Below are 55,032 nucleotides of genomic sequence, written 5' to 3' on the forward strand. Positions count from 1 at the left end.
AACTTCGTCGCCCAGTTCTCGCTGGGCCTGCCCAAGAGCTACTAGCCGGCCCGCGCTCGTTCCTCGCGCTCCCTCCGGGCCTCGCAGGGCTCGTCCCGGGCCGGCTGCCGGCTTCGCCGGCCTATGGTCACCTCGTCGGTACAGAAAGTTGGTCAGCATGGCCCTGGTGCACCTGGACGTGGCGGACGGCGTCGCCACCATCACCCTCGACAGCGAGCACAACCGCAACGCGCTCTCCGCCCAGCTCGTCCGTGAGCTGGGGGAGCGGCTGGCGGCGGCCGAGGCGGACGCGGACGTCCGCGCGGTGCTCGTCCGGTCGGCGCACCGGGTGTTCTGCTCGGGCGCGGACCTGTCCGAGGCGTCGTCGGGCGGCATGGAGACCGGTGCCCGCACGCTGGTGGATCTGCAGCGTGCGATCGCGACGTCGGCCAAGCCGGTCGTCGTCGCGCTGGCCGGGCCCGTCCGCGCTGGCGGACTGGGCATCGTCGGGGCCGCGGACGTCGTGGTGGCCGCGTCGTCGGTGACGTTCCAGCTCACCGAGGTGCGGCTCGGCCTTGCGCCGTCGGTCATCTCGCTCAGCCTGCTGCCGCGGCTCACGCCCCGGGCCGCGTCCGACCTGTTCCTCACCGCGCGCCAGTTCTCGGCCGCCGAGGCAGCCGAGATCGGCCTGGTCACGCGCGTCGTCGACGACGAGGCGCTCGACCAGGCGGTCGGCGACGTCCTCGCCGACATGGCGAAGGGCTCGCCCCAGGGCCTGCGCGAGACCAAGCAGCTGGTGAACCGCGACCTCGTGGCCCGCCTCGACGCCCTCGGCGAGGACGTCGCGGCGCAGTCCGCGCGCCTGTTCGGCAGCGACGAGGCCCGCGAGGCCATGCAGGCGTTCCTCTCGCGCAAGAAGTAGGGCCAGCCCGGGCGACGGCCGCGGGCACCCGCGTGCTCCACTGGTCGGCGTGCAGACGGAGTGGGCGTTCCGGCCGAGCCGGCCGGAGGACGCGTCCTGGATGGTGGAGCTGCGCGCGGTCGTGCTGAAGCCCGACCTGGCGCGGCTGGGCCGGTTCGATCCCGCACGGGTGCGGCAGCGGTTCCTGGCCGGGTTCGTCCCGGAGCACACGCGGGTGATCGTCGTCGACGGGCAGGACGTCGGTCTCGTGACGGTCCGTCCGGAGCCGGACGCCCGCTGGATCGAGCACTTCTACCTGCACCCCGCCCACCAGGGGCGTGGCATCGGCCGCTCGGTGCTCACCGACCTCCTCGGGTCGGGCGGTGACGACGACCGTCCGTTCCGGCTCAACGTCCTGCAGGGCAGTGCGGCGCGGCGCCTCTACGAGCGGCACGGCTTCGTCCTGGAGCACGAGGACCCGGTCGACGTGTTCATGAGGGCGGACCCGCCCGTCCGCTGACCCACTGGAGCTGGTTGCACAGGACAAAGGTCCCGCGGTCCGCCGTTCGGCCCCGCGAGGTCGTTCGAACTACGTACCGTTTGTCGACCGCCCGCGGGGGGCGGCGCACGGACCTTCCGGTCGTGCTCGACCGAAAGGGCCGACCGTGGCTCCTGCTCGTCCTTCTCTCGTCCGCCTCGTGCTGAGCCTGGTGCTCGCGCTCGGCGGCCTCGTCGCCGTCTCCGGGACGGCCGTCGCCGACGACCCGCAGGTCCCGTCGCCGCTGTCGCTGGTGACCGGAACCGTCACGCTGTCCGACGGCGCGGCGGCCGCGGCCGTGACCGTCTCGGCCGCGCCGAAGGCGGGCACCGAGGGCACGACCGCCAGCACGTCCACCGACGCCACCGGCGCCTACGCGCTCGAGCTCGGCACCGGCACCTACACGATCACCTACGCGCTCGATCGCTACGACACCCGCAAGGTCGAGGACGTCATCGTGACGGCTGCGCGCACCCTCGACCCGGTCGAGCTGGCCCGCCTGTACCGGCTCTCGGGAACCGTGACGTTCAAGGACGGGACCCCGGCGACCGGCGCTCGCGTCCAGGCCTGGACGGAGGACGAGGACACCGAGCTCGAGTCCCGCACGACGGTCGGCAGCGACGGCCGTTTCCAGCTGGACCTCCCCCGCGGCGAGTACGACGTCTACGTCGCCGGGCGCGGCGTGCCGGCCCGTGAGTACTACCTGGTGATGGACCGCGACCGGACCATCACGTACAGCGCGACCCGCACCCCGTCCGTGACCGGCACCGTCCAGCTGGACGACGGACAGTCGTTCGACCAGGTGGAGGGGTCCGTCGACGTCCAGCAGCGCATCGACGGCTACTGGGACACCGTCGACTGGGCCGACGTCGAGAGCGACGGCAGCTTCGAGACCACCCTCGCGGCCGGCACGTACCGTTTTCAGTACTGGGCCGACGGCTACGCGTCGCGCACCGTGGACGTCGTCGTCACCTCGACCGACCGGACGGTCGACCCGGTGGTGCTGGCGCGCCTGCCGCGCGTGACCGGATCGGCCACGCTCTCCGACGGCGCCTCCTTCGCGGACGTCGACGGCATGGTCGTCGTCGACCGCCGACTCGCCGGTGGTGCCTGGGACGAGGAGCACGACCTGCGCGGCATCCGGGCCGACGGCTCGTTCACGCTGCCGCTCGCGCCGGGCACCTACCGGGTGTCGGTGCAGGCGTACGGCTACTCGACCGTCGTGGTGCAGGACGTCGTCGTGACGTCCGCCGACCAGACGCTCGCCCCGCTGACCCTGACGCGTCTTCCGCGCCTGACCGGCACCGTGTCGCTCAGCGACGGCGGCTCTCACGCCGACGCCGAGACGACCGTCGCGCTCATGGAGCAGCAGGCGGACGGGTCGTGGGACCACTTGGACTACGCCTGGGTGGAGGCGGACGGTTCCTTCGTGCTGCCCGCCCCCGAGGGGACCTTCCGGCTCGAGTACGACGCGTACGGCTACTCGCAGAAGCTCGTCGACGTGACCGTGACCGGGGACCGGGTCCTGGAGCCGGTCGTCCTGACCCCGCTGCCCGTGGTGTCCGGCACCGTGTCCCTCGCCGGCGGTGTGTCCCCCGTGTCGGTCGACGCCTACGTGGTCGCCGTGCAGCGCGACGAGATCGTGGCCGGCGCGCAGGTGGAGGCGAACGGGTCGTTCGCCTTCGCCGTCCCCGACGGCGACTACACGCTCGCCTACTACGCCGACGGCTTCGACACCGTGGAGCGTGCACTCACCGTCTCGGGCGACACCGTCGTCCCGCTCGTCACCCTCGCGAAGCTGGCGCGCGTCACGGGACGCGTGGTGCTGGCCGCCGGCACGAACCCGGTCAGCGCCGGCGCGCGCGTCGTGGCGCTGCGCAAGCAGGCCGACGGCACCTACGTCCGTGAGACGGGCGCATGGGTCGGCGCGTCCGGCACCTACACGCTGCTCCTCGGTGCCGGCACGTACCGGCTGCAGGTCAGTGCGGACGGCCACGCCACGGCGACACTGGCCGACGTCGTCGTCACCGGCGATCGCGTGCTGGAGCCCGTCGCCCTGACCCGCCCGGACGCGCCGCTGGAGAACCTCGTCGCCCCGACGATCCCCACCCAGGTGGTCGCCGGCCAGAGGCTCACCCCCACGCCGGGCACCTGGAGCCGCGACGGGATCACGCTGAGCTACCAGTGGCTGCTCGATGGGCAGCCGTTGAAGGGCGTCACCTCGCGCACGATCACCGTGCCGGGCAGCTGGGTCGAGCGTCGTCTCTCGGTCGGCGTCAAGGCCACCGCCCCGGGTCAGTCCGCCGCCTGGGCCATCTCCGACGAGGTCCTCGTCGACATGGGTCAGCTCGTCGCGGCGACGCCCGTCGTCGTCGGGAGCCCGCGGGTCGGCCAGGCGCTGCGCGTCGGCGGCGGTGCGGTGTCGCCGGCCGCCGAGTGGCTCAGCTACACGTGGCGGGTCGACGGCCGGATCCAGTACGGCAAGAACAAGTCGACGTTCGTCCCCGAGGCCAAGCACCTCGGCCGCCGAGTGACGGTCGAGGTCTACGGCACGCGGACCGGCTTCCGGTACGCGAAGGCGATCTCGAAGCCGAGCGCCGCGGTGGGCATCGGCACGATCGGTGTCCGCACGCAGCCGTCCGTCACGGGCAAGGCCAGGGTCGGCTCGACCCTGACCGTGCGTTCGGGCAGCTACACGCCGGGCAAGGTGCGGCTCCGCTACCAGTGGTTCGTCGCCGGCCGGCGGGTCAGCGGGGCGACCACGTCGTCCTTCCGCCCGACGTCCGCCCACCGCGGCCGGAAGGTCAGCGTGCGGGTGACCGTGTCGGCGACCGGCTACACCACGCGCTCGATCACGACCGCCGCCAAGCGCGTCGCGCGCTGAGCCCGCACCTAACCACGAAGCAAGGACCCCACTCGTGCCTGCCCTGACCCCGTCACACGCCGTGCGACTGCTCGTCGCGCTCGTCGTGGCCGCCGCCACGCTCGCCCTCCCGGCCACGGCCGTGGCTGCGGTCCCCGGCCTCCTCACCGGCACCGTCGTGCTGGCCGACGGCTCGGACCCCTGGGAGGCCGACGCCTCCGTCGACGTCCGATCCGGCGAGGACGACCTCGGCGCAGTCTGGGTCGGGGAAGACGGCTCCTACGAGCTCGACCTCGACCCGGGCTCGTACACGCTGGTCTACGCGGCGCCCGGGTTCGGCACCGTGGAGCGCGACGTCGCGGTGGACGGCGACGCCGTCCTGCCGACCATCACGCTGAGCGCCCCGGTGAAGGTCACGGGCCTGGTCGTCCGCGCCGGCGCCGGCGAGGTGCCGCTGCCGTTCGCCGGTGTCGAGCTCCGTGCGGTGAAGCCGGGCGGCGGGCTCGGTCGTCCGGTGACGACCAGCAGCGACGCCTCCGGACGCTTCGAGGCCACGGTCGCCGTGGGCACCTACCGGGTGAGCTACACCGCGTTCGGCCGGATCCCGGTCGTGGTCCCGTCGGTCCAGGTCGACGCCGCCCGCGAGCTCGCGCCGGTGACCATGGAGATGCTGCCGGCGCCGATCGAGAACCTTGAGCGCCCGTCGCTGCAGTCGGTCCACGTGCACGGCACGGCGACGGTCTCGAGCGGTCGCTGGAACTACGCCTCGCTCGGCATCGCCTACCAGTGGTACCTCGACGGCGCGCCCGTTGCGGGTGCCACGCGGGCGACGTTCCCGCTGCAGGCCAAGCACCGCGGTCACCGTCTCCGGGCATCGGTCACCGCGAGTGGCAGCCACCGCGAGCCGGTGGTGGTGTTCACCGAGGAGACCGTCGTGGCGGCTGCGCTGGCGACCCTGAGCGCCGCGCCGCGGGTCGTCGGCACCACGCAGGTCGGCCAGACGCTGCGCGCGGTGCTCGGGCGGCCCACCCCGTCGAACGCCACGGTGACGTACCAGTGGACGGCGGGCTCGGTCCGCGTCCCCGAGACCGGCCCGACGGTGAGGCTTCGGCCCGAGCTCCGCGGCAAGCGCCTGCGACTGCGGGTCCGCGTCTCGGCTCCGGGCTACAGCACCAACGAGTACCGGGTCCCGGCGACCACGGTGGTGAAGGTCGGCACGATCGCCCTGCGGTCGGCGCCCACCGTCTCCGGCTCGCCGAAGGTCGGACGCACGCTGCGCGCCCGCGTGGCCGTCGCCGCGCCGAGCGGCGTGCGCGTCCGGTACCAGTGGCTGGCGAACGGGAAGGCGATCAAGGGCGCCACGAAGTCCACGGTGCGGTTGACGAAGGCCCAGCGGAAGCGGCGCATCAGCGTCCAGGTGAGCCTGTCCGCCTCCGCGTACGCGCCCCGCGTCGTCCTGTCCGCCCGTACCCGGGCCGTCCGATGACGCCGGCCGCCCGCGGGTTGCGACCCGCGCGGACGCTCGTCCGCCTGCTGGTCGCCCTGGTGCTGGGTGCGGCCGTCCTGTCCGCCACGCCCTCGACCGCCGTCGCGGCCGACGCGATCGAGAACCACCTCCCGCCACGGGTGGAGGGCGACATCCGGGTCGGCGAGAAGTCCGAGATCCAGACCGGCGCGTGGAGTCACGCCGGCCTGACCTTCACCTACCAGTGGCTGCTCGACGGCACGCCGGTCGCCGGCGCCACTGGACGAACTTTCGTGCCGGCCACCGGCATGGAGGACCACCTGCTGAGCGCCACGGTGACGGCCAGCCTCGCGCCGTACGCGCCGGTCACGGTCCACACCGAGAACACGACGCACATCGGCAAGCGGTGGCTGGCCTGGGCCGACGGGCCGCGCACCGTTGGAACGCTGAAGGTGGGCTCGACCCTGCGGGCGGTGACGGGCCTGGTGACCAGGACGCCGAAGCCGCCGAGCATCCAGTGGAAGGTCGACGGTCGTCGCGTGCCCGGTGCCACCGGCGCGACGTACGTGCTGCGACCCCAGGACGCGGGCAAGCAGGTCATGATCGAGGTCTGGGCGTCCGCGCCGGGCTACGAGCCGGAGCGTCGCACGAACTGGGACCGCCGGGCGCCGAAGGTCGCCCCCGGCACCATCGCGGTGCGTGTCCGGCCGACGGTGAAGGGCACGGCGAAGGTCGGGCGGACGCTCCGGGTGCGGCCCGGCGCGTACGGGCCTGGACCGGTGCAGCTGTCGTACCAGTGGCTGGTCGGCGGGAAGTCCGTCGCGGGAGCGACCCGATCCACGTTCAAGCCCCGGGCCGTCCACCGCGGACAGCGCGTAAGCGTGATGGTGCGCGTGCGGTCCAAGGGCTACACGACCGTCAAGGTCACGAGCCGCGGCACGGCCAAGGTCCGCTAGCCGCGAGCCCGAGATGACCTCGTCCGAGTCCGGCGCGCAGCGGCCGCCCGCTTGGTGGCGTCCGTGAGCATGATCGAGAAGTTCTCGGCCCATGACAGTCCCCTGTGGCGCGACCGCGCGGACTTCATCATCAACGCGCCCCTCCCTGAGCCCGGCCGGTTCGAGCAGCTGTGGACCCGGAAGGTGAGCGACGATGAGTTCGAGGTCTGCTGCATCCCGTTCTTCCTGTACGACGTGGCGCTCGGCGACACGGTCAAGACCGTCGCGCGAGGGGGACGGCAGTACGTCCTGGAACGGGTCCTGAGAACTTCTGGCCGCTACGTGTTCCGTGCCTTCTTCGAGCGGACGCAGTACCGCTTCCGGGATGCCACGGTCGAAGCACTGGAGTCGCGCGGAGCGCAGGTCGAGTGGTCGTCGCCCAGTCTGTTGGCCGTGGACGTGGAAGCCGCGTCGGCACAGAGCATCGCCGACCTCCTGCACGGTCTGGAGGAGCAGCAGCAGCTGGTCTACGAGTCCGGCAGGTCGGCCTGAGAGTCCGCGGGGCAGGACGTCCAGCAATGGCCGACCCCCGATTGGCCTGTCCCGCGAGTCGTAGCGGGATTCCTCGGGCGGCGCACCGGCGTGCTGCGGAGTTCTCGCCCGACGAGGCGGCCGTCAGGGACAGGACGGCCCCATGAGAGCTGCGCTTCGGTCGGTCATGGGTTCACGCTCGGCATCCAGAGCCGATGACAACCCAGGTCCTACGGCGTTCCGCACCGAGGCGATCCTGTCGATCCAGCGTTGGATGGTGGGATTGGTGACGCCCGAGCTCAGGGCGGTCTCGTTCTCGGCTGTGCACCCATCGCTCGAGGCGCGCTTCTTCCTGGAGACGGCTGATGAGGAGAACGTCGACATCATCGATGAGATCGAGACCCTGGTGATGGCGGACTTTCTTGATGGTGTCCAGGTGAGCATCCGGTCTGTCGAGCTCGCTGCGAGTGAGCCGCTCCTCCTGCCCCAAGGGCATGAGTGGTTGTTCGCCCGCCGTGAGTCGAACGACCGGATCTGACCTCGCCCGTCCGGCGTCCGGGCACCGCCGCGGCGCTGGTGCGCAGTGCCTAGACTGGGGAGTTCCCGTTCGACCCCCTTCTGAGGAGCTCAGTGACCGCCACGCACGACCAGGCGCAGGCCGAGATCGCCCACGAGCAGGCGTACGTCGACACGGTGTACGACCGGCTCGACGAGTCGGCCAAGGTCGCCACCTCGCTGGTCAAGGAGGGCTACGCCCGCGGGCACGTCGGCAACGAGGGCGGCCTCGTCGAGCGTGACGCGATGGTCTTCCAGGCCTCGAAGCGGCTCGCCGCCCTCAACGCCGCCCACGACGGGCTCGTCTTCGGCCGGCTCGACCTCACCGACGGCCACGCCCGCTACATCGGACGCATCGGGGTGCGCGACGCCGAGCGCGAGATCCTGCTCGTCGACTGGCGTGCCCCCGCGGCCGCGCTGTTCTACCAGGCGACGGCCAACGAGCCGAAGGGCGTGATCCGCCGCCGTGTGCTGCGCTCGTCGGGCAAGACCGTCGTCGGTGTCGAGGACGACCTGCTGGACGCCGAGCACGCGCCCGACGACATGGTCGTCGTCGGCGAGGGCGCGCTGCTGGCCAGCCTGAGCCGCGCCCGCGACGCCAAGATGCACTCGGTCGTCGCGACCATCCAGAAGGAGCAGGACGAGGCGATCCGCGCGCCCGCCCGCGGTGCGACGATCATCGGCGGCGGCCCCGGCACCGGCAAGACCGTCGTGGCCCTGCACCGCGCCGCGTTCCTGCTCTACAACGACCGGCGCCGCTTCGAGTCCGGCGGCGTGCTCGTCGTCGGTCCGTCCGGCGTGTTCATGAGCTACATCGAGCGGGTCCTGCCCAGCCTCGGCGAGACCGCCGTGACGCTGCGCGCCCTCGGCGAGGTCGTCGACGGCATCCGCACCGACCGCCACGACGAGCCGGCCGCCGCCGCGGCGAAGGGCTCCGAGCGCATGGCGTCGCTGCTCTCGCGCCTGGTCACCTGGAGCCAGCCGGGCGAGCCGGAGTCGTTCCGCTTCTTCTACAAGGATGACGTCCTGCGGCTCGACCAGCGGCAGCTGCGCAACATCCGCCGCCAGCTGATGAGCAACCTGCGCCGCAACCAGGCCTACGCGAAGGTGCCCGGCGCGCTCGTGGACGCCCTGTGGCGCCAGGTGCGCGGCGAGCGCGCGCTCGAGAAGGGCAAGGAGGGCTTCGTCGACGAGATCACCGGGTCGGCCGCCTTCCGTGAGTTCGTCGAGGACTGGTGGCCGCCGCTGGAGGCCGTCCAGCTCTGGCGCACCCTGCCCCAGGTCATCGAGCCGCTCGCCTCGCGCACCTACTCGCGCGCCGAGGTCGGGGCCATGAAGGCGTCGTGGGAGCAGCACGGCGAGCCGTCGATCGAGGACGTCCCGCTCATCGACGAGCTGCGCTACCTGCTCGGCGAGGTGCCGGTCGAGGACGACGAGTCCGACGACGGGCCGCGCGAGCTGATGAGCTTCGAGCGGGCCGAGCGCGAGCGCCGCAACGAGCTGCGCTCCACGGCGTCCATCGAGGACGACGGGTTCGCCCACGTGCTCGTCGACGAGGCCCAGGACCTCTCGCCCATGCAGTGGCGGATGCTCGGCCGTCGCGGCCGCTACGCCAGCTGGACGATCGTGGGCGACCAGGCCCAGTCGTCGTGGCCGCACCGCGAGGAGGCGGCGCAGGCCCGGGCCGAGGCGCTGGCCCGGCTGCCGCTGCACGAGTTCCGGTTGTCGACCAACTACCGCAACTCCGCCGAGATCTACGACTTCGCCGCCGAGGTCGCCAAGGTGGCCGCCCCCGACGCCGACCTGGCCCGCGCGGTCCGCTCGACCGGCGAGGAGCCGCAGCACCGCCTCGTCGAGCCCGGCGAGGAGCTCACGGCCGTGGCCGAGGCGGTCGACGCGCTCGCGGCCCGGGTCGAGGGCACGATCGCGGTCGTCACCGCCGTGACCCGGCGCGAGCAGGCGCGGGCCGAGCTGGCCGACGCGCTCGCGCCGCACGGTGACCGCGTGCGCGTCCTGGACGGCCTCGACACGAAGGGCCTGGAGTTCGACGCCGTCGTCGTGCTCGAGCCCGACGAGATCACCGACGAGTCGCCGTCGGGCTGGCGGACGCTGTACGTCGTCCTCACGCGCGCCACCCAGCTGCTGACCACGGTCGGCACGAGCGACCGCTGGCTCAAGCGGGTCCGCTGATGCGTCGCGTGGTCGCGGCCCTGCCCCTCCTCGCCCTCTTCCTGGTGGTGACGGTCGGCGTCGGCCTGACCGCGTTCCTGCACAGCGAGCGCGAGGTCTCCATCGGCGCCCACTCCTCGCTGGTGCGTCCGACGTTCGACGGCTGGGCCACGCTCGACTTCGGTCCGCTGCTGCCGACCGTCCGCGTGCCCGTCGAGGGTGCCGGCGGCATCGGCGTCGAGATCGACCTCGGCGACAGCCAGGTGACGTCGCTCGAGCAGCTCGCCGCCCAGGACGCGGTCATCGCCAGCCAGCCGGCCGGCGAGATCCGCAAGGTGACCTCCACCGTCCAGGACATGGCGTGGGTCGCGCTCGCGAAGGGTGCCGGCGCCGGGGTGCTCAGCGTCCTGCTCGTGCTCGGGGTGTGGCGCGCGGTCGGGCCGGACCGCCGCCGTGAGCTGCGCGCTGGCGCGCGGCGCGCGCGCCACCACCGTCCGTCGCGGCGCACCGTGGTGGGCGGCGTCGTCGTGACGGCGTTGGTGGCCGGGTCGGTCGTGGCGATCGTCCTGCCCGTCGACGGCGCGGACGTGGCCGACGACCGTGCCTGGCAGCCGATCACCGAGGTCTTCCCCGAGCTCGACGGCACCGATCCCGTGCTCGACACCGTGCAGATCGCCCAGGGTGCCGCGGCGTCGGGCAGCAGCGCCCTGGTGCAGGGCGCGCTGAACACGTACCGCGAGTCGGTCAGCTTCTACGGCGACCTGGCCGAGACAGCGTCCGAGGCGGTCGTCCGCACGCCGGCCGAGGGCGAGACGACCGCGCTCGTCGTCACCGACCGGCACGACAACATCGGCATGGACCAGGTCGCGCGCGCGATCGCCGACCGGGCCCAGGCGTCCATGGTGCTCGACCTCGGCGACGACACGTCCGTCGGCGGCAGCTGGGAGGAGTTCAGCATCAACTCCCTGGCCCGCGAGATGCGCGACCTCGAGGTCGTCGCGATCGCCGGCAACCACGACACCGGCGGCAACATCCAGCGCTGGTACCGCGACGCCGGCTTCACCGTGCTCGACGGTGAGCCGGTCGACGTCGAGGGCGTCCGGTTCATCGGCACCAGCGACCCGCGCAGCTCCGGCCTGACCTCCGGCTACGAGGGCGACGCGGCCGACAACAGCGCCGCGCTCAAGGAGCAGGACGCTGCACTCACCGAGACCGCGTGCGAGGACGGCGACGTGTCGGTCGCGCTCGTGCACAGCGCCTCGTCCGCCAAGCAGCTCGCCGCGTCCGGCTGTGTCGACCTCGTGCTGTCCGGCCACCTGCACCGCCAGGTCGGTCCGGACGTCGTCGAGGGCGAGAACGGACGTCGCACGGTCACGCTCACCACCGCGTCCACCGGCGGCGCGGTCTACGCGTTCGCGCTGGGCAGCAAGCTGCGCCGAGCCGCGCAGGTGACGATCGTGACCTTCCGTGACGGCGCGCCGGTGGGCCTGCAGCCGGTGAACCTCGAGCCGGGCGGCATCGTGACCGTGCAGGACTTCGTGCCGATCACCCCGTCGCCGCGCGACGCGGTGGAGGCGTTGCGCTGAGCTAGCCGGCCTTCGCCGTCTCGGTCCGCTCGAGCAGCGGCCCGACCTCGGGCGCCACGCCCAGCGCGCGCTCGGGGTCGTCCCTCGGCCAGTCGGTGAGCCAGGCGTGCAGGGTGCCGTCGTCGACGACGGTGCGCACGGAGCGGCCGCGCGAGCGGGCGGCGGCCCGCGCGGCGCGCCGCCAGGCCTCGAGCTCGAGCGGGCACGCCGGGAGCGGACGCGAGACGTGGCCGCGAGCGTCGAGCGCGTCGCCGATCGCGGACTTCATCTCGTCGTACGACAGGCCGGTCGGCATCGGCATGACGCGGGTCCTGGGCTGCATGGGGGTCCTCCGGTCCGGACCGCCCCCGCGGTCGCACGTCCTCCCGACGACTGTCGGCACGTCCGCGAGGCTAGCGGCGCGGATCGGCTGCCGCTGGCGACGCGCCGGACGCCCGCAGGGTGTTCGCGTCGCGTTCGTCGCCCGTTCTGCGCACCGGCCTCGTCCGTTCGTGGGACGCTCTCGCCGTGAGCGCGTGGAAGAGCCTGGCCCTGCTCGCGGCGGTGCTGGTCGTCGGGGTTGGCTTCCTCGTGGTCGCCACCCCGTACGTCCCCGGCGACGACGGCGACTACCAGTGCGCGGCGCCGTGGGACGTCGTCCGGCACGACACCGACTCCGTGCGCTGGGGCGAGCCGCCGGTGGACGAGGACGGGATCGAGCGTCGTTGCCGCGTCGCGGCGCGCGACCAGTTCGACCTTGCCGGGCGGACGGGGACGGCTGCCGTGCTCGTCGCGGGGCTGTCCGTCGTGGCGCTCGCACGGGACCACCGCGCACGCCGACCCGCCCGGCGCCCTACGAGCAGCGGGCGAGGATGAGCCGGGCGGGCGTGGGAGGTCGGGATGCCGCCTGAGGCGTCAGCCCGGATGGGTGCGGACGTGTCCGTGCTCCTGCTGCCGGCGATTCGAGCATGGGTCGGGCTCCTGTACGGCGTTCCCGTGGCGACGGTCTGGCAGCTGGCTGAGCTGAACCTGGACGCCTTCCTGGTCATCGTCGGATCGGCGGTCGGCGGGGGCGTCCTGTACGGGGTTCTCCAGCTGGCCTTCTGGGCCGCCTTGGGGCTCGGGACGTCGTACGTCGTGACCGACGGGCACCTGGAGTGGCGCCGCTTCGGCATCGTCCGGAGACGGGTGCCCGTCGAGGCGATCGAGTGGGTGGACGTCGACTACCTCTACACGTTCCGCGACCTGTTCTGGAAGCTGACCTACGCGCCGTGGGACCCGCCCCACCTGGACGTGGCCCTGCCGGATCGCGAGGAGCTGATCGAGCTCGGGCACATCCTGGTGATGCGCGACGGTCCGGCACGGATCGACGACTTCCTCCGGCGGCACGGGATCCCGGTGCTCGCCGACGCCGACACCGTCCAGGGCGCCTGAGACCCGACCGGCGCCCTACGAGCAGCGGGCGAGGATGAGCCGGGCGTAGGTCTCGGCCGCGGCGACGACCTCGTCGATGCGCACCGACTCGTCGACCGCGTGTGCGTTCGCGATGTCGCCCGGGCCGAGCTGCAGCGTCGGGACGCCCGCCGCCGCGTACTGGCGCAGGTCCGAGCCGTAGGGCGCGCCGACCGCCGACATGGCCGGGTCGCCGGCCGCGGCCCGCACCTCGTCCAGGAACGGGTGGCCCTCGGGCAGGCTGCCGGCTGCGAACTGGCCGCCGGGCCAGGTGACGACCGCCGGGTTCTTGCGCAGCCACGTGTGGTCCGCCGCCGCGACCGCGGCCTCGAACACGGCGCGCGCCTCGGCGAACGACTCACCCGGACGCGTGCCGAAGCGGCCCTCGGCGACGAGCCGGTCCGGGATCGTCGAGGCCCAGTCGCCCGCCTCGAGCGTCCCGACGCTGATCGGGAACGGGCGGGCGTCGAACGGCGCGGGCGGGGTCGCGTTGCGCTCCGCGTCCAGTCGGCGCAGCGAGGCGTGCACCGCCTCGAAGACCTCGATCGCGCTCACCCCGGCGTCCGGGCGCGAGCCGTGCGTGGACGAGCCGGAGAGCTCGATCCGGAAGGTGAGGGCGCCGGCATTGGCGGTCACGATCGTGCCCGCCGTCGGCTCGGCGATGAGGCACGCGTCGCCGGTGTGCCCGCGGCGCAGCGTCGCGAACGCGCCCAGCCCGCCGTCCTCCTCGCCGATCACGGTGTGGACGGCGAACGGGCGGCGCAGCTCGACGCCGCTCGACACCACCGCGCGGGCGGCGGCGAAGATCGCGGCGACGCCACCCTTCATGTCGCAGACGCCGCGACCGAACCAGGTGCCGTCCAGCTCGCGCAGCACCCACGGGTCACCGCCGGTCCAGGCCTCGGACTCGCCCGGCGGGACGACGTCCACGTGCCCGTTGAGGATCAGTGCGGGCGTGCCGGGGCCGGACGTCGCGACGCAGCCCCACGCCTCGGCGCGCTCGACCTCCTCGCCCGGGTGATCCGGGTCGGCGCGCAGGGCGTCGACGTCGAGCTGCCACAGGTCGACGTCCAGCCCGAGCCCAGCCAGAGTCGCCGCGCACCAGCGCTGCGCCAGCACCTCAGACTCGCTGCCCCCGACGCTCGCCAGGCTGACGAGCTGGGTGAGGTCGCGCCGCACCAGGTCGATGTCGATCATGGCGGCGAGCGTAAGACACCCGGTGGGGACGGCTCGCGCTGCGGTACGCTTCGACCCATGACAGCCCGGCCCCTGACCTGGTGGCGCCACCCGTAGGTGGCCTGTCGACTTCTGCCCAGACCGCCTCACGGCCGGCTCTGGGCTTTTCTCTTCCCGGGCCGCCGAGCCAGGAGAACCACATGACGCACCTCGACGACCTGCTCGCCCAGCCCGCCTGGGCGATCGTGCGCACGCGCGCCAGCGACACCGTCACGCTCGTCGGCGGCCCCCGCACCGACCTCGAGCGGCTCGCCGACGTCCCGCTGGGCACCGGGCCCGGCCAGGGCTGGGAGCAGCTCGTGCTCGTGCCGTTCCAGCAGGTGCGCGAGCGCGGCTTCGAGGCGCACGACGACGGCACCCCGCTGACGTCCATCGCCGCCGACCTGCTGCGCGAGGTGCCGCTGGACGAGCTGCTGGCGCTGCTGCCCGACACCGAGATCGAGCTGGCCGACCGCGGCGGCTTCGAGACGTCCGACGAGGAGTACGCCGGCATCGTCCAGGCGATCATCGACGACGAGATCGGCCGCGGCGAGGGCGCCAACCTCGTGGTCGGACGCCGCTACCGGGCGCAGGTCGCCGACTGGGGCCACGGCCGCGCGCTCACCGTGCTGCGCCGTCTGCTCGAGCGCGAGCGCGGTGCCTTCTGGACGTTCTGCGTCTTCACCGGCGACCGCTACCTGATCGGCGCGAGCCCCGAGCGGCACGTCAGCGTCGACGCCGGCCAGGTGCGGATGAACCCGATCAGCGGCACCTTCCGCCTGCGCGGCCTGGAGACCCAGGCCGAGCGCAAGGCCGCGCTGCTGGAGTTCCTGCGCGACGAGAAGGAGATCTACGAGCTGTTCATGGTGGTGGACGAGGAGCTCAAGCAGATGTGTGACATCTGCCACGAGGGCGGCATGGTGCTCGGCCCGTTCCTCAAGCCCATGACCCACCTCGTCCACACCGAGTACCTGCTCGCCGGACGCACCCGCATGGACGTGCGCGACGTGCTGCGCCAGTCGATGTTCGCCGCCACGGTCACCGGCAGCCCGGTCGAGAACGCCTGCCGCCTGATCAAGCAGTACGAGCCGCAGGGCCGCGGCTACTACGCCGGCGTGGCCGCACTGGTGGGCCGCGACGCGAACGGCGCGCAGGTCGCCGACGCGCCCATCCTCATCCGCACCGCGGACGTCGACCTGGAGGGCAACGTCGTCGTCACCGCCGGCGCGACGCTCGTGCGCGACTCCGACGCGATGTACGAGACGAAGGAGACCTGGGCGAAGGCGTCCGGCGTGCTCAGCGCGTTCGGCCTGGTCGAGCAGGCGCCCGAGGCGGTGCCCGGCCACGACGACTTCACCCGCGACGACGAGGTGCTCATCGCGCTCGGCTCGCGCAACCAGCGGCTGAGCCAGTTCTGGCTGAGCGACCAGTCGGGCGCGGCCCCGCGGCCCGAGCTGGCCGGCAAGCGCGTCGTCGTGCTCGACGGCGAGGACGACTTCGTCAACATGCTGCGCCACGTCTTCGGCGTGCTCGGCATGACCACGGACGTCGTCCGGCACGACGAGTACACCGACGGCGCGCTGGACGGCTACGACCTGGTGGTGCTCGGGCCCGGACCCGGTGACCCGCGCGACGGCGACGACGCGAAGATCGCGACGATCGGTCGCGCGGCGGACGCCCTGCTCGAGGCCGAGCGGCCGTTCCTCGCCGTCTGCCTGGGCCATCAGGTGCTGAGCCGGAAGGTCGGCCTGGACCTCGCGTTCAAGGACATCGTCTTCCAGGGAACGCAGAGCCGGCTGCCGGTGCTGGGCCGCGACGAGACCGTCGGGTTCTACAACACGTTCGTGGCCCGGGTGCCCGAGAGCGGTCTGCCCGACGGCGTCACGGTCGAGCGCGAGGAGGCCAGCGGCGACGTGCACCTGGTGGCGGGCCCGCACTACCGCGGCATCCAGTTCCACGCCGAGTCGGTGCTGACCCAGAACGGCTTCCGGATCCTGCGCGACCTCGTGCTCCAGCTCCTGGCCCCCGAGAAGTAGGGGGCCGACGGACCCGGCGCGTCGGTACCGTCGCGCCATGACCGCCCCAGCGCCGTACCTGCTCCTGCCCGGCACCGCTCGGGAGGCGCTGACGTTCTACGCCGAGACGTTCGGTGGCCGCGTGCAGCTGCACACGTACGCCGAGTTCGGCCGCGACGACGGCCCGGCCGAGGCGGTCGCCCACGGGTACCTGGCGGACGGCCCGGTGGAGCTGTTCGCCGCCGACGTCGCCGGGGACGATCCTGCGTTCGCCGCTCGAGGACTCATGCTGTCGCTGCTCGGCGCCGCCCCTGCTGGGACGGCGCACGCGTGGTTCGTCGCCCTGAGCGACGGGGGACAGGTCGTCAGCGACCTGCAGCAGCGTCCGTGGGGCGCATCGGACGGGCAGGTCGTGGACCGGTTCGGCGTGCCCTGGCTGCTGGGCTACGAGCCGGCCTAGGCCTCGGCGACGACCTTGCGGTGCGGACGGATGCGCGTGATCGCGACGCCGGCGAGGCTCAGCACGCCGCCGACGAGGGCGAGCGCGGCCGGGGTCTCGTCGAGGATCGCCCAGGCGATGCCCGTGGCGACGACCGGGACGAGGTAGGTGGTCGAGGCCGCCTGGCCGCTGGTGATGCGGGCCAGCGCGTACGACCAGGTGCTGAACCCGATCGCGGTGGGGAACACGCCCAGGTAGACCAGCCACAGCACGTCGGACGTCGTCGCGTCGCCGAGCTCGCGGAACAGGTGGGGCGCGAACGGCAGGCAGACGATCGCGCCGACGACGCAGCCCAGCCAGACCGACATGACCGGCTTGACGTGGGCCAGCGCGGGCTTCTGGGTGAGCGTGCCGATCGCGTAGGTGACCGCCGCGACGAGGCACAGCACGACGCCGGTCGTGCTCGCGGTCTCGACGGCGTCGGGGTCGCGCGTGCCCAGGGCGATGAGCGCCACGCCGGAGAACGCGACCGCGATGCCGACCAGCAGCGGCTTGGGGAAGCCCTCGCCGAGCACGAACCCGGCGAACAGGGCGACCAGGGCGGGGGCCACGTTCACCACCAGCGCGGCGGTGCCGGCGTCGAGGTGCTGCTCGCCGGCGTTGAGCGCGATGTTGTAGATGCCGAACCACACGACGCCGTAGATCACCACCAGCAGCAGCGGGCGTCCGGTGGGCATCGTCGCGCGGGTGGGACGGGCGATCAGCGTGAGGACGAGCGCGCCCACGAGCACCCGGCCCAAGGTCAGCGAGCCGGGGGAGAAGGCGTCGCCGAGGGCACGGATGGCCACGAAGGCCGAGGCCCACAGCAGGACGGTGACGGCCAGGGCCGGCACGGAGAGGTCGCGTCGCACGACCTCACGCTAGGCCCGGCCACCGACAGGGACGAGGCTCGCACCGGCCAGACGTGCGCGACATCCCGCCAACCCGGCGGAAATTCACGTGTTCACATGCGGCGATGCGTCACCGGTGGCGCGTTCCACCGCCCCTAGGTTGAGCCTCGACCTGAGGAAGAGGTGGAGATGCGCAGCAGACCGCTGAGGGAGATGGTCGACCTGGTGATCGACCAGGCCGAGATGGAGAACCCGCACGTCCGCTTCAGCGTCTGGCTGTCCCCGGACAACGCCGCCGTGTTCGCCGCCACCTACCGCCGCCACGAGGTCGTCGGTTCCGGCCTGGTCGGCGACGAGCTGGTGCGCCTGGAGCCCGTGCTCGACGGCACGGTGGGCTCCGCGCGGGCCAGCAGCTACCTGGCCGACCTGGACGAGGAGATCATCAGCGTCTTCGGCTCGGTGCTGGACGTCGCTCGCATCACGGCCGCGTCGGCGACCGCCGCGGCCCGGGCGCTGCCCGACGGTCCGCGCGCCCTGCAGGCCTGACCCGGCTGGTCCGCGCCACCGTGCGGCGCTTACCGTGGATGACGTGCACGACGCCGTTCCGACTCCCTCCGACGAGGTCGAGACGTACCCGCGCCACGGCCTGTGGCACAACCGGCTGATCGCCTCGGACGGCGGGTTCCTGGGCACCCACACCACGCGCGACGAGGCGGTCGCCGCCGGACGCGACGAGGCTCGCTGGCGCGGCGTCCCGCACGTCGTCCGCGAGGCCGACGGCAGCACGCAGCGCCGCGTCCTCGACGACGCCTGATCCTCGGGGCACGCGTCCGGGTCTGGCAGGCGGAGACTCCGACACCTCCCGCTGAGGAGTGAGGCTCCCGGACCCGGCCCGGCTCGAACGGGCAGCCACCCTCACCTGCAGCGGGCTGGACGCACCCTTACCGGGTAGGTGCGCCTTGGGCGGGCTCAGGTCGCACGGTACCCCACATCGCTGACCGCCCTCGCCGACGACGAAGGGCCGACGACCACGAGGTCGTCGGCCCTTCGTCGTGCTGGAGCGATCAGCTGGACAGGTCGCCGCCGTCGGAGTCCAGCGTGACCGTCGTCGTCTCGGTCTTGCCGTCGCGGACGTACGTGACCTTGACCTCGTCGCCGGGCTGGTAGCCGCGGATCGCCGCGACCAGCGCGTCGGAGCTGGCGACCGCGTTGCCGCCGACGGCCGTGATGACGTCGCCGACCTCGAGGCCGGCCTCGTCGCCGGCGCTGCCCTTCGTCACCTCGCGCACCTGGGCGCCGACCGTGGTGATGCCGTCGGACTCGACCGCAGCCGTGACCGTGACGCCGATCCGGGCGTGCTCGACGGTCTTGCCCTCGACGAGCTGCGCCGCGACGTTCTTGGCCAGGTCGATCGGGATCGCGAAGCCCAGGCCGATCGAGCCGGACTCGCCGCCCGAGCTCGTGCGGATGGCCGAGTTGATCGCGATGACGCGACCGTCGAGGTCGACGAGCGGGCCACCGGAGTTGCCCGGGTTGATCGCCGCGTCGGTCTGCACCGCCGGGAAGACGGTGCTGTTGGAGCCGCTCGCGTCGGCCGACGTCACGGGGCGGTTGAGCGCCGAGACGATGCCGGTGGTGACGGTGGACTCCAGGCCGTACGGCGAGCCGATGGCGACGACGCCCTGACCGACGCGCAGGGCGGACGAGCTGCCCAGCGTGGCCGGGGTCAGGTCGGTCTTGCCCTCGGCCTTGATGACGGCCAGGTCGGTCTTCGGGTCGCGGCCCATGATCTCGGCCTTGGCCAGCGAGCCGTCGTTGAACGAGACGGTGATGCTGCCACCGTCGGCCGCGGACTCGACCACGTGGTTGTTGGTCAGGATCTCGCCGTCGTTGCTGAGGATGACGCCGGTGCCCGTGCCGGAGGCGTCGCCGCCGCCGACGTTGATCTGGACGACCGACGGCATGACCGCCGCGGCGACCTTCTCGACCGTGCCGGCCGGCAGGTCGGACGCCTCGGAGTCCTGCGACAGCGAGCTGACCGTCGGGCTGCTGCTGGAGGCGTCGTCGTTCGCCGAGTACAGCGCGGCGCCGCCGAAGCCGGCCGCGGTGCCGATGAGCGCGGCGCCGACGAGACCGGCGACCAGCAGGCCGCCGCGACGGCGCTTGCCATGCGGCTCGGACGCGGCACCGGCGGCGGCCGGGGCGGGCTGCTGCGCGGTGTGGTCGCTGTACCGGTGGGTCCACGCGTCGTCGCCGGCCGGCGGGCCGGCGGGCGCGGCGGCGGCCGCCGGGGTGCTCCAGTCGGCGGGTGCCGCGGGCTGCGGCGTGGTCGGCTGCTGCGCGGTGGGCTGCTCGCCCGCCACCGGGGACGTGGGCTGCTCCGCGGTCACGTCGTGCTGCGCGGGGGCATCGGGCCCGGGTCGTTCGAAGCGGGTCGTGTCGGAGGGCGTCGCGGCGTCGGAGCCGGCGTCCAGGCGCGTCGTCGGCTCCTCGTCGCGCTGTCCCGGGGGGACGTACGGACGGCCGGCGTAAGGATCCTGCGGTTCGCTCATGCTCCGAGATTCTCCTGCCTCGCTGAGAGAAGACTGTGTCCAGTCTGTACGTCGCTCAAGAAATCGGCGCGTCGGGTCCGGGCGACCATCCGGGCAGCCGCACGGTCAGCACGGCGCCGCGTCCCGGGCTCGAGTCGGCGGTGACCGAGCCACCGTGGCGGGCCACCGCCTGGGCGACGATCGACAGGCCCAGGCCGGAGCCGGGCTGCGTCCGCGCCTCGCTGGAGCGGTAGAAGCGCTCGAAGACGTGCGGCAGGTCCTGCGGCGGGATGCCCGGACCCTCGTCGGTGACGGTGAGCCGGCCGTCGGCGAGCCGGACGGTCACGGTGCCGCCCTCCGGGCTCCACTTGGCGGCGTTGTCGAGCAGGTTGATGACGGCCCGCTCGAGGATGAACGGCTCGCCGAAGAACATCCACGGCTGCAGCCGGACGTCGAAGGTCAGCCCGGGCGCGCGGCGGCGGACCCGGTCGACCGCCGCCTCGACGACGGTGGCGAAGTCGGCGGCCTCGGGGCTGCGGCGCAGCGGCTCGTCGCGCGCCAGCTCGACCAGGTCACCGACCAGGGTGGTCAGCTCGGCCAGCTGGCCGTGGACGTCGTCCATGACCTCGCGACGCTGCTCGGGCGAGAGCGGACGGTCGCTGGCGAAGGCCTGCTCCATGAGCTCGATGTTGGTGCGCAGGCTGGTGAGCGGGGTGCGCAGCTCGTGGCCGGCGTCCGCGACCAGCTGGCGCTGGCGCTGCTGGGACGCGTCGAGCGCGGCGAGCATCGCGTTGAACGACGAGCCCAGGCGGGCGAGCTCGTCGTGGCCGTGGACCTCGACCGGGGTCAGCTGCTGGGTGCGGGCGACCCGCTCGGTGGCGGACGTCAGCCGGCGCACCGGCCGCAGACCGGTGGAGGCGACGAGCCAGCCGGCGAGTGCGGCGACGAGGATGCCGGCGCCGCTGGTCGCCCACAGGATGATGTTCATCCGGCGCAGGCTCTGGTAGATCGACTCGGCCGACTGGGCGAGCACCAGCGCCTTGCCGGAGCCGGCGTTCACCGCGACGACCCGGTAGTGGGTGCCGTTGATGCGGGCCGTGCGGGTGGAGTGCTCGCTGCGACCCAGCGCCACCTCACGCTCCACGCTGGAGACGTACTGCATCGCGGCGAGGTCGTCGAGCGCCTCGGTCTTGAACAGCGTCCCGCCGTAGATGACGCCGACCTGCACGCCGCCCAGCGAGAGCGCCTCGGGCTGGTAGCCGCGGATGATGTCCTCGGTCGTGTGGTTCTCGACGGCGTTCTCGGCGCGCTGCAGCAGCGCGTCGTCCAGGGAGTGCACGAGCTCGTCGCGCAGCACGAAGTAGACCGACGCGTTGATCGTGGCCAGCACGAAGCCCACGGTGGCCGCGGTGAGCACGAGGATGCGCGTGGCCAGCGAGAGCCGGCTGGTGACGGCGCTCAGCGCGCGGTGGACCGGGTTGGTCACGGCGCGCCCGGCGGCTCGCGCAGCACGTACCCGACGCCGCGGACGGTGTGCAGCAGCCGGGGCTCGCCCTCGGCCTCGAGCTTGCGCCGGACGTAGCCGACGTAGACCTCGAGCGAGTTGGCGGTGGTGGGGAAGTCGAAGCCCCACACTTCCTCGAGGATGAAGCTGCGCTCCAGCACCCGCCGCGGACGGCGCAGGAACAGCTCCAGCAGGTCGTGCTCGGTGCGGGTCAGGACGATCTCGCGGTCGCCGCGGAAGACCTCGCGGGTGACCGGGTCCATGCGCAGGTCGGCGAACACGAGCGGGGCCTCGTCGGGCTCGGACGCGGCGGCGCTCGCGGCCCGGCGCAGCAGCGCGCGGACCCGGGCCAGCAGCTCCTCGAGCGCGAACGGCTTGGCCAGGTAGTCGTCGGCGCCGGCGTCCAGGCCGTCGACGCGGTCGTCGACGGCGTCGCGCGCGGTGAGCACGAGGATGGGCACGTCGTTGCCGGCGCCGCGCAGCGCGCGGGTGGTCTCCAGGCCGTCCAGCCGGGGCATCATCACGTCCATGACGATGGCGTCGGGGTCGACCTGGGAGACGCGGGCGAGGGCCTCGGCGCCGTCGGACGCGGTCTCGACGGAGTAGCCGTTGAACTCCAGAGAGCGCCGCAGCGAGTCACGCACGGCGCGGTCGTCGTCCACCACGAGGATGCGCATGGCCCCAGTGTGCCGGGCCGGTCTGAGACGAGACTGAGCGTCCACGCGTCACCGGCCCAGCAGCGCGCGGGCGGCCGCGGCGGCCCGGGCGCCGTAGGAGCCGCCGAACAGCACGGCGTGCACGAGCAGCGGGTGCAGCTGGTGCAGGCCGACCCGTCGCTGCCATCCGTCGGCGAGCGGGAACGCCTCGTCGTAGGCCGCCAGGACGTGCGGCAGGTTCGGCACCCCGAACAGCGCGAGCATCGCCAGGTCGGTCTCGCGGTGGCCGCCGTGCGCGGCCGGGTCGATCAGCCAGGCGGTGTCGGTGCTCCACACGACGTTGCCCGCCCACAGGTCGCCGTGCAGCCGGGCGGGCGGCTCGGCCGGGCCGGCCAGGTCGTCGATCCGGTCGAGGGCGGCCTGGACGTGGGCCGCCTCCTCGGGCGTGACGGCGGCCCGGTCGACGGCCAGGCGCAGGTAGGGCTGCACGCGCCGGGCGGCGTAGAACTCCGCCCACGTCGCGAGCGGGCGGTTGGGCAGGGGCGCGAGGCCGACGTATCCGTCGCGCTCGGCGCCGAAGACGTCGGCGCCGGCGCGGTGGGTGACGGCCAGGACGCGGCCGAAGGCCTCGGCGGCCTCGACGCTGGGCCGGGCCGGCTCGACCCAGTCCAGGACGAGGCAGTCGTCGGTGACGGCGAGCACCTCGGGGACGGGCGCGCCGCCGGCCTCGCGCAGCCAGCGCAGGCCGTGCGCCTCGGCGGCGAAGAAGCCCGCGGGCGGGTGCGGCCGGGTCTTGAGCACGACGCTGCGTCCGCTGGTCAGCCGCAGCCGGGTGGTGGTGCAGATGCTGCCGCCGGCCACGGGGGACGTGGACACGACGGGCTGGCCGAGGAGCGACTCCGCCCTCGCCGCGGTCGCCGCGTGTCGTGCCATGGGGACGACGCTACCCGCCCGGCTCCAGCGGCGCGGTCGAAGCGGTGCCGGCCCCGTGCTGCTCGGTCAGCTGCCGCGCAGGCGGTCGATCTGGCGCCGCTCGCGCTTGGTCGGACGTCCGGCGCCCCGGTCGCGGCGGGGCATGGCCAGCCGCTCCTCGCGCGGCGGCGGGGGCGGGGAGTGGTCGGTGTAGCACTCGGCCGCCACGGCGGCGCCGACCCGCTTCGTGAGCAGCCGTTGCACCACGACGACGCGCTCCCCGCCGGGCGTGGTGGCGGTGACGCGGTCGCCGACGTGCACGGGCTGGGACGGCTTGGCCCGCTTGCCGTTGACGTGCACGTGCCCGCCCTTGCAGGCGGTGGTGGCGGCCGACCGGCTCGCGAACAGCCGCACCGACCACACCCACGCGTCGGTGCGGACGCTGCTGGGCTCGGGGGCGGTCATGCCCCCAGCGTCGCGCGCACCCGGTCCACCAGCACGTCCGCCGTGCGCTCGACCATGGCCAGCACGACCTCGAAGCCCTCGCCGTCGCCGAAGTACGGGTCGGGCACCTCGGCGTCCTCGTCGGCGGCCTCGGGGTCGAAGGCGCGGAACATCATGAGCCGTCCCGCGGCGTCCACGGTGGGCGTGAGGTCGTGCATGTCGGCGCGGTTGGTCTGGTCCATCGCCAGCAGCAGGTCGTTCTCGGCGTACCAGTCGGTGCTGAACTGCCGGGCGAGGTGCTTGCTGGGGTCGTAGCCGTGGGCGCTGAGCGTCGCGGCCGCGCGCTCGTCCATCGGCTGGCCGGTGTGCCACCCGCCCGTGCCGGACGAGGTGACGGTCACCCGGTCGGCCAGCCCCGCCTCCTCGAGCCGGTGCTCAAGGACGACGTGGGCCATCGGCGACCGGCAGATGTTGCCCAGGCAGACGACGGCCAGGCGGTAGCGGCCGTCCTGCTCCGGGGGCGGGAGCGCGGTCACGTCAGTCGATGATCGCGCTGACGACCGCGTTCACGATCGAGATGACGATCGACGCGAGGATGGCCCAACCGAAGCCGTCGACGGAGAAGCTGAGGTCGAGCTGGCCGGCGATCCACTCGGTCAGCAGGAGCAGCAGCGCGTTGATGATCAGCAGCGCCAGGCCCAGCGTGAGGATGATGAACGGCAGCGACAGCACGTTCAGCACGGGCTTGACGTAGACGTTGATCAGCGCGAACACCGCGGACACGACGGCCAGCGTCAGCCACAGCGTCGACGACTCGGCGCCGCCCTCGGCGATGTTCATGTGGTCGCCGAGGAGCCAGGCTGCGACGGCGAGCGAGACGGCGCTGGAGATCCAGGTCACGAGCAGAGCAGGCATGGCCTCATTGTGGCGTGGGCAGATCGGCGGGCGCAGATCGGCGCGCCGACTGCGCCAGCACGATGCCGGCCATGACGACGCCGACGCCGACGAGCTGCACGCCGCTCAGCGACTCGGCGAACCAGGCCCACCCGAGCAGCACGGCGAGCACCGGCTCGAGCGTGGCGACCATGGTCACCTGCGTCGCGGGCAGGTGCTGCAGGGCGACGAGCTGCAGGAAGAACGGGGTGACGGTGCCCAGCACGATCACCCACACGAGCGGCAGCCAGAGCGGGACGCTGAGGTGGTCGAGCCGCTCGAGGGCGGACACGTCGCGGGTCAGGTCGCCCAGGCGCCAGCTCGGGCTGACCAGGTTCATCAGCACCGCGGCCATGACGAACGACCAGAGGATGACGTGCAGCGGGTCCTGGGTACCGACGTTGTGCTCGCCGAGCAGGAAGTAGGTGGCGAAGCTGACCGCCGCGAGCAGGCCCATGATGACGCCGAGGCCGTCCAGCCGCAGGTCGCCCCACACCTGCGCGACCAGGGCCAGGCCGCCGACCGCGCAGGCCACCGCGCCCCACATGCGGCGGTGGACGTCCTCGCGCCGCACGACCCGCACCCACAGCACGACGAGCACGGGGGCGAGGTACTCCAGCAGCAAGGCCACGCCGAGCGGGAGCCGGTTGATCGCGACGTTGTAGGTGAGCTGCAGCGCGGCCACGCCGACCAGGCCGAGCCCGGCGATGAGCAGCAACGAGCGTCCACGCGGCGGGCGCAGCACCGCCGGCCGCCACAGCGCCGCCAGCAGGGCCAGGACGATCGCGGCACCGGTGATGCGCGCGGACGTGAACGGCAGCGGGTCGATGCCCCCGCGCATCGCGATGCGGGAGATGCCGCCGTTGAGGCCGAAGAGCACGGCACCGGCGAGCACGAGCACGTAGCCCCGGCGGGCGGTGGCGGCGGTCACGGGCCGATCATGCCAGCCCACTACCCTGCCCCCATGGCCACGCCGACCTCGCGAGACGTCCTCGCCTCGATGCCCGTCTACAAGCCCGGCCGTGTCGCGCTCGACGAGGCGCACAAGCTGTCCAGCAACGAGCTGCCGTACCCGCCGCTGCCGAGCGTCCTGGAGCGTCTCGCCGGCGAGCTGGGCCGCATCAACCGCTACCCGGACGCCGGCAACACGGCCCTGGTCGAGCGGCTGTCGCAGGCGCTCGGGCAGCCGGCGGAGTCGTTCGCGGCGAGCACCGGCTCGGTCGCCGTCCTGTACTCGCTGCTGAGCGCGTACTGCTCGCCCGGCGACGAGGTCGTCTACGCGTGGCGCTCGTTCGAGGCCTACCCGATCGCCGTCGGCCTGGCCGGCGCGCGCTCGGTCGGCGTCCCGCTCACCGCGGACGGCCGGCACGACCTGGACGCCATGGCCGCGGCGGTGACCGACCGCACGAAGGTCGTCATGGTCTGCACGCCCAACAACCCGACCGGGCCGGTCGTCGAGCACGACGCGCTGGTGCGGTTCGTGGACGCGCTGCCGCCGCAGGTGCTCGTCGTCGTCGACGAGGCGTACGTCGAGTTCGTGCGCGACCCCGCGGCCGCGCGCGGCCTGGACGTGCTCGAGGGGCGCCCGAACGTCGTCGTCCTGCGGACGTTCTCCAAGGCGTACGGCCTGGCCGGCCTGCGGGTCGGCTACGCCGTGGCGCACCCGCTCGTGGCCCAGGAGATCCGCAAGGTGGTCGCGCCGTTCAGCGTGTCCGGGGTGGCCCAGGCCGCCGCGATCGCCTCGCTGGACGCGGCCGACGAGCTGGCCGCGCGCGTCGACGCGGTGGTCGCCGAGCGCACCCGCCTGCGCGACGCGCTGCTCGAGGCCGGCTTCGAGGTGCCGGAGGCGCAGGGCAACTTCGTCTGGCTGCCGCTCGGTGACGACGCCCTGGACTTCGCCGAGGCGGTCGCGCCGGTCAGCGTCCGGCCGTTCGCCGGCGACGGCGTGCGGGTCAGCGTGGGCCTGCCCGAGGCCGACGACCACTTCCTCGGCCTGGCGAAGGCCTGGCGCGAGCGCTGAGACCGCGCCGGCACGCACGAGGGGGAGGGACCGGGCGGTCCCTCCCCCTCGCGTCCTGCTCAGGTCAGCGGACGGTGACCCGCGTGACCCTCGACGTGCTCGCGCCGTAGCGCGTGTCGCCGGAGTAGACGACCTTGACCGAGGCCTTGCCCCGCTTGGACGCCTTCACCTTGGTCGTGACCTTGCCGGTGCTGCCCACGCGCAGGGTCTTGACGACCTTGTACGAGCGCGCCCCGGGGGCCTTGACGTAGACCTTCACCGTGCCGGTGGGGCTCACACCGGCCGCCGCGCCGCCGACGCGCGCGGTCACCGTGAACGACCGGCCCCGCTTGACCCGCGAGGACGCCGAGACGGCCGCGCTGGTGGCCTTCCGGGTCACCTTCAGCGCGGACGTCACGCTGCTCGGCTCGGTCGTGTCGCTGCCCGAGTAGCGGACGGTGACCTTGTACGAGCCCACGGCGAGCGTGCGCGGCAGCGTGAACCGCGCCGTGCCCGAGGTGCTCACCGGAGCGGTCACCTTCGCGCGTCCGGCCGTGACGGTGACCGTCCCGGCCTTGGCGCCGGAGACCGTGACCGTGCCGGACACCGCGGTGCCGAACACGGACGCCGACCGGCTGAGCCGCAGGGTGGTGGACGAGCCGTCACGGTTCAGCGTCAGCGCGACCGGAGCCGCGGCCGAGGACTGCGCCGTGGCGGTGCGGACGAATCGCGCACCGAGGCTGTGCGAGCCGGCCTTGAGACCCTTCAGCGCGAGCGTCGCCGTGCCACCGGTCACCGGGGCGGTGCCCAGCACGGTCGTGCCGTCGGTGAACTCCACCTGGCCGGCCACGTCGACACCGGTGACGGTGGCGGTCAGGGTGAGCGGCTGCCCGATCTTCGGCGCCGCCGGCGAGATCGCCAGCGTCGTCGTCGTCTCGTGCAGCACGTCCACGCTCGCGGCGGCGGTGCGGGCGAAGGCCTGGCCGACCGCCGTGAGGCGGCCCGTGCCGAGCTTCGCGTCGGCCGGGACGACGACGTCGGTCGCGACCGAGCCGTCGGCACCGGCGACCACGCGCCCGAGCAGCGTGCTGCCCAGGCTGACGGCCACCGACTCGCCGGCGCGGAAGCCGGACGCCGCGACCGAGGTCGTCTGGCCCGGGGCCGGCGTGGTGTCGCCCGCGGTCAGCTCCGTCACCGTGCGCGAGGCGGCTGCCTCGGCGCACGCGTCGCCGGGCACGCCCGACTCCGGCAGCGGGGTCACGGTGTTCGTGAGCCCGTCGTCCTCGCGGACGGTCTGCCACGTGACCGCGTTGTCGGCCATGACGGCGCCGGCGGTGTTGATGACGCTGACCACGACCGCGGTGCCCGCGGTGGTGCTCGGGTTCTTGTCGCCCTGCAGCGAGCCGGTGACGACCTTGCACGTCTCGCCGGGGGCGAACGTCACCTTCTCCATGGCGGCACCGGCGCGCGACGTCGTCGACCCGAGGATCGAGACGTAGCCGGACGCCGTGCCCGACACGTCGCCGCGGCGCAGGATCGCCACGTCGGTCGTGCCCGGGCCGTTGCCCTCGTCGACCTGCGGGGCGAACACGTGCAGCGTCGGCTGCGTCCGCACGGTGGGCGTGCCCACCGACGAGCGCTCGAACGCCAGGTCGCTCAGGTACGCCGCGCCGGACGCCGTGGCGTCCAGGCCCGTCGCCGCCGTGAAGCGCACCTCGCGCACGTCGGTCAGGTCGACGCCCGCGGCCGCGACGTCCGCCAGCGGCACGTTCACCTGCTGCAGGACGATCTTCTTCAGCGTCGTGGAGCCGGTCGACGTCGGCATGCGCACCAGCGCCTGCGGGTTGAGCGCCGACACGAGCGCCGAGTACATCGCGCCCTCGCCGTCGACGACCGACAGCGTGAGGTCGGTGCCCGTGGTCACCGTCTCGTCCGCGGCGAGCTTCACCGAGAGCCGCTCGAACGCCGAGGCGTCACGGGCGGTCTTGGGGACGGTCGTGCGGATCTCGCCCGTGGCGGACGTCCACGTCAGGCGCGTCACCGGCGTGGCCGGGACGTTGCCGCCGTTGGTGGCCGGCGTCCAGTGCGGCACCTGCGCGGAGCCGATGGTCGCCGTCGTGCACGCGGGCAGGGCCTGCGGGATGGTGCGGCCGCCCATGCTGGCGCACGGGACGGCGGTCGCAGTGCCGAACTGACGCACCGAGGAGGTCGCCGACTCGAACGACGCGACGGTCGCGCGGGCCGACGACGGAGCGGTGGTCACCGTGCGGACGTCCACCGGACCGAGCGACTCCGGCGTGGCGCCCGAGCCGTCGAACAGCGGCAGGAACTGCTTCTCGCCGCCCAGCGTCAGGCGGAACCAGCCGGCCATGTACGCCGTGCCCTGGTCGTACTGCTCCTGCGCGGTGAGCCGGATCGACGTGGCCTCGACCGTCGGGTCGGTGCCGCAGATCGCGTCGGTGCGGCGCGCCGTGCTGTTGCTCCAGTCGTCCGAGACGGCCGCCGGGAACAGGCCCGGCGTCCAGACCGTGTTGTAGAAGTTGTGGTTGGCGCCCATGACCCAGGTACCGGCGCGGAGCACGTCGTCGCCGAACGCGTAGCGCGAGTCGTCGAGCATGTGCTGGCCCTGCTGGTTGGAGACGTCGCCGTCGCAGTAGGGCAGGACGACGTTCATCGCCACGTCCGGCACCGTCATGCGGGCGAAGTCGACCGGCGCGAGCGGCAGGATCGTCTTGATGCCGAACGGCTTCTCCAGGCTCTGGTTGAGCGTGGTGGCCGAGGTGATGCCCTCGCCGCCGCGGCTGTGGCCCATGAGACCGATGTCGTCCAGGTCCCACTTGCCGACCAGGTCGGCGACGCTGACGTCACCGGTGAGCGCGTCGGCCAGGGTGACCTCGAGGTCGCCGCGGTTGGCGTCGACGAACGAGACGGGCTGGCCGGCGTTGGCCTTCTGCAGCATCGTCAGCGTGTCGAGGATCAGCTGGCCGCGGGCCTGGGCGCCGCGGTCGGGGGCGTACGTGTTGTCGCGCGCGTTGATGCCGTTGGCCGCGATCGAGATGACCGAGTAGCCGTGGCTGGCCAGCGCGCGCGCGGTGCCGTCGTAGCCGGCGTACGAGGGGATCGGCACCTGGCCGGCCGCGCAGGGCCAGGCCTGGCCGCTCGCGTTCGTGGTGGGGTTGTAGCACCACGAGTGACGGCCGTGCAGCAGCAGCACGGTCTTGTGCTCGCCGGCGGTGGTCGGGACGTAGACCTTGCCCTGCATCTCGCCGCGGTAGCCGCTGATGTTGGCCAGCGGGACGCTCAGCTGGCCGAAGTCGTACTCACCCTCCTCGAACGGCACGGTGCCGAGCGACGCCGGGTCGACGTCGAGCGCCTCGGCCGCCGCATCCGGCACCGCGGTGAGCGCCTTGCGGGCCCCCGCCCCGCCGGACTCCGCGGACCAGCCGGCCTCGATCTCGTCGGCGCGGACGACGGCGGGGTCGGAGGTGAACACGGTCAGCGAGCGGCGGTCGGCCGACTCGACGGCCAGCCCGATCGGCTCGCCGTCCGCGACCAGGGTCGGCGCGTCGTCGCGCACCTCCAGCGGCTCGTCCAGCTCGACCGTGACCTCGTAGCCGCCGGCGACCTGGTTCACCACGTAGTTCGGGCCCTCGGCCACCGTGGCGTCGCCGGGGGCGGCGACGGCCGGGCCGGCGACGAGCACGAGGGGCAGGGCAGCGAGGGCCACGGCGACGTGGCGTCCTCGTCGTCTCAGGTAGGACACGCGTTCTCCTCAGGGGGTCGTGCCGCCGGGGGGACTGGCGGCAGGACGACGCTAGGAACGCCACGCTTCGGGTCCAGGCACGCGAGCGAACAGTTCTGTTAAATGACACGGCGTCATGTTTCGGGCGGTCGCGCGGCCTGGTCTCGGGCCCGAGCGTCCGCTACGGTGCTGCCAGGACGTGACCTGGGTCACGCCCTGTGCGACGCCGGCGGCACCACCCCCGTTCGCCTCGTCGCACCTGAGTACGCGGACCGGTGACCCCGGGCCGTCCGACGAAGGGCCAGCGCATGACCGTACCCACGCAACCCCGCACCGACGTGCTCGCCGAGCACGACCTGGTACAGCTCCTGGCCCCGGACGGCCGCCGGCGCGAGCACCCCGACTACCGCTGGGACGGCGACGTCGCCACCGTGTGCGGCCTGTACCGCGACCTGTTCCTCGTCCGCCGCGTCGACACCGAGGCCCACGCCCTGCAGCGCCACGGTGAGCTCGGCCTGTGGGCCCCCTGCCTGGGCCAGGAGGCCGCGCAGGTCGGCGCCGGCCGCGCCCTGCAGAACCAGGACTTCGTCTTCCCGACCTACCGCGAGCACGGCCTGGCCTGGACCCGCGGCATCGACCCGGTCAAGCTGCTCGGCCTGTTCCGCGGCACCGAGCTCGGCGGCTGGGACCCCGCCGAGGTCGGCATGGCGCTGTACTCGATCGTCATCGGCGCGCAGGCGCTGCACGCCGTCGGCTACGCGATGGGCCTTGGCCTGGACGACCAGGTCGGCCACGCTGACGCCGAGCGCGACAGCGCCGTGCTGGCCTGCTTCGGCGACGGCGCCACCAGCCAGGGCGACGTGAACGAGGCGTTCGTGTGGGCGGCCAGCTTCCACGCCCCGGTCGTCTTCCTGTGCCAGAACAACCAGTACGCGATCTCGGTGCCGCTGGAGCGCCAGACCCACGTGCCGCTCGCGCAGCGCGCCCAGGGGTTCGGCTTCCCCGGCGTCCGGGTCGACGGCAACGACGTGCTGGCCGTCCAGGCGGTCGTCTCGGCCGCGCTGCAGCGGGCCCGCAACGGCGAGGGCCCGACCCTCGTCGAGGCGGTCACCTACCGGGTCGGCCCGCACACCACGTCCGACGACCCCACGCGCTACCGCGACCCGCAGGAGGTCGAGCACTGGAAGGAGCGCGACCCGCTGCTCCGCCTGCGCCGCCACCTGGAGGCCGAGGGCGTCGACGCCACGTTCTTCACCGACCTCGACGCCGAGGCCGAGGCGCTCGGCCGGCACCTGCGCGAGGCGTGCAAGGCGCTGCCCGAGCCCGACCTGGCCGACATGTTCGACCGCGTCCACGCCGAGGGCACGCCCGAGCTGGCCGAGCAGAAGGCGGCCTACGTCGCCTACCGCAGCTCGTTCGAGGGAGGTCTCTGATGAAGACCAGCATCGCCAAGGCGATCAACGCCGGCCTGCGGGCCGCGATGGACACCGACCCTCACGTGCTGGTCATGGGCGAGGACGTCGGCCGGCTCGGCGGCGTCTTCCGCGTCACCGACGGCCTGCAGAAGGACTTCGGCGACGGGCGGGTCATCGACACCCCGCTGGGTGAGTCCGGCATCGTCGGCGCCGCGGTCGGCCTGGCCATGCGCGGCTTCCGGCCGGTCGTGGAGATCCAGTTCGACGGCTTCGTCTACCCCGCCTACGACCAGATCGTCAGCCAGGTCGCCAAGCTGCACGCCCGCAGCAGCGGCCTGGTGAAGATGCCGATGGTCATCCGCATCCCGTTCGGCGGCGGCATCGGTGCGGTCGAGCACCACTCCGAGAGCCCCGAGGGACAGTTCATCCTCACCGCCGGGCTCAAGGTGGTCTCGCCGTCCAACGCCCACGACGCCTACTGGATGATCCAGCAGGCGATCGCCAGCGACGACCCGGTCGTGTTCATGGAGCCGAAGCGGCGCTACTGGGAGAACGGTGAGGTCGGCGACGAGGACCTGCCGCTGCACGCCTCGCGGGTCGTCCGCGAGGGCGCGGACGCGACGCTCCTGGCCTACGGGCCCATGGTGCGCACCTGCCTGGACGCTGCCGAGGCCGCGCAGGCCGAGGGGCGCGAGCTGGAGGTCGTCGACCTGCGCACGCTCTCGCCGCTCGACCTGACGCCCGTGCACGAGTCGGTGCGCCGCACGGGCCGCGCCATCGTCGTCCACGAGGCGGCGCGCACCCTCGGCCTCGGCGCCGAGATCGCCGCCCGGGTGCAGGAGGAGTGCTTCTACTCGCTCGAGGCCCCCGTGCTGCGCGTGACCGGCTACGACCTGCCCTACCCGCCCAGCCGGGTCGAGGACGAGTTCCTGCCCGACCTCGACCGCGTCCTGGACGCCGTCGACCGCTCGCTGGCGTTCTGAGGAGACCTGCATGGACGTGTTCAACCTGCCCGACGTCGGCGAGGGCCTGACCGAGGCCGAGATCGTCACCTGGCACGTGCAACCCGGTGACGTGGTCGAGGTCAACCAGCCGATCGTCGACATCGAGACGGCCAAGTCCGTCGTCGAGCTGCCCAGCCCGTTCGCGGGCACGGTCGGCGCGCTGCTCGTCCCCGAGGGCGAGACGGTGCCGGTCGGCACCCCGATCGTCCGCTTCGGCGACGAGGCCGCGACCGAGCCCGAGCCCGAGGTCCCGGTCCCGGAGCCGGTCGAGGCGGCGCCGGTCGAAGCGGAGCGATCCGAGGCGGAGCCCGCCGAGGAGGCCGAGGAGCCCGCCGCACCCAAGCGCGAGCCCGTGCTCGTCGGCTACGGACCCAAGGTGCCTGGCGCGAACGTCCGCCGGCCCCGCCACGTGTCCTCGGTCGACACCGAGAAGGTGGCCCAGAAGCCGGCGCCGAAGGTGCTGGCCAAGCCGCCGGTGCGCAAGCTTGCGCGCGACCTGGACGTCGACCTGGCCACCGTGCCGCACGACGGCGAAGTGGTCACCCGCGAGGACGTCGAGGCGTCCGCCCGCCCGCAGGCGTCCGCCCCGGCGGCGGGCACGGCCACCACGGTGCGCGGGGTGCGCAAGGCCACCGCCGACGCGATGGTGCACTCGGCGTTCACCGCGCCGCACGTCACCACCTGGGTCGACACCGACGTCACCGCCACCGTCGAGCTGGTCGAGCGGCTGCGCCGCGACCGCGCCTACGACGGCGTGCGGGTCACGCCGCTGCTGCTCGTGGCCAAGGCGGTCACCCTGGCGCTGCGGCGTCACCCCGGCCTGAACTCGTCGTGGCGCGACACGGCCGACGGGGCCGAGATCGTCCAGCACGAGGGGGTGCACCTGGGCATCGCCGCGGCCACCGACCGCGGGCTGCTGGTGCCGGTCGTGCGCGACGCCGAGCGGCTCGACGGTCCCGGCCTGGCCGGCGCCATCGGCGACGTCGTGGAGCTGGCCCGCTCGGGCAAGGCCCAGCCGGCCGACCTGTCGGGCGGGACGTTCTCGATCACCAACATCGGCGTGTTCGGCATCGACGGCGGCACGCCGATCCTGCCGCCGGGCCAGACCGGCATCCTCGCGACCGGCCGCATCACGAAGCGGCCGTGGGTCGTCGGCGACGACGTCGTCGCGCGGCACGTCATGACGCTCGCGCTGACCTTCGACCACCGCGTGGTCGACGGGCAGCAGGGCGCCGGGCTGCTGGCCGACGTCGCGGGCCTGCTCCACGACCCGGGGGCCGCGCTCACGTACTGAGCCGGTGGGGTGCGCCGTCGCGCCGGTTCCTACGATGGTCGGGTGAGGCAACCGTCGTCCAGGAACAGCTCGACGGCGTACCTCGTCTGGTCCGTCGGCCTGTCGGTCTACTTCCTGGCCGTCTTCCACCGCTCGTCGCTGGCGGTCGCCGGCCTGGCCGCCGCCGAGCGGTTCGACATCACCGCCGCCCAGCTGTCGACGTTCACGATGCTCCAGCTGGTCGTCTACGCCGGCATGCAGATCCCCGTCGGGCTGCTCATCGACCGCTTCGGCGCCCGGTCGGTCATGGTCACCGGCACCGCGATCATGGCGCTGGCCCAGGGCGGCTTCGCGCTCGCCGAGTCGTACCCGACCGCCCTGGTGGCCCGGGTCTGCGTCGGCCTGGGCGACGCGATGACCTTCACGGCCGTGCTGCGGCAGGTCAACGAGTGGTTCACGCCGCGGCGCATCCCGGTGATCACCCAGCTGACCGGCGTCGTGGGCCAGACCGGCGCGCTGGTCGCGGCACTGCCGATGACCTGGGCGCTGTCGCACCTGGGCTGGTCGACGGCGTACGGGGTGGCCGCCGTGCTCGGCATCGTCATGACGGTGGTCGCGGCGGTCGTCCTGCACGACACCCCGGAGGTGCGCACGCTGCGCGGCCCGCGCCTGTCGTGGACGGTCGTGCGCGACGGGATCACCGGCTCGTGGGCCCACCCCGGCACCCGCACCGGCTTCTGGGTGCACTTCACCACGCAGTTCAGCGGCACGGCGCTGTCGATGCTGTGGGGCTACCCGTTCCTGGTGCGGGCCGAGCACCTGAGCGAGACGACCGCGGGTGTGCTGCTGACCGTCATGGTGCTGGCGACGATCTCGGCCGGGCCGGTCGTCGGCTCCGTCGTGGCGCGGCACCCCTGGTACCGCTCGACGATCGCGATGGGCGTCGCCTTCGCGATCGCGGCGTCCTGGACGGTCGTGCTCGCCTGGCCCGGCGACGCGCCGCTGTGGCTGCTGGTCGTGCTGGTGGTCATGGCCGGCCTCGGCGGCCCGGCGTCCATGATCGGCTTCGACCTCGGCCGCTCGTCCAACCCCTCCGAGCGGCTCTCGACCGCAACGGGGATCATCAACCAGGGCGGCTTCCTGGCCAGCCTGCTGCTCGTGGTGGCCATCGGCGTCGTGCTCGACTGGCGGACGCCGGGGGCCAGCACGGCCTACACGCCCGAGGCGTTCCGCTGGGCGATGTCGTGCCAGTACGTGCTGTGGGCGCTGGGGATCACGATGATCTGGCGCAACCGGCGCCGCGCCCGGGCCCTGCTGCTGGCGCAGGACCCGGACGCGAAGCGGCACATGACCGGGCTGGGCTAGCTCAGCCCTGACGGACGCGCTCGACGAAGCCGAGCAGCGCGCGGTTCACGTCGTCGGCGTGGGTCCAGAGCAGGCCGTGCGGCGCACCCTCGACCTCGACGTACTCCGCGTCGGGCAGCGCCGCGTGGAACGGGCGTCCGGTCGAGTCGATGGGCAGGATGCGGTCGCCGGTGCCGTGCAGGATCAGCGCCGGCAGCCCGGTCGCGCGGACGGCCTCGACGTCGGGGCGGAAGTCCTCGATCCAGCTGTCGACCACCGCGTAGGCGGCGATCGGGGCCGAGCGGGTCGCGGTGTTCCAGCTCGCGCGCACGGCCTCCTCGCTGATGCGGCTGCCGAGCGTCTCGTCGAGGTTGTAGAAGTCCTGGTAGAAGCTGGTGAACCAGGCGAAGCGGTCCGCGTGCGCGTTCTCGCGGATGCCGTCGAACACCTCGCCGGGCACGCCGGTGGCGTTGTCGTCGGTCTGCAGCAGGAAGGGCTCGAGCGAGGCCAGGAAGGCCAGGCCGGCAACCCGGTCGTGGCCGTGGTTGCGCACGTAGCGGGCGAGCTCGCCGGTGCCCATCGAGAAGCCGACGAGGATGACGTCGCGCAGGTCCAGGGTGGTCAGCAGCGCGTCCAGGTCGGCGGCGAAGGTGTCGTAGTCGTAGCCCGTGCCCACCTTGCTCGAGGAGCCGAAGCCGCGGCGGTCGTAGGTCAGGACGCGGTGCCCGGCGGCGACCAGCTCGCGGGTCTGGCGCTCCCAGGAGGATCCGTCCAGCGGGTAGCCGTGGATCAGGACGACCGGCTGGCCGGCGCCCTCGTCGGTGTAGGAGAGCTCGACCGGGGTGCTGTTCTGCTGGCCGACGGTGATGAGTGCCATGGGTGGGGTCCTCTCGATCCGGAGCGGAGAACGATCGTTCTCCCGATGTCGGCTACGATAGAGAACGATCATTCTCAGCGCAAGAGGGGGTAGATGAATGGACGACGACGAGGCCCGCCGTCGGGTCGTCGAGGCGGCGGACGCGCTGTTCTACGCGCGCGGCATCCGCGGCGTCGGCATGGACGCGGTGCGCGCGGCGTCCGGCGTGTCGCTCAAGCGCATCTACGCGCTGTTCCCGTCCAAGGACGACCTGGTCGTCGCGGTGCTCCGCGGCCGCAGCGCCATGTGGAACGAGGGCGTGGCCGAGGCGGCCGCCGGGGCGGGCACGCCCCGCGAGCGGCTGCTCGCCGTCTTCGACTTCCTCGAGCGCTGGTTCTGCCAGGACGACTTCCGCGGGTGCGCGTTCATCAACGCCTTCGGCGAGGTCGGCGGCACGTCGCCCGCGGTCGCCGAGCTCGTGCGCGCTCAGAAGGCCGACTTCATCGACCACGTCGCCGGCCAGGTGGCCGAGATCGGCGGCAGCCGTGAGCTGGCGGCGCAGCTGGCCCTGCTGGCCGAGGGGGCGCAGACGACCGCGGCCATCACCGGCGGCGGCGAGACGGCGCGGGTGGCCCGGCGAGCGGCCGAGGTGCTGGTCGACGCCGACCTGGCCGCTGCCGTCCCGGCCTAGGCCCCACGACGACGAAGGGACCCCGCTGGTGCGGGGTCCCTTCGTCGTGCGTGCGCGGTGCCGGTCAGGCGGCGGGGCGCACCATCATGATGTTGGTCGGGCCGTCCTCGGTCAGCTCGCCGACCTTGCGGAAGCCGCGGCCGTCGTGGAACGCCAGCGACCCCTCGTTGTGGTCGTAGACCTCCAGCGCGATGGGCAGGTCGCCCTCGATCGCGTCGTAGAGCTTCGAGGCGACGCCCTTGCGGCGGTGGTCGGCCGACACGACGATGCGGTCGAGGTAGACGTAGTCCTCGAGCCGGTCCTCGAACCAGCGGTAGCGGCTGGAGTCGTAGGGCGCGTCGGTCGGCAGCGTGATGACGAAGCCGGCGATGTCGCCGTCGTCCTCCATCACGAGGGCCTGGTGGGCCATGTCGACGAGGGCCGCCGCACTGTCGAGGTCGAGCGGCCCGACGCCCTCCAGGGCGTCCTGGTTGAGCTCGACGATCGTGCCGAGATCGGCGTCGGTGATCGGACGGATGGTCGTGGTCTCTGTCATGACTGGGCTCATCGTTCGCCTACGTTATGTCACATTCCGGCGGTACGCGAGTCGAGCGGCCCGCGCCGGCTCAGGCCGCGGCGACGTCGAACCGCACGCCGGTGGCCCGCTCGGACGCCTCCCAGAGCCGCTGCGCGAGCTCCGGGTCGCGGGCCAGACGGGTCGAGCCGACGACGCCGGGACGTCCGCGGGTCTGCCCCGGCCCGGTCGGTCCGAGGTACTCGCCGCCGGTGAGCGCGGGGTCGGTCGCGGCCATCAGCAGCGGCCACGAGCCCGCCTCGGCCGACTGCGACACGAGCCGCGAGACCTGGTGCACCGCGTCGGTCACGAGTCGCGAGCGGCCCATGCCCAGCCCGGTGCGGGTGAGGTTGGTGCTGGCGATGCCGGGGTGTGCCGCGACGCTGACCACGTCGAGCCCCGCCGCCCGTACGCGCCGGTCGAGCTCGAGCGCGAACGACAGGTTCGCCAGCTTCGACTCGGCGTACGCCCGCCAGCGGCGGTAGGGGCGCGGCGAGCCCTCCGGGGTGAGGACGCGCAGGTCGAGCGTGCGCGCCTGGGCGTGGGCGAGCGAGGAGACCGTGACCACCCGGGCGCCGCTCGCGCGCAGCAGCGGCCACAGCTGGGCCGCCCAGGCGAAGTGGCCGAGGTGGTTGGTGCCCATCTGCAGCTCGAAGCCGTCGGCGGTGGTGCGGAACGGCGGGATCATGATGCCGGCGTTGTCGACCAGCACGTCGACCCGGTCGAGCCGCGCCAGCACGTCCTTGGCCGCGCGGCGGACGTCGTCGAGGTCGGCCAGGTCGAGCGAGACCGTGTCGATCGACGCGCCGGGCACCGCCGCCCGGATGTCGGCGACGGTGCGCTCGGCCTTGGACGCGTCGCGGGCGGTCACCACGAGGTCGGCGCCGTGGCGGGCCAGCTCGAGCGCGGTGTGGTGGCCCAGGCCACCGGTCACGCCGGTGAGCAGCACACGTCGTCCGGTCAGGTCGCCGATGTCGGCGGTCGTCCAGGTCATGCCGCGACGCTACCGGGCGGACGCACGCACCCGGTGGCGTCCGAAGGCCGTCCAGCCGGCCAGCCCGACCGCGAGGGCCGTGCCGAGCGCCCCGACGCCCTGGCCGGTGCGGGCCGCGCTCGGGTCGGGCACCGCCGCCCACGCGTACGCCGCGGTGTCGACGACCTCGTCGCCCATGCGGCAGCGGACGGCCGTGCCGTCGCGGTCGGTGCCCGGGTCGGACACGGCGACCAGGTGCCAGGTGATGCCGTCCTGCTCGGTCGTGAGGTCGACGCCCGGGTCGTGCAGCGGGGTCTCGGTGCGGGTGGCCTTCGAGCCGTGGACCAGGACGCAGGTCAGGTCGCGCTCGGGCTGCAGGGTGTCGGTGTACGCGGCGACCCGGCCGGGCCCGGCGTCGTCGGGCAGCCGGTCGCGCACCCGGGTGACCTCGGCGTCGCGCATCGGGTCCCAGTCGCCCGCGGCGACGGCGGCCGCGGCCATCCAGGAACCGAGGGCCAGGAGCAGCGCGAGCAGGTACCACAGCGGGCTCGTCGGTCTCACCGGCTCACCCTCGCACACGGGTCCCGCCGGGACGACGAAGCGGCCCCCGAGTCGTGCTCGGGGGCCGCTTCGCGTCGGGCGGGACGGGTCAGAACGCGGACTCGTCGAGCTCCATGACGTCGAGGTCGACGGCCTCGGCGATGGCGCGCTCGGCCGTGATCTTCGGCAGCACCTGGCGCGCGAAGAACTGCGCCGCGGCGACCTTGCCCTCGTAGAACGCCTTGTCGGCGGCCGACGTGGCGCCGTCGAGCTTGGCCAGCGCCACCTCGGCGCCGCGCAGCAGCAGCCACGAGGTCACCATGTCGCCCAGGACGTACAGCAGGCGGGTGGTGTTCAGGCCGACCTTGTAGAGGTTCTTGACGTCGCCCTTCTCGTCGGCCGGGTTGGACGCCATGAGGTCGTTGAAGACCGCACCCAGGATCGCCTGCGTGTCCTCCAGGCCCTTGGCCAGCAGGTCGCGCTCGAGCTTGAGCCGGCCGTTGCCCGACTCGTTGTCGATGAACGACTGGATCTGCTCGTTCATGTGGCCGACCGCGCGGCCCTTGTCCTTGACGATCTTGCGGAAGAACAGGTCCTGGCCCTGGATCGCCGTGGTGCCCTCGTAGAGGGTGTCGATCTTGGCGTCGCGGACGTACTGCTCGATCGGGTACTCCTGCAGGAAGCCCGAGCCGCCGAACGTCTGCAGGGACTCGGTGCCCAGCAGCGTCCAGGAGCGCTCCGAGCCGTAGCCCTTGACGATCGGGAGCAGGAAGTCGTTCATCGACTCGGCCAGGGCCGCGTCCTCGCCGGCCGCCTTCTTGACCATGATCTCGTCCTGGAAGGTGGCGGTGTAGAGCATGAGCGAGCGCATGCCCTCCGCGTAGGCCTTCTGCGTCATGAGCGAGCGGCGCACGTCGGGGTGGTGCGTGATGGTGACGCGCGGGGCGGTCTTGTCGGCCGACTGGGTGAGGTCGGCGCCCTGGACGCGCTCCTTGGCGTACTCGAGCGCGTTGAGGTAGCCGGTGGACAGCGTCGCGATGGCCTTGGCGCCCACCATCATGCGGGCGTTCTCGATGACCTGGAACATCTGCGCGATGCCGTTGTGCACCTCGCCGAGCAGCCAGCCGCGGGCCGGCTCCTTCTCGCCGAAGGTGACCTCGCAGGTCGTGGAGACCTTGAGGCCCATCTTCTTCTCGACGTTGGTGACGTAGGCGCCGTTGCGCTCGCCGGTCAGCTCACCGGTCTCGAGGTCGAAGTGGTGCTTGGGGACGAGGAACAGGCTCAGGCCCTTGGTGCCCGGGCCGCCGACGCCCTCGATGCCCACCGGGCGCGCGAGGACGAGGTGCATGATGTTCTCGCTCATGTCGTGCTCGGCCGACGTGATGAAGCGCTTGACGCCCTGGATGTTCCAGGTGCCGTCCTCGTTCAGGGTGGCCTTGGTGCGGCCGGCGCCGACGTCGGAGCCCGCGTCGGGCTCGGTCAGCACCATGGTGGCGCCCCACTGGCGCTCGACCATGTGCTCGGCGATCTTCTTGTCGCGCTCGGTGCCGTTCTCGAAGACGATGCGCGAGAAGCCGGCGCCCGCGGAGTACATCCAGATGGCCGGGTTGGCGCCCAGGACGAACTCGGCCGAGCCCCACACGAGCGAGCTGGGGACGCGCTGGCCGCCGAGCTCCTCGGGGATCTGCATGCGCCACCACTCGGCGTCCATCCACTTCTTGTAGGACGCGGCGAAGGCCTCGTTCATGACCGCCGAGCTCGTCGCCGGGTCGAAGACCGGCGGGTTGCGGTCGGCGTCCTCGAAGGAGGTCGCGAGGTCCTCGCGGGAGAGGCGCTCGATCTCGCCCAGGATGCTCCGCGCGGTGTCGGCGTCGACCTCGTCGAAGGGGCCCTGGCCGAGGACGGCGCCTCGGTCGAACAGCTCGAAGAGGTTGAACTCGACGTCGCGCAGGTTGCTCTTGTAGTGGCTCATGGGCCGGTTCCTCACAGGGTGTCTCTGGTGCCGGGATCCCAGCGGCACGAGGCGAGGAGGCCAACGTGCTACTGGTTAGTAACTTCAGTATCCCCCGAGACCGTGCCGGCGACAAGGGCGGGGTCGGAATCGGCCAGGCGGGCCGGGAGCTCGACCAGGGAGCCGAGCACCAGGGCCGCTCCGGCGGCGGTCAGCTCGTCGGCCGTGCAGGGTCCGGTCGTGACGCCGACGCCGGGGACGCCGGCCAGCTGCGCGGCCTCCATGTCGTGCACGTGGTCGCCGACGTAGAGGGTGGCCGACTCCTGCGTCAGGACGTCCGCCTTGCCGCCCCGCCAGACGTCGCCGTGCACCGCGTCGACCGGCAGGTGCAGGTGCTGGACGTGCAGCACCGCGTTGCGCTGGGCCTTGGCCGTGATGAGCAGGGTGTGGCCGCGCTCGGCCGCCGCCTCGAGCGCCTCGCGGGCGCCGGGCAGCAGCGTGACCCGGTCGACCGCGATCGCCGGGTAGAGGGCGCGGTAGCGGTCGGCCATCGCCGGGACGATCTCGGCGGGGAACCAGTTCGCCAGCTCGGCCTCCACCGGGGGACCCAGCCGGGACACGACCAGGTCGGAGTCGATGTAGGTGCCGGTACGGGCCGCGAGCTCGTCGTAGACCGCCTTGATGCCGGGTCGTGAGTCGATGAGGGTCATGTCGAGGTCGAAGCCGGTGCAGGTCACGCCTCGACCCTAGGCTGTGTGACCATGCCCGGCCTCTCGTCCCTGCAGCGTCCCGACCGCCTGTGGGTCGACGTGCCGCTGGCTGTCGTGTTCACGGGTGTCGGGCTGCTGCTCAGCCCGCAGTACGGCATGGGCAACGGGGGCGTGGCGGCCCTGCTCGTCATGGCGCCGGCGGTGGCGCTGCGCCGGGTCGCGCCCCTGGTCGCGCTCGCGGTGGCGTGGGCGTCGGCACTGGTGCAGATGGCCACGCTCAGCGACCCGGGCTACGTCCAGCTCGGGTCGGCGGCGGTGGTGTACGCCTGCGCGGCCTACGCCCGGCGCGCCGGGGTCGTGCTGGCCGCCGCGTCCTGCGTCGTCGGACCGGTCGTCGCCGTGACCTACCTGGTCGTGCGGACGCAGGCCCGGACCGCCGCGGACTTCGTCGTGGTCAGCTCGCCGGAGTCGGCGCTCGCCGTCGGGGTCGCGGCCTTCGCGGTGCTGGGGCTGGGCTGGGTCAGCGGGCTGCTCGTGCGCGTCGCCGCCCAGGCCCGCGACAGCCGTCTGGGCCGCGAGCAGGCCGAGCGCGACGCGGCGACGGCGCGCGAGATCGCCGGGCTGGAGCAGTCGCACGCCGAGCTGGCGCGCGAGGTGCACGACGTCGTGGGCCACTCGCTGGCCGTCATCGTGGCGCAGGCCGACTCCGTCCGGTTCCTGCCGCCGGACGACCGCACCGCCGTCGACCGCACCGTCGAGACCATCGCCGAGACGGCCCGAGGCTCGCTCGCCGAGGTGCGGGCGGTGCTGTCCCGCCTGGACGAGCCACGGGCGGGCGACCTGGACGCGCTCGTGCGCCGGGTCGAGGCGACCGGCCGCGAGGTCGTCCGTCACCGGGTCGGCGACCCGCGCCCGCTGCCGCCGTCGGCCGAGCACGTACGGTTCCGGGTCGTGCAGGAGATGCTGACCAACGCCGTGCGTCACGGGACGCCGGGCGCCGTCCGGCTCGACGAGCACTGGGGCGAGTCCGGCGTGCGGGTCACGGTGCGCAACCCGGTGGCCCCCGACGCGGTCGACGCGGTGCCGGGGTACGGCACCGTCGGCATGCGGGCGCGACTGGCCGAGGTCGGCGGCGCCCTGACGCTGGAGCGGTCGGCGGACGAGTACCGGGCCGAGGCGTTCGTCCCCGCCGAGGTGGCGTCGTGAGCGACCCGATCCGTCTCGTCCTGGTGGACGACCAGGCGCTGTTCCGCGCGGGCGTGGCCGTCGTCGTCGACGCCCAGCCCGACATGGCCGTCGTCGGGCAGGCCGGCGACGGCCGTGAGGCGCTCGAGGTGGTCGAGCGGACCCGCCCCGACGTCGTGCTGATGGACCTGCGCATGCCGGTCATGGACGGCGTCGAGGCCACGCGGGCGCTGTTCGACCCCACGCGCGTCCAGGCCCGCACCCAGCCGCTGCGGGTCGTCGTGCTGACCACGTTCCACCTCGACGACGCGGCCGCGTCGGCCATCCGGGCGGGAGCCAGCGGGTTCCTGCTCAAGGACGCGACGCCGGAGTTCCTGTGCGCGGCGATCCGCACGGTGCACGCCGGCAACGCGGTGATGACGCCCGGCGACCTGACCGCCCTGCTCGACCGGCCCGCACCGGCACGCCCCGTGCCGCCGGCCTACGAGCGCCTCACCGACCGCGAGCGGACGGTCTTCGTGCACGCCGGCCGGGGCCTGAGCAACGCCGAGATCGCCGCCGCCGAGCACCTCAGCGAGTCGACGGTGAAGACCCACGTGAGCAGCGTCCTGGCCAAGCTCGGCCTGCGCGACCGGGTGCAGCTGGTCGTCTTCGCCCACGAGCACGGCCTCCTGGCGTAGGGGCAGGTCGGTACCGCAGGACGAGCAGGTCGGTACCCGCGGCCGAGGCGGCGAGGGGTCGCGCGTCCCTAGCGTCGGCGTCATGACCACGACACCCGTCCTGCAAGCCCGCGGCCTGCGCCGCAGCTACCAGTCCGGCCCGCAGACCGTCCACGCCGTCGACGGCATCGACCTGGCCCTCGACCCCGGCGAGTTCATCGCCGTCATGGGCCCCAGCGGATCGGGCAAGTCCACCCTCATGCACCTGCTGGCCGGCCTGGACCGGCCGACCGCCGGCACCGTGCTGCTCGACGGCGACGACCTCACCGCGATGGACGACGAGGAGCTCACCACGGTGCGCCGTCGCCGCATGGGCTTCGTCTTCCAGTCGTTCAACCTCGTGCCCGACCTGACCGTCCGCGAGAACCTGCGCCTGCCGCTGTCGTTCGAGCGCCCGGTGGTGCGTCCGGACGGCGCGTGGGAGGCGACGCTCGCCGACCGGCTCGGGCTGGAGGGGCTGCTCGAGCGGCTCCCGCACGAGCTGTCCGGCGGCCAGCAGCAGCGCGTGGCGATCGCCCGGGCGCTGGTGCGCACGCCGTCGGTCGTGTTCGCCGACGAGCCGACCGGCAACCTGGACGTGGCGACCGGACGCGCGGTGCTGAGCCTGCTGGGCGAGCTCGTCCGGGGCACGGGGTGCACCGTCGTCATGGTCACCCACGACGCGACCGCTGCCGCGCACGCCGACCGGGCCCTGTTCCTGCGCGACGGCCGCGTGGTCGACGCGCTCGACGACGCCGACGACGAGGCCATCGCCCGCACGATGCTCGACCTGGTGCGGGCGTCGTGAGGCGCCGCGGACCCGGCTCGGTCACGAGCCTCGTGGTGGTCGCGCTGGTGACGGCGTACGCCACCGTGCTGCTGACCACGATCGTCATGCTCGGCCGGCTCTCCCGCGAGAACGGCTTCAGCGGCGCCACGTCGCGCGAGCTCCTGGCCATCCTGGGCACCGGCTTCCTGGTCGTCGCGGTGGTGGTCAGCGCCACCGTGCTCACCAACGCCTACGCCGTGGTGACGGCCTCGCGGGCCCGCGACGTCGCGCTGCGCCGGCTGCTCGGCTCGTCGGCCGCGCAGGAGCGTCGGCTCGTGGTGCGCGACGGCCTGCGCACCGGGGTGCTGGGTATCGGGGCGGGCCTGCTCGGCGGGATGGCGGTCAACACCGTCATCGGGCTGACCGCGGGCGGTGGCCTGCGCTCGGGCGTCATCGAGCCGGCCGTGATCGTCCCGTGCGCCGGGGTGCTGCTGACCGCGGTGCTCGCCGCGTGGCGCGGGTCGTCCGCGGTGCTGGACGTGCAGCCGGCCCAGGCACTGGGCGCGGCCGCCGCGGTCGAGACCGGTGCACCGGCCGAGCCGCCGCGGTGGACGGCGGTCGCGCAGGTGCTGACGGTGCTCGGCCTGCTCGGCGTCGGCGGCGCCGCGGCCGTGGGGGTGCTCACGCCGCAGGCGGCCTACCTGGGCCTGCTCGGCGGACCGCTGCTCGCCTTCGGCGTGGTGCTGAGCGCGCCGGCGCTGTTCCCGCGCTGGCTGCGGCTGCTGAACCGGGTGTGGCGGACCACGCCGTCGGGCGTCCTCGCGGCGCGCCGGCTCGACCACAACCCGGAGCGAACCGGGCGCACGGCCGCGGGCGTCGTGGTCATCGTGTCGGTCGTGACCATGTTCGTCGTGGCCTCGGCGACGCTGGAGACCGCGGTCAACCGGATGTACGAGGGCACCGCGGACGCCGAGGGCGCGGCCGAGACGACGATGATGCTCGCCGGCGTCGTGGCCGTCATGGTGAGCGCGGCGGCGCTCATCTCGGCGATCGGGCTGTGCCAGACGATCGGCCTGGGTGCGCGGATGCGACGGCGCGAGACCGGCCTCATGCGGGTGCTCGGCCAGTCACGCCGCGACGTGCGCGCGGTGACCGTCGGCGAGAGCGCCCGGCTCGGGCTGGGCGCCGTGACGGCCGGGCTGCTGCTCGGCACGTTCGTCGGCTGGGCCGGGGCGCAGAGCCTGCTCGGCTCGATGGTGCGCGAGCGGGTCGTCATGCCGGTGGTGCCGTGGTGGCTGCTGCTCGCGCTGGCCGTCGTGACGATGCTGCTCGCCGTCGGAGCCGCGCTGGCGCCGTTGCACGAGAACCTGCGCTCCACGCCGCTGGCGGCGCTGCGCGGGTAGGAACGACGACGCCCGCCTCCCTGCGACGGAGGCGGGCGTCTCGTGGTGACCGGCGCGACGGACGTTCGGGGGAAAGCGGCCGTCGCGCCGGTGTCAGGGGGTCAGAACTGCTTGATCGTGGGGACGCGACCGTAGCCGTCGGTCGCGACGGTGATGACGCTCTTGGTGATGCCGATGGCGGCGACGACGGCGCAGGCGCCGAGCAGGACGGTCATGGTCGTTCCTCCTTCAAGGGGTTCGTGGACGAGACCATCGTTGCGCTCTCAACTGTCAAGGACAATCGAACTGTCCTACAGGTAACGTGTAGTGTCGCTACATGGACGAGCGACGCCTCCGGGTTCTCAGGGAGTTTTCCGAGCGGGGGTCGGTGCTGGCCACCGCAGATGCGTTGAACGTCACACCGTCCGCCGTCTCCCAGCAGCTCAAGCAGCTGTCGAAGGAGGCCGGCGTGCCGCTCGTGGAGCCGCACGGGCGGGGTGTCGCGCTGACCAGCGCGGGCCGCCGGCTGGCGTCCATCGCGACGGAGCTGGCGGTCGCGTCGGCTCGCGCGGAGGCGTCCTGGCAGGAGTACCTCGAGCGTCCGGCCGGCGAGGTGACGGTGCTGTCGTTCCCCACCGGCGCCGAGATGCTGCTGCCCGGCCTGCTCAGCCGGCTGGCCGACGTGCCGCACCTTGACGTCGTGTGCCGTGACCTGGACGTCCACCTGGCCGACTACGCCGACTTCACCCCCGACCACGACGTGGTGATCGCCGACAGCCCGGCCGCCACCGAGTCGTGGCACCAGCGCGGGCTGCAGGTCGTGCCGCTGATGAGCGAGCCGCTCGACGTCGCGCTCCCCGAGGACCACCGGCTGGCGTCGCGGCCGAGCCTGTCGCCCAAGGACGTCGCCGACGAGACCTGGATCGGGGTGCCGCGCGACTACCCGTACGACCGCGTGCTCAGCCAGCTCGTCGCGGTGACCGGGGAGCCGGTGCGGGTGGTGCAGCGGTTCGCCGACAACGGCGTGGTCGAGGCGATGGTCGCCGCCGGGCACGGCATCGCGATCTTGCCCCGGTTCACGACGCGCGAGCACGGGAACGGGCTCGTGACCCGGCCGCTGGTGGGCATCCGGGCCAAGCGCGACATCAGCGCCCTGCTGCGTCCGGACCGGTTCGAACGGCCGTCGGTGCGGCTGGTCGTCCAGGCGCTGCGGGACGAGGCACGGGCCGTCGCCGACTCCCACCACAGCGTGTAGGAGCGGCACCGGCCCGTGCGGGTCGTGCGCGAGGTCGTCCGGCTCAGCGGCGGCGGACCAGCGTCATGACGTGGTAGATCACGACGGCCGCGACGCTGCCCAGCACGATGCCGGTGACGGTGACGTCGCCCGACGTGAGCGTCAGGTTGCCGATGCCGATGATGAGCGCGACGGCGGCCGTGTACTGGTTGACCGGGTCGGAGAAGTCGACCTTGTTGTCCATCCAGATGCGGATGCCGATGAGCCCGATGAGGCCGTACAGCGCGACGGTCACGCCGCCGATGACGCCCGCGGGGATGGTGATGAGCAGCGCGCCGAGCTTCGGCGAGAGGCTCAGCAGCACCGCGACCACGCCGGCCACGACGTAGGCGGCCGACGAGAAGACGCGCGTCGCGGTCATGACGCCGATGTTCTCGCCGTACGTGGTGGTGGCGGAGCCGCCGAACGAGCCGGCGACGGCCGAGGCGAAGCCGTCGGCGAACAGCGTGCGCCCGGTCATCCGGTTGATCTCGGGCTGCTCGGTGAGGTGCGCGACCGAGCGGACGTGGCCGACGTTCTCGGCGACCAGGGCCAGGACGATGGGCAGGAACATCGGCAGCACCGACCACTCGACGTCCATCGTGTGGAAGTCGGGCAGGCCCAGCCAGTCGGCGTCGCCGACGTTGCTGAAGTCGACCTGGTCGGTGACGATCGCGGCCAGGTAGCCGGCGACGATGCCGATGAGGATGGACAGCCGGGCCGGGAAGCCGCGCAGCACGACGGCCGAGAGCACGATGACGGCGAGCGTGAACGTCGCCAGCCACGGGCCCTGCTGGTAGTTGTTCGTGGCGGCGGTGGCCAGGTTCAGGCCGATGAGCGCGACGATCGCGCCGGTCACGACCGGCGGCATGAGCAGCTCCAGCCAGCGCACGCCGGTGGCCTGCACGACGGCGCCGACGATCGCCAGCGTCACGCCGGTGACGAAGATGCCGAACAGCGCGGCGCCGGTGTCGCCGTCGTTGACCAGCGTGCTGACCGGGGCGATGAACGCGAACGACGAGCCCAGGTAGCTCGGCACGCGTCCGGCGGTGATGGCCAGGAAGAACAACGTGCCGACGCCGGAGAAGAACAGCGTCGTGGTCGGCGGCAGGCCGGTGAGGATCGGCACCAGGAAGGTCGCGCCGAACATGGCGACGACGTGCTGGGCGCCGAAGCCGATCGTGCGCGGCCAGGACAGGCGTTCCAGGGGCAGGACGATCGCGTCCTCGGCGACGGCGCGGCCGTCTCCGTGCAGCTTCCAGACCACAGGGTCTCCTCGGATGGGGGTGGGGCGGGGTGAAGGGGTCAGGCGGTGAAGCGGGCGGCGAACGCCTCGAACTCGTCGCTGGCCAGGGAGGCGGCCTGGGCCCAGGACTCGAAGTCCAGGGACGTGGCCAGGTCGGCCTCGGCGGCGATGCGCACCGAGCGCTTCACGTGGGCGGTGAGCGTGCGGTCGCGGGCGGCCCAGCGGACGGCGAGCTCGTGGGCCCGGGCGGCGGGGTCATCGGCGAGCTCCTCGGCCAGGCCGAGCCGGACGGCGTCCTCGCCGCGCACCAGGTCGCCGTTGAGCAGCGCGTAGGTGGCGCGGGCGCGGCCCATGCGCTCGGTGAGCATCCAGCTGCAGCCGCCGCCGGGGTGCAGGCCGATCTCGGTGAACGTCGGGCCGAACCCGGCCCTCGGGCCGGCGACGATGACGTCGCAGGCCAGCGCGATGTTGAGGCCGGCACCGACGGCCGGACCCTGCACGGCCGCGATCGTCGGGATGCTCAGCGACCGGATCGGCAGGAACGAGTCGTAGACGCCCATGAGGTGGTCGCGCAGCACGGATGTCGGCCGGGTGCGGTCGCCGAACAGGCTGGCCAGGTCGGCGCCGGCGCAGAACGCCTTGCCGGCACCGCGGACGACGAGCGCGCGGGCCTCGTCGTCGGCCGCAACGGCGGCGACGGCGGCGGCGAGCTCGTCCAGCAGCGGCCGGTCGAGGGCGTTGCGCCGCTCCGGCGCGTTCAGCGTGATGGTGCGGACGCCGCCGTCGGCCTGGAGCAGGACCAGCGCCATGTCAGTGCCCCCGCGGCTCGACGCCGAGGCGCTCGCAGGCCTGCTCGTAGAGGACGACGACGGCCTTGCGCAGGTCGGCGCGCTCGGTGACCTCGATCGGCCACGGCACCTCGACGGCGGTCGTGGTGTCCTCGACCTCGGCCGTCCAGCGTCCGGCCGTGGCGTCCAGCCCGACCATCGTGGCGGTGGTCGCCTGGGGGTCGGCGAACGCGCGGACGATGAGCAGCGAGTCGTCGGCGTGGTCGTCGTTCATGTGCGTCAGGACGGCCTGCACGACCGACTCGTCGAAGGTGGTCACGGCCGTACGCTAGCGGCTCCGGCGCCGGGCGCGGGCGAGGACGCCGTGCCGTGGCGCCAGCAGGAACACGAGCGCGAACAGGCAGCCCTGGGCCAGCACGATCATCGCGCCGGGCGCGGTGTCGAGGTAGTAGGCGCCGTAGAGGCCCACCAGCGCGCACAGCGCGGACGCGGCGGGAGCGACGAGCAGCATGCGGTCGAAGCGGTCGGTGAGCAGGCGCGCCGTCGCGCCGGGCGTGATGAGCATGGCCACGACGAGCACGACGCCGACGGTCTGCAGCGCCACCACGGTGGTGAGCGCGAGCAGGGCCAGCAGCAGCCAGCGCAGCCGCGACGGGCTGAGCCCGATGGCGAAGGCGTGCGTGGGGTCGAAGGCGACGAGGGTGAGGTCGCGCCGCTTCACCAGCAGCACCACGAGCACGAGGGCGGCGATGCCGACGACCTGCCAGAGCTCGCCCGCGTCCACGCCCAGCACGTTGCCGAACACGATGTGGTTGAGGTCGGTCTGGCTCGGCGTCACCGAGATGAGCACGAGGCCCAGCGCGAACAGCGTCGTGAAGACGATGCCGATCGCGGCGTCCTCCTTCACGCGTCGGCCCTCGCGCACCGCGCCGATGAGGGCGACGGCCAGGAAACCGAACGCGGCCGCCCCGACCGCGAACGGCAGGCCGACGACGTACGCCAGCACGACGCCGGGCAGCACCGAGTGGGACACCGCGTCGCCCATGAGGGACCAGCCGACGAGCACCAGCCAGCACGACAGCACTGCGCAGACGATCGCCGCGGCGAGGCTGGCCACGAGCGCGCGCTCCATGAACCCGTAGGCGAACGGGTCGACCAGCAGGTCCCACAGGGTCATCGGTCCTCACCCACGTCCAGGCCGAACGCACGGGCCAGGTTCTCGGGCCGGACGACGTCCGTGGTCGGGCCGTGCATGAGCACCGAGCGCCGCAGCAGCACCGACTCCTCGGCGAGCTCGGGCAGCCGGGACAGGTCGTGGCTGGAGACCAGGACGGTGCCGCCGCCGGCCGCGAACTCGCGCAGCAGGGTGGTCAGCGCGTCCTCGGTGCGGCGGTCGACGCCGGCGAACGGCTCGTCCAGCAGCAGCACCCGGGGCGCCTGGGCCAGAGCCCGGGCGACGAACGCGCGCTTGCGCTGGCCGCCGGACAGGTCACCGATCTGGCGGTCGGCGAGGTCGGTGAGGCCGACGCGCTCGACCGCCTCGGCGACGGCGGCGTGGTCGTCGCGGCGGGGACGACGGGTGGTGCCGAGGTGCCCGTAGCGGCCGGTCATGACGACGTCGCGGACGCTGACCGGGAAGGTCCAGTCGACCTCCTCGCTCTGCGGGACGTAGCCGACGGCGCGGTGGCGCCGCGCCGCCGCGGGCGTGTCGCCGAGGATGCGCACCGTGCCGGCGTCCGGCCGCACGAGGCCGAGGACGGACTTGAACAGCGTCGACTTGCCCGAGCCGTTCATGCCGACGAGCCCGCACACGCGGCCCGGCTCGAGCGTGAAGGTCGCGTCGTCGAGCGCGGTCACGGTGCCGTAGCGCACGCGCAGCCCGCGGACGTCCAGCGCGGGGGTCATGCGCCGCCCCCGGTCAGCCCGGCGACGATGACGTCGACGTCGTGGCGCAGCAGGTCCAGGTAGGTGGGCACCGGCCCGTCGGCCTCCGACAGCGAATCGACGTAGAGCGTGCCGCCGAAGCGGGCGCCGGTCTCCTCGACCACCTGCTGCATCGGGTCGTCGCTGACCGTCGACTCGCAGAACACCGCCGGCACGTCGCGCTCACGGACGACCTCGATGGTGCGCCGGATCTGGCTCGGCGTGGCCTGCTGCTCCGCGTTGACCGGCCAGATGTACTGCTCGGTCAGGCCGGCGTCGCGGGCCAGGTAGGAGAACGCGCCCTCGCAGGTGACGAGCACGCGCTGGGCGGGCGGCACGGCGGCGACGGCCGCACGCAGCTCGGCGGCGACGGCGTCCAGCTCGGCGCGGTAGGCGCGGGCGTTGGCGGCGAACTCGTCGGCGTGCTCGGGGTCGAGCTCGGCGAACGCCCGGGCCATGGCGTCGACGTACTCGCCCGCCGCGACGGGCGACATCCAGGCGTGCGGGTTCGGCTTGCCGGCGTACTCGTCCGCGGCGATGTCGATCGGGTCGACGCCCTCGGAGACGACGACGTGCTGGGCGTCGGCGTCCTCGGTGAGCTGCTCGAACCAGGCCTCGAGGCCGAGCCCGTTGTCGAGCACGAGGTCGGCCCGCGCGGTGTCGCGGATGTCGGTGGGGGTGGGCTCGTAGGCGTGGATCTCCGCCCCGACCTTGGTGATCGAGTGCACCTGCAGGTGGTCGCCCGCGACGTGCCGCGCCATGTCGGCGAGCACGGTGAACGTGGTCAGCACGTACGGGCGCGGGTCGGGCTCGTCGGCCACCTGGACGCAGCCGGACAGGACGAGCGCCGTGGCGGCCAGGACGCCGGCGAGCGTCCGGCGGCGGCGTCGGCCAGCGCGGCTCGGCACCGGTGTCCTCCTGGGGGTGGGGCGACAGTGGCGCCATGCTGTCACAGCGCGCAGGGGGCCACCGCTCGGACGGCTGCACCATGATGGAGCCATGAGCGAGCCGATCCCGGAGCCCGGTCCCGAGTCCCCGCAGGAGGGCTTCCGCAAGGCCCTGGTGGTCGCCCTGGTGTGGATCGGCGTGCTGCTGGGCGTCCCGCTGCTCATCACGCTCGTGCTCGAGGTGCTGGGTGTCGCGCGGGAGTTCACCTCCCTGGAGCTGACCATCGTCCTGCTCGCGCAGCTGGTGCTGGCGCTATGGCTGACCCGCCGCCTGGTGCGCAAGCCGTGAGCGTCGTGACCCGGCCCGCCGGGCTGGCGGACGTGCCTGGCGTCGTCGCGTTCTGGGCCGTCGCGGGCGAGAACGACGATCGTCCGGTCGACAGCGAGGCCGCGGTCGGGCGGCTGGTCGAGCGCGACCCGGACGCCCTGCTCCTGGCGCTCGACGACGACGTTCTGGTCGGGACGGTCGTGGCGGGCTGGGACGGGTGGCGCGCCCACCTGTACCGGCTGGCGGTGCTTCCGCAGCGGCGCGGCGAGGGGATCGCCGGGATGCTGCTGGACGCCGCTGAGGACCGGCTCGTAGGCCTGGGCGCGGGCCGGCTGGACGCGATGGTGCTCGACGGCAACGAGCTCGGCCAAGCGGTGTGGCGGGCGCGGGGGTTCACCCGTCAGCAACGGTGGGGTCGCTGGGTGAAGCCGGTCGTCGGCTGATTCTGCTGCGGGCCGGCGGCCGTCTGGCCGATGATCGGGGGCATGACCTCCAGCTCGTCCGCCCCGTCGTCCCGCGCCCAGCGCGGCATCCTCGTCGTCCTGTTCTGGCTCGCGCTGTGGTTCGTCGGGCTGCCGGTGCTGGCGGCCGCCCTCTCCGCGTTCGGCGGCATCGGCATGACGGAGATCGGCCTCTTGGCGCTGGTGTTCCTCGGCGTGGGGATCTACGGCACCCGCCGCATCCTGCGCGTGCCCTGACCGTCACGTGCGCAGCCGCGCCAGTGGCGGTCGCACCGGCGGCACGCCGGAGCGGTAGCGATGGCCGGTGGGCGTCGTCCACTCCACCTCGCGTCCTCGCGCCCGTACCTGGACGCTCCAGCCGGGCAGGTGCTTCGTGGTGTGCGACCGGACGCACAGGCTCTGCGCGTTGTCGAGCGTCGTGGGACCCCCCTCGATGAACGCCCGCACGTGGTCGACGTGGCGGATGCGGCAGTCGCAGCCGGGCTGACGGCAGCGTCCGTCACGCGAGCGGACGAACCCGGCGTCTGCTCCGGTGAAGCGTCGGCGTCGGGCGTCGCGGGCGACCAGGGTGCCGTCGACGGGGTCGGTGAGCAACCGCCGCACGGACGCGTCGCGCGCGTGCGCCACCAGCTGCTCGGCGACGGCAGGGGTGAGTGGCCCGTAGCCGACCAGCTCGACGGGCTCGTCGGCGTCACCCAGGAGGGTCGGCGCGTCGAGGACGAGCTGGAGCTCGACGGCCGGCTTGCGGCCCGGGGTGAGGCCGGTGACGTCGGTGAGCAGGGTGTCGAACATGAGCTGGCTGACCGAGCGGACGTCGCCCGCCGACCGGGCGGTCTCGGCGCGGTGCCACAGGCTCTCGCGGATGGTCAGCACGTCCTCGGCCGGCCCGCGGACCCACAGTGCCGCGACCCCGTCGGGCTCGGGGGACAGCTCGACGCGCTTGTCGGCGCGCGCCTGCTGCGCGCGCTCGTGGGCTGCCTCGGGGTCGAGGCTGACGACGACGTGGCGGGCGAGGTCGGCGGCGCGCCGCGGGGTCAGCCCGTCGAGGTGGGGCGCGAGCTCGGCGTCGGCCTGGGCGATGTCGTCGGCGCTGAGGCCGCCGCACTCGCGGCTGATCGCGTGCGCACTCGCCACGGGGAGGTGGCCGGCTCGCAGCGTGGCCATGACGGCGGGCATCGCGGCGAGGGTGACGGCGTGCCCGAGCTGGGTTCCGCCGGCCGACGGCGAGACGCCGCGGGCCATCGCGACCTCGCCGGCGACGGTGAGCGTGGCGTCCATGCCGGTGCCGGCCCGCTCGGCGTGCAGGGCGGCCACCTGCTCCAGCTGCAGGGCGGTGGCGTGCCGGATCAACCGCTCGAGCGCGGCGATGACGTCGATGCGCGAGCCGCCGAGCACGTCGTCGTGCTCGACCGCGGCGATCGCGGTGAGCAGCTGCTCGAACGGGACGTCCTCCATGACCCCACGCTACGACCGACCACCGACAGTTTCGGCCGCCGTTCCAGGGCTATCCACCGTTCGCGGCCGGGTCGCCGAACGTCCAGCCAATACGCTGCGAGCGTGGACGACGTCACCATCCGGCCGGCTCGCACGGACGAGCACGTGCTCCTGGAGGAGGTCGAGCACGCCGCCGACACCGTGCTGGAGACGCTGCTGCAGCCCGAGCAGCCGTTCGCCCCGACCCCGGCGGCCGAGCGGGCGTCCGCGCCCGGCTTCACGCTCGTCGCCGAGGAAGACACGGGTGAGGTGGTCGGCTTCGTCCACGTCCTCGACGCCCGGGACAAGGCGCACCTCGAGCAGGTGTCCGTGCTGCCCGACCACGGGCGACGCGGCATCGGCCGGGCCCTCGTCGAGGCGGCCTGCGCCGAGGCGCGCGAACGCGGCCATCGCTCGATCACCCTGCGGACGTTCGCCGACGTGCCCTGGAACGCTCCCTTCTACCGTTCCGTCGGCTTCGCCGAGACCGAGCCGTCGAGCGTGGCCCAGCTCGCGCGCCAGGCCACCGAGCAGGCCACCGGCCTCGACCGGCTCGGCCGCCGGGTCCAGATGACCCGTGAGCTCTGACCTCGTGACGGACAGGGGTGCGCGGCTGCGCCACGGCCTGGCCCAGCTGCTGCGCTTCGCCTGGGTCGAGGCGCTGTCGTGCCTGTTCGCCGTCGGCGTCTTCGCCGGCCTCGCGCTGTCGTCGGTGGTGCCGCTGCCGATCGCCCGCTACGACGCGCTGCTCGTCTGGTGCGTCGGCCTGACGCTCGCGTTCTGGGCGGTTGGCCTGGAGACGCGGCGCGAGGTGCTCGTCGTGCTGGCCTTCCACCTGCTCGGCCTCGCGCTGGAGCTGTTCAAGGTGCACGTCGGGTCGTGGTCGTACCCCGAGGACGCGTGGACGAAGGTCGGTGGCGTGCCGCTCTACGCCGGGTTCATGTACGCCGCGGTCGGCTCGTACATCTGCCAGGCGTGGCGCCGCATGGACCTGCGCCTGTCCGGCTTCCCGCTCGTCCCCGCCACGCTCGTCGCCGTCGCGATCTACGCCAACTTCTTCACCCACCACTGGATCG

At 73.3% G+C, this 55,032-nt stretch carries 57 protein-coding genes (2 of these 57 cut by a window edge); 32 read left to right on the plus strand and 25 right to left on the minus strand.

Going from position 1 to position 55,032, the window contains the following annotated elements; genetic code table 11:
- The 10 genes from HGAM_RS04130 to HGAM_RS04175 all read left to right on the plus strand — a co-directional run.
- Window positions 1–45: the end of an acyl-CoA dehydrogenase family protein gene (locus tag HGAM_RS04130; protein ID WP_019144210.1), read on the plus strand. The gene continues 1,119 nt to the left of window position 1, outside the view; only the last 45 of its 1,164 coding nucleotides appear in the window; the start codon falls outside the window, past its left edge; its stop codon occupies window positions 43–45.
- 112 nt (window positions 46–157) lie between these two features.
- Window positions 158–901 carry an enoyl-CoA hydratase-related protein gene (locus tag HGAM_RS04135; protein ID WP_019144211.1) on the plus strand — a complete coding sequence of 248 codons (744 nt, stop codon included), beginning with the start codon at window positions 158–160 and terminating at the stop codon, window positions 899–901.
- A gap of 49 nt (window positions 902–950) precedes the next feature.
- Window positions 951–1,400 carry a GNAT family N-acetyltransferase gene (locus HGAM_RS04140; RefSeq protein WP_019144212.1) on the plus strand — a complete coding sequence of 150 codons (450 nt, stop codon included), beginning with the start codon at window positions 951–953 and terminating at the stop codon, window positions 1,398–1,400.
- A 145-nt stretch (window positions 1,401–1,545) separates the two neighbouring features.
- On the plus strand, window positions 1,546–4,302 hold the full coding sequence (locus HGAM_RS04145) for a carboxypeptidase regulatory-like domain-containing protein (protein ID WP_081591794.1): 2,757 nt from the start codon (window positions 1,546–1,548) through the stop codon (window positions 4,300–4,302).
- A gap of 34 nt (window positions 4,303–4,336) precedes the next feature.
- A complete protein-coding gene (locus HGAM_RS04150) occupies window positions 4,337–5,767 on the plus strand; it encodes a carboxypeptidase regulatory-like domain-containing protein (protein ID WP_147543530.1) in 1,431 nt (476 codons plus the stop codon).
- A complete protein-coding gene (locus HGAM_RS04155; RefSeq protein WP_019144215.1) occupies window positions 5,764–6,702 on the plus strand; it encodes a hypothetical protein in 939 nt (312 codons plus the stop codon). Before HGAM_RS04150 ends, HGAM_RS04155 begins: the two co-directional genes overlap by 4 nt.
- Window positions 6,703–6,771: 69 nt before the next feature.
- Window positions 6,772–7,233 (plus strand): DUF4265 domain-containing protein, encoded by a 462-nt coding sequence (locus HGAM_RS04160; RefSeq protein ID WP_245532109.1) that lies wholly within the window; start codon window positions 6,772–6,774, stop codon window positions 7,231–7,233.
- Window positions 7,234–7,375: 142 nt separating this feature from the next.
- Window positions 7,376–7,750: a MafI2 family immunity protein gene (locus tag HGAM_RS04165; RefSeq protein ID WP_019144217.1), complete on the plus strand. Its 375-nt coding sequence runs from the start codon at window positions 7,376–7,378 to the stop codon at window positions 7,748–7,750.
- Window positions 7,751–7,842: 92 nt separating this feature from the next.
- On the plus strand, window positions 7,843–9,957 hold the full coding sequence (locus HGAM_RS04170) for a HelD family protein (protein ID WP_019144218.1): 2,115 nt from the start codon (window positions 7,843–7,845) through the stop codon (window positions 9,955–9,957).
- Window positions 9,957–11,522: a metallophosphoesterase family protein gene (locus HGAM_RS04175; RefSeq protein WP_019144219.1), complete on the plus strand. Its 1,566-nt coding sequence runs from the start codon at window positions 9,957–9,959 to the stop codon at window positions 11,520–11,522. Before HGAM_RS04170 ends, HGAM_RS04175 begins: the two co-directional genes overlap by 1 nt.
- A gap of 1 nt (window position 11,523) precedes the next feature.
- Here the strand turns inward: HGAM_RS04175 and HGAM_RS04180 are convergent, their stop codons facing one another.
- The gene (locus HGAM_RS04180; RefSeq protein ID WP_019144220.1) at window positions 11,524–11,823 is read right to left on the minus strand and encodes a hypothetical protein; all 300 of its coding nucleotides are present in this window, start codon (window positions 11,821–11,823) and stop codon (window positions 11,524–11,526) included.
- A gap of 206 nt (window positions 11,824–12,029) precedes the next feature.
- Between HGAM_RS04180 and HGAM_RS04185 the strand changes: the two genes are divergently transcribed.
- Complete coding sequence (locus tag HGAM_RS04185) at window positions 12,030–12,377, plus strand: hypothetical protein (protein WP_019144221.1); 348 nt, start codon at window positions 12,030–12,032, stop codon at window positions 12,375–12,377.
- 60 nt (window positions 12,378–12,437) lie between these two features.
- Complete coding sequence (locus HGAM_RS04190) at window positions 12,438–12,935, plus strand: hypothetical protein (protein WP_147543534.1); 498 nt, start codon at window positions 12,438–12,440, stop codon at window positions 12,933–12,935.
- A 15-nt stretch (window positions 12,936–12,950) separates the two neighbouring features.
- Here the strand turns inward: HGAM_RS04190 and HGAM_RS04195 are convergent, their stop codons facing one another.
- Entirely contained in the window at window positions 12,951–14,150 is a 1,200-nt protein-coding gene (locus HGAM_RS04195) for an ArgE/DapE family deacylase (RefSeq protein ID WP_019144223.1), read from the minus strand.
- Between the two features lie 179 nt (window positions 14,151–14,329).
- On the opposite strand from HGAM_RS04195, the gene HGAM_RS04200 reads away from it, so the two are divergent.
- Both HGAM_RS04200 and HGAM_RS04205 read left to right on the plus strand, forming a co-directional pair.
- Window positions 14,330–16,204, plus strand: coding sequence for an anthranilate synthase family protein (locus HGAM_RS04200; protein WP_019144224.1), 1,875 nt, complete (start codon window positions 14,330–14,332; stop codon window positions 16,202–16,204).
- A gap of 37 nt (window positions 16,205–16,241) precedes the next feature.
- A complete protein-coding gene (locus HGAM_RS04205) occupies window positions 16,242–16,643 on the plus strand; it encodes a VOC family protein (protein ID WP_019144225.1) in 402 nt (133 codons plus the stop codon).
- Here the strand turns inward: HGAM_RS04205 and HGAM_RS04210 are convergent.
- Window positions 16,640–17,533, minus strand: coding sequence for a DMT family transporter (locus HGAM_RS04210; protein ID WP_019144226.1), 894 nt, complete (start codon window positions 17,531–17,533; stop codon window positions 16,640–16,642). The two genes, HGAM_RS04205 and HGAM_RS04210, sit on opposite strands and share 4 nt — an antisense overlap.
- Window positions 17,534–17,701: 168 nt before the next feature.
- Here HGAM_RS04210 and HGAM_RS04215 point away from each other — a divergent pair, with 168 nt between their 5' ends.
- Together HGAM_RS04215 and HGAM_RS04220 are read left to right on the plus strand one after the other, a co-directional pair.
- Window positions 17,702–18,058, plus strand: coding sequence for a hypothetical protein (locus tag HGAM_RS04215; RefSeq protein ID WP_147543536.1), 357 nt, complete (start codon window positions 17,702–17,704; stop codon window positions 18,056–18,058).
- A 43-nt stretch (window positions 18,059–18,101) separates the two neighbouring features.
- Window positions 18,102–18,326, plus strand: coding sequence for a DUF2188 domain-containing protein (locus HGAM_RS04220; protein WP_019144228.1), 225 nt, complete (start codon window positions 18,102–18,104; stop codon window positions 18,324–18,326).
- Window positions 18,327–18,576: 250 nt separating this feature from the next.
- Here HGAM_RS04220 and HGAM_RS17660 read toward each other — a convergent pair whose 3' ends face one another.
- From HGAM_RS17660 to HGAM_RS04260, 8 genes are all read right to left on the minus strand, one after another.
- Entirely contained in the window at window positions 18,577–20,064 is a 1,488-nt protein-coding gene (locus tag HGAM_RS17660) for a S1C family serine protease (RefSeq protein ID WP_019144229.1), read from the minus strand.
- 55 nt (window positions 20,065–20,119) lie between these two features.
- Window positions 20,120–21,529 (minus strand): sensor histidine kinase, encoded by a 1,410-nt coding sequence (locus HGAM_RS04230; protein WP_019144230.1) that lies wholly within the window; start codon window positions 21,527–21,529, stop codon window positions 20,120–20,122.
- A complete protein-coding gene (locus HGAM_RS04235; RefSeq protein ID WP_019144231.1) occupies window positions 21,526–22,224 on the minus strand; it encodes a response regulator transcription factor in 699 nt (232 codons plus the stop codon). Before HGAM_RS04235 ends, HGAM_RS04230 begins: the two co-directional genes overlap by 4 nt.
- A 48-nt stretch (window positions 22,225–22,272) precedes the next feature.
- Window positions 22,273–23,136 (minus strand): fructosamine kinase family protein, encoded by an 864-nt coding sequence (locus tag HGAM_RS04240; RefSeq protein WP_019144232.1) that lies wholly within the window; start codon window positions 23,134–23,136, stop codon window positions 22,273–22,275.
- Between the two features lie 66 nt (window positions 23,137–23,202).
- Window positions 23,203–23,580, minus strand: a complete 378-nt coding sequence (locus HGAM_RS04245) for an RNA-binding S4 domain-containing protein (RefSeq protein WP_019144233.1) — start codon at window positions 23,578–23,580, stop codon at window positions 23,203–23,205.
- On the minus strand, window positions 23,577–24,095 hold the full coding sequence (locus HGAM_RS04250; RefSeq protein ID WP_019144234.1) for a low molecular weight protein-tyrosine-phosphatase: 519 nt from the start codon (window positions 24,093–24,095) through the stop codon (window positions 23,577–23,579). Before HGAM_RS04250 ends, HGAM_RS04245 begins: the two co-directional genes overlap by 4 nt.
- A gap of 1 nt (window position 24,096) precedes the next feature.
- Window positions 24,097–24,474, minus strand: coding sequence for a phage holin family protein (locus HGAM_RS04255; protein ID WP_019144235.1), 378 nt, complete (start codon window positions 24,472–24,474; stop codon window positions 24,097–24,099).
- Between the two features lie 4 nt (window positions 24,475–24,478).
- The gene (locus tag HGAM_RS04260) at window positions 24,479–25,423 is read right to left on the minus strand and encodes an EamA family transporter (protein ID WP_019144236.1); all 945 of its coding nucleotides are present in this window, start codon (window positions 25,421–25,423) and stop codon (window positions 24,479–24,481) included.
- Between the two features lie 33 nt (window positions 25,424–25,456).
- Here HGAM_RS04260 and HGAM_RS04265 point away from each other — a divergent pair, with 33 nt between their 5' ends.
- Window positions 25,457–26,512, plus strand: a complete 1,056-nt coding sequence (locus tag HGAM_RS04265) for a histidinol-phosphate transaminase (RefSeq protein WP_019144237.1) — start codon at window positions 25,457–25,459, stop codon at window positions 26,510–26,512.
- Between the two features lie 64 nt (window positions 26,513–26,576).
- Here the strand turns inward: HGAM_RS04265 and HGAM_RS17665 are convergent, their stop codons facing one another.
- Window positions 26,577–30,254, minus strand: a complete 3,678-nt coding sequence (locus tag HGAM_RS17665) for an Ig-like domain-containing protein (protein WP_019144238.1) — start codon at window positions 30,252–30,254, stop codon at window positions 26,577–26,579.
- 287 nt (window positions 30,255–30,541) lie between these two features.
- Between HGAM_RS17665 and pdhA the strand changes: the two genes are divergently transcribed.
- From pdhA to HGAM_RS17670, 4 genes are read left to right on the plus strand one after another with little or no spacing between them, the layout of a single operon-like run.
- Window positions 30,542–31,666: a pyruvate dehydrogenase (acetyl-transferring) E1 component subunit alpha gene (pdhA, locus tag HGAM_RS04275; protein WP_020691348.1), complete on the plus strand. Its 1,125-nt coding sequence runs from the start codon at window positions 30,542–30,544 to the stop codon at window positions 31,664–31,666.
- On the plus strand, window positions 31,666–32,631 hold the full coding sequence (locus HGAM_RS04280; protein WP_019144240.1) for an alpha-ketoacid dehydrogenase subunit beta: 966 nt from the start codon (window positions 31,666–31,668) through the stop codon (window positions 32,629–32,631). Before pdhA ends, HGAM_RS04280 begins: the two co-directional genes overlap by 1 nt.
- A gap of 10 nt (window positions 32,632–32,641) precedes the next feature.
- Window positions 32,642–33,946: a dihydrolipoamide acetyltransferase family protein gene (locus HGAM_RS04285; protein ID WP_019144241.1), complete on the plus strand. Its 1,305-nt coding sequence runs from the start codon at window positions 32,642–32,644 to the stop codon at window positions 33,944–33,946.
- Window positions 33,947–33,988: 42 nt separating this feature from the next.
- On the plus strand, window positions 33,989–35,290 hold the full coding sequence (locus HGAM_RS17670) for an MFS transporter (RefSeq protein ID WP_019144242.1): 1,302 nt from the start codon (window positions 33,989–33,991) through the stop codon (window positions 35,288–35,290).
- A gap of 1 nt (window position 35,291) precedes the next feature.
- On the opposite strand, the gene HGAM_RS04295 is transcribed toward HGAM_RS17670, so the two are convergent.
- On the minus strand, window positions 35,292–36,146 hold the full coding sequence (locus HGAM_RS04295) for an alpha/beta fold hydrolase (protein ID WP_019144243.1): 855 nt from the start codon (window positions 36,144–36,146) through the stop codon (window positions 35,292–35,294).
- Between the two features lie 97 nt (window positions 36,147–36,243).
- Here HGAM_RS04295 and HGAM_RS04300 point away from each other — a divergent pair, with 97 nt between their 5' ends.
- Window positions 36,244–36,816 (plus strand): TetR/AcrR family transcriptional regulator, encoded by a 573-nt coding sequence (locus HGAM_RS04300; RefSeq protein WP_019144244.1) that lies wholly within the window; start codon window positions 36,244–36,246, stop codon window positions 36,814–36,816.
- Window positions 36,817–36,880: 64 nt separating this feature from the next.
- Here HGAM_RS04300 and HGAM_RS04305 read toward each other — a convergent pair whose 3' ends face one another.
- The 5 genes from HGAM_RS04305 to HGAM_RS17675 all read right to left on the minus strand — a co-directional run bounded on the left by HGAM_RS04305 (window position 36,881) and on the right by HGAM_RS17675 (window position 41,570).
- Window positions 36,881–37,351, minus strand: a complete 471-nt coding sequence (locus HGAM_RS04305) for a GNAT family N-acetyltransferase (protein WP_019144245.1) — start codon at window positions 37,349–37,351, stop codon at window positions 36,881–36,883.
- Between the two features lie 70 nt (window positions 37,352–37,421).
- Window positions 37,422–38,363, minus strand: a complete 942-nt coding sequence (locus tag HGAM_RS04310) for an oxidoreductase (RefSeq protein WP_019144246.1) — start codon at window positions 38,361–38,363, stop codon at window positions 37,422–37,424.
- Window positions 38,364–38,372: 9 nt separating this feature from the next.
- Window positions 38,373–38,903 (minus strand): hypothetical protein, encoded by a 531-nt coding sequence (locus tag HGAM_RS04315; RefSeq protein ID WP_019144247.1) that lies wholly within the window; start codon window positions 38,901–38,903, stop codon window positions 38,373–38,375.
- A gap of 88 nt (window positions 38,904–38,991) precedes the next feature.
- Window positions 38,992–40,854 (minus strand): acyl-CoA dehydrogenase, encoded by a 1,863-nt coding sequence (locus HGAM_RS04320; RefSeq protein WP_019144248.1) that lies wholly within the window; start codon window positions 40,852–40,854, stop codon window positions 38,992–38,994.
- 68 nt (window positions 40,855–40,922) lie between these two features.
- Window positions 40,923–41,570, minus strand: coding sequence for an HAD family hydrolase (locus HGAM_RS17675; RefSeq protein WP_019144249.1), 648 nt, complete (start codon window positions 41,568–41,570; stop codon window positions 40,923–40,925).
- 24 nt (window positions 41,571–41,594) lie between these two features.
- Between HGAM_RS17675 and HGAM_RS17680 the strand changes: the two genes are divergently transcribed.
- From HGAM_RS17680 to HGAM_RS04355, 5 genes are all read left to right on the plus strand, one after another.
- On the plus strand, window positions 41,595–42,749 hold the full coding sequence (locus HGAM_RS17680; RefSeq protein ID WP_019144250.1) for a sensor histidine kinase: 1,155 nt from the start codon (window positions 41,595–41,597) through the stop codon (window positions 42,747–42,749).
- The gene (locus HGAM_RS04335) at window positions 42,746–43,408 is read left to right on the plus strand and encodes a response regulator transcription factor (protein WP_019144251.1); all 663 of its coding nucleotides are present in this window, start codon (window positions 42,746–42,748) and stop codon (window positions 43,406–43,408) included. Before HGAM_RS17680 ends, HGAM_RS04335 begins: the two co-directional genes overlap by 4 nt.
- Before the next feature lie 82 nt (window positions 43,409–43,490).
- Complete coding sequence (locus HGAM_RS17685) at window positions 43,491–44,234, plus strand: ABC transporter ATP-binding protein (RefSeq protein WP_019144252.1); 744 nt, start codon at window positions 43,491–43,493, stop codon at window positions 44,232–44,234.
- Window positions 44,231–45,598, plus strand: coding sequence for an FtsX-like permease family protein (locus tag HGAM_RS04345; RefSeq protein ID WP_019144253.1), 1,368 nt, complete (start codon window positions 44,231–44,233; stop codon window positions 45,596–45,598). Before HGAM_RS17685 ends, HGAM_RS04345 begins: the two co-directional genes overlap by 4 nt.
- 316 nt (window positions 45,599–45,914) lie before the next feature.
- Window positions 45,915–46,832, plus strand: coding sequence for a LysR family transcriptional regulator (locus HGAM_RS04355; protein ID WP_038951552.1), 918 nt, complete (start codon window positions 45,915–45,917; stop codon window positions 46,830–46,832).
- Between the two features lie 43 nt (window positions 46,833–46,875).
- On the opposite strand, the gene HGAM_RS04360 is transcribed toward HGAM_RS04355, so the two are convergent.
- From HGAM_RS04360 to HGAM_RS04385, 6 genes are read right to left on the minus strand one after another with little or no spacing between them, the layout of a single operon-like run.
- Complete coding sequence (locus HGAM_RS04360; RefSeq protein ID WP_019144256.1) at window positions 46,876–48,117, minus strand: uracil-xanthine permease family protein; 1,242 nt, start codon at window positions 48,115–48,117, stop codon at window positions 46,876–46,878.
- A gap of 38 nt (window positions 48,118–48,155) precedes the next feature.
- Window positions 48,156–48,905 carry an enoyl-CoA hydratase gene (locus HGAM_RS04365; protein ID WP_019144257.1) on the minus strand — a complete coding sequence of 250 codons (750 nt, stop codon included), beginning with the start codon at window positions 48,903–48,905 and terminating at the stop codon, window positions 48,156–48,158.
- Window position 48,906: 1 nt separating this feature from the next.
- A complete protein-coding gene (locus tag HGAM_RS04370; RefSeq protein ID WP_019144258.1) occupies window positions 48,907–49,203 on the minus strand; it encodes a DUF2470 domain-containing protein in 297 nt (98 codons plus the stop codon).
- Window positions 49,204–49,212: 9 nt separating this feature from the next.
- Window positions 49,213–50,061, minus strand: coding sequence for a metal ABC transporter permease (locus HGAM_RS04375; protein ID WP_019144259.1), 849 nt, complete (start codon window positions 50,059–50,061; stop codon window positions 49,213–49,215).
- Window positions 50,058–50,789 (minus strand): metal ABC transporter ATP-binding protein, encoded by a 732-nt coding sequence (locus HGAM_RS04380; protein WP_019144260.1) that lies wholly within the window; start codon window positions 50,787–50,789, stop codon window positions 50,058–50,060. The genes HGAM_RS04375 and HGAM_RS04380 overlap by 4 nt, the downstream gene beginning before the upstream one ends.
- On the minus strand, window positions 50,786–51,715 hold the full coding sequence (locus HGAM_RS04385; protein WP_019144261.1) for a metal ABC transporter substrate-binding protein: 930 nt from the start codon (window positions 51,713–51,715) through the stop codon (window positions 50,786–50,788). The genes HGAM_RS04380 and HGAM_RS04385 overlap by 4 nt, the downstream gene beginning before the upstream one ends.
- Window positions 51,716–51,806: 91 nt before the next feature.
- Here HGAM_RS04385 and HGAM_RS04390 point away from each other — a divergent pair, with 91 nt between their 5' ends.
- The 3 genes from HGAM_RS04390 to HGAM_RS04400 are packed head-to-tail and all read left to right on the plus strand — an operon-like array spanning window position 51,807 to window position 52,720.
- Window positions 51,807–52,043 carry a hypothetical protein gene (locus tag HGAM_RS04390; RefSeq protein ID WP_019144262.1) on the plus strand — a complete coding sequence of 79 codons (237 nt, stop codon included), beginning with the start codon at window positions 51,807–51,809 and terminating at the stop codon, window positions 52,041–52,043.
- Window positions 52,040–52,465 (plus strand): GNAT family N-acetyltransferase, encoded by a 426-nt coding sequence (locus HGAM_RS04395; protein ID WP_019144263.1) that lies wholly within the window; start codon window positions 52,040–52,042, stop codon window positions 52,463–52,465. Before HGAM_RS04390 ends, HGAM_RS04395 begins: the two co-directional genes overlap by 4 nt.
- A gap of 42 nt (window positions 52,466–52,507) precedes the next feature.
- Window positions 52,508–52,720, plus strand: coding sequence for a hypothetical protein (locus tag HGAM_RS04400; RefSeq protein WP_019144264.1), 213 nt, complete (start codon window positions 52,508–52,510; stop codon window positions 52,718–52,720).
- Window positions 52,721–52,723: 3 nt separating this feature from the next.
- Here HGAM_RS04400 and HGAM_RS20235 read toward each other — a convergent pair whose 3' ends face one another.
- Complete coding sequence (locus HGAM_RS20235; protein ID WP_019144265.1) at window positions 52,724–53,938, minus strand: HNH endonuclease; 1,215 nt, start codon at window positions 53,936–53,938, stop codon at window positions 52,724–52,726.
- Window positions 53,939–54,040: 102 nt separating this feature from the next.
- On the opposite strand from HGAM_RS20235, the gene HGAM_RS20240 reads away from it, so the two are divergent.
- Both HGAM_RS20240 and HGAM_RS17690 read left to right on the plus strand, forming a co-directional pair.
- Window positions 54,041–54,544, plus strand: coding sequence for a GNAT family N-acetyltransferase (locus HGAM_RS20240; protein ID WP_019144266.1), 504 nt, complete (start codon window positions 54,041–54,043; stop codon window positions 54,542–54,544).
- A protein-coding gene (locus tag HGAM_RS17690; protein WP_020691343.1) for a DUF817 domain-containing protein crosses the window boundary here: on the plus strand, window positions 54,534–55,032 show its 5' portion. It continues 335 nt past the right edge of the window; only the first 499 of its 834 coding nucleotides appear in the window; it begins with the start codon at window positions 54,534–54,536; the stop codon falls past the right edge of the window. Before HGAM_RS20240 ends, HGAM_RS17690 begins: the two co-directional genes overlap by 11 nt.

It is taken from the genome of Aeromicrobium massiliense JC14 (assembly GCF_000312105.1).
GTDB lineage: Bacteria > Actinomycetota > Actinomycetes > Propionibacteriales > Nocardioidaceae > Aeromicrobium > Aeromicrobium massiliense.

What these genes read in the sequence shown, in the direction of transcription:
- HGAM_RS04195 (WP_019144223.1), bottom strand. Translation starts at nt 14,150, where the DNA reads ATGATCGACATCGACCTGGTGCGGCGCGACCTCACCCAGCTCGTCAGC.
- HGAM_RS04310 (WP_019144246.1), bottom strand. Translation starts at nt 38,363, where the DNA reads ATGACCTGGACGACCGCCGACATCGGCGACCTGACCGGACGACGTGTG.
- HGAM_RS04255 (WP_019144235.1), bottom strand. Translation starts at nt 24,474, where the DNA reads ATGCCTGCTCTGCTCGTGACCTGGATCTCCAGCGCCGTCTCGCTCGCC.
- HGAM_RS04160 (WP_245532109.1), top strand. Translation starts at nt 6,772, where the DNA reads ATGATCGAGAAGTTCTCGGCCCATGACAGTCCCCTGTGGCGCGACCGC.
- HGAM_RS04375 (WP_019144259.1), bottom strand. Translation starts at nt 50,061, where the DNA reads ATGACCCTGTGGGACCTGCTGGTCGACCCGTTCGCCTACGGGTTCATG.
- HGAM_RS04300 (WP_019144244.1), top strand. Translation starts at nt 36,244, where the DNA reads ATGGACGACGACGAGGCCCGCCGTCGGGTCGTCGAGGCGGCGGACGCG.
- HGAM_RS04205 (WP_019144225.1), top strand. Translation starts at nt 16,242, where the DNA reads ATGACCGCCCCAGCGCCGTACCTGCTCCTGCCCGGCACCGCTCGGGAG.
- HGAM_RS04215 (WP_147543536.1), top strand. Translation starts at nt 17,702, where the DNA reads ATGCGCAGCAGACCGCTGAGGGAGATGGTCGACCTGGTGATCGACCAG.
- HGAM_RS04390 (WP_019144262.1), top strand. Translation starts at nt 51,807, where the DNA reads ATGAGCGAGCCGATCCCGGAGCCCGGTCCCGAGTCCCCGCAGGAGGGC.
- HGAM_RS04200 (WP_019144224.1), top strand. Translation starts at nt 14,330, where the DNA reads ATGACGCACCTCGACGACCTGCTCGCCCAGCCCGCCTGGGCGATCGTG.
- HGAM_RS04400 (WP_019144264.1), top strand. Translation starts at nt 52,508, where the DNA reads ATGACCTCCAGCTCGTCCGCCCCGTCGTCCCGCGCCCAGCGCGGCATC.
- HGAM_RS04265 (WP_019144237.1), top strand. Translation starts at nt 25,457, where the DNA reads ATGGCCACGCCGACCTCGCGAGACGTCCTCGCCTCGATGCCCGTCTAC.
- HGAM_RS04135 (WP_019144211.1), top strand. Translation starts at nt 158, where the DNA reads ATGGCCCTGGTGCACCTGGACGTGGCGGACGGCGTCGCCACCATCACC.
- HGAM_RS04365 (WP_019144257.1), bottom strand. Translation starts at nt 48,905, where the DNA reads ATGGCGCTGGTCCTGCTCCAGGCCGACGGCGGCGTCCGCACCATCACG.
- HGAM_RS04165 (WP_019144217.1), top strand. Translation starts at nt 7,376, where the DNA reads ATGAGAGCTGCGCTTCGGTCGGTCATGGGTTCACGCTCGGCATCCAGA.
- pdhA (WP_020691348.1), top strand. Translation starts at nt 30,542, where the DNA reads ATGACCGTACCCACGCAACCCCGCACCGACGTGCTCGCCGAGCACGAC.
- HGAM_RS04280 (WP_019144240.1), top strand. Translation starts at nt 31,666, where the DNA reads ATGAAGACCAGCATCGCCAAGGCGATCAACGCCGGCCTGCGGGCCGCG.
- HGAM_RS04380 (WP_019144260.1), bottom strand. Translation starts at nt 50,789, where the DNA reads ATGACCCCCGCGCTGGACGTCCGCGGGCTGCGCGTGCGCTACGGCACC.
- HGAM_RS04305 (WP_019144245.1), bottom strand. Translation starts at nt 37,351, where the DNA reads ATGACAGAGACCACGACCATCCGTCCGATCACCGACGCCGATCTCGGC.
- HGAM_RS17685 (WP_019144252.1), top strand. Translation starts at nt 43,491, where the DNA reads ATGACCACGACACCCGTCCTGCAAGCCCGCGGCCTGCGCCGCAGCTAC.
- HGAM_RS17660 (WP_019144229.1), bottom strand. Translation starts at nt 20,064, where the DNA reads ATGAGCGAACCGCAGGATCCTTACGCCGGCCGTCCGTACGTCCCCCCG.
- HGAM_RS04285 (WP_019144241.1), top strand. Translation starts at nt 32,642, where the DNA reads ATGGACGTGTTCAACCTGCCCGACGTCGGCGAGGGCCTGACCGAGGCC.
- HGAM_RS04240 (WP_019144232.1), bottom strand. Translation starts at nt 23,136, where the DNA reads ATGGCACGACACGCGGCGACCGCGGCGAGGGCGGAGTCGCTCCTCGGC.
- HGAM_RS04180 (WP_019144220.1), bottom strand. Translation starts at nt 11,823, where the DNA reads ATGCCGATGCCGACCGGCCTGTCGTACGACGAGATGAAGTCCGCGATC.
- HGAM_RS04295 (WP_019144243.1), bottom strand. Translation starts at nt 36,146, where the DNA reads ATGGCACTCATCACCGTCGGCCAGCAGAACAGCACCCCGGTCGAGCTC.
- HGAM_RS04320 (WP_019144248.1), bottom strand. Translation starts at nt 40,854, where the DNA reads ATGAGCCACTACAAGAGCAACCTGCGCGACGTCGAGTTCAACCTCTTC.
- HGAM_RS04155 (WP_019144215.1), top strand. Translation starts at nt 5,764, where the DNA reads ATGACGCCGGCCGCCCGCGGGTTGCGACCCGCGCGGACGCTCGTCCGC.
- HGAM_RS20235 (WP_019144265.1), bottom strand. Translation starts at nt 53,938, where the DNA reads ATGGAGGACGTCCCGTTCGAGCAGCTGCTCACCGCGATCGCCGCGGTC.
- HGAM_RS17680 (WP_019144250.1), top strand. Translation starts at nt 41,595, where the DNA reads ATGCCCGGCCTCTCGTCCCTGCAGCGTCCCGACCGCCTGTGGGTCGAC.
- HGAM_RS04245 (WP_019144233.1), bottom strand. Translation starts at nt 23,580, where the DNA reads ATGACCGCCCCCGAGCCCAGCAGCGTCCGCACCGACGCGTGGGTGTGG.
- HGAM_RS04235 (WP_019144231.1), bottom strand. Translation starts at nt 22,224, where the DNA reads ATGCGCATCCTCGTGGTGGACGACGACCGCGCCGTGCGTGACTCGCTG.
- HGAM_RS04175 (WP_019144219.1), top strand. Translation starts at nt 9,957, where the DNA reads ATGCGTCGCGTGGTCGCGGCCCTGCCCCTCCTCGCCCTCTTCCTGGTG.
- HGAM_RS04355 (WP_038951552.1), top strand. Translation starts at nt 45,915, where the DNA reads ATGGACGAGCGACGCCTCCGGGTTCTCAGGGAGTTTTCCGAGCGGGGG.